The sequence below is a fragment of the Pseudomonas sp. McL0111 genome (genome assembly GCF_052567255.1).
Window position 1 is genome coordinate 3,132,385 of record NZ_CP199585.1, and the last position, 57,671, is coordinate 3,190,055.

Below are 57,671 nucleotides of genomic sequence, written 5' to 3' on the forward strand. Positions count from 1 at the left end.
TCATGGGCTACACGCTGCAATGGTGGCGCGAGGAGCAATCGCAGGTCTCGCTGTTTGAAGTCGTGTCGGGTTATTCGCCGCCAGCGCGGGAACGGATCAATCAAGAGTTGATGGCGCGTTTGTGGGGATATGTGGCGGGATACTACGGTTGCCCGGGTGGTTATTCGCAATCCAGCCAGCCGCTGTGGATGACGCCGACAGTTATGAGCATGCGCACCACCAACGAGTTTTACTGTCAGGGCGCCGCGCACCCAAATGAAGATGTTCAATCGTTCAACTTCGACACCCAAACAGGCAAGTTGCTGACCCTTGAGGATGTTGTGTGGGTGGGGCAGGGCAAGCCACTTCACTTTGTGGCGGGGTATGGAGGCGCGTCGGACAAGGCCTCAAAGGAATACTACAACTATCGCTCCACAGAATTTGCGCCCTGGCTGGTCACGCAGTTGTTAAAACTTCATCGCAAAGAAATGACCGTCATTGGCGAAGGCGAAAACGACTGCGGGTATGACGAGCCGCAACCCTGGCAATTCCCATCGTGGTACTTCGGCGCAAAAGGCATCACCTTCACGCCGTCGTATCCACATGCCGCCGCCGTATGCGGATACGTCGAGTGGGGCGTGCTGCCCTATGACCTGGTCAAACAGCATCCCGGCGGCGTTGGATTGCAACTGCCCTGAGTCGAAGTGCAAACAGAACCTCGATTCCTGACCCCAACCCCGCCATAATCGCCGCGAATTTATCCACGCCGGCCCTCAAATGCCGGCGCGGCCTCCGCCTCTTTCAAGGTACGATCAATGCTCAAGGGACTGATGCGCCTGGCAACCTGCGCTGCTGTGCTGTTCTCGCTGACTCCAAGTGTCCACGCCGATGATGGCCGACGCGTGTTCACCGGCACGTTGGGCAAAATGCCGATCGTCGTAGAGCTCAATACCACGCAGCAGGACGAAGTAACCGGTCGTTACTTCTACGAAAAATACCATCGTGATTTGCCGCTCAGTGGCGCGTTGCAGAACAGCACGCTGACCTTGACCGAGGGCAATAATCGCTATGGTGACGACAAGCCGCTGTCAACGTTGAAACTGGAAGAAACCGGCAACGGCTGGCAGGGCGAGTGGCAAAGTCCGAAGGGCAAGAAACTGCCGGTGAAGCTCACCGAGGCGAAACTTCCCGCGCCCACCTCAGCAACTTTGCCGTTCATTGCCGCACTGCCCAATGGCGAGCCTTACGAGTATCTGCGCCTGATGGGACTCAAGCTGAAACCGGCGAAGAAAGAAAACTTCATGGGCTACGACCTGCAATGGTGGACGGAACCTGAGACAAAAATTTCGCTGTTCAGCGTGGAGTCCGGATTGTCGAAAGATGATCAGCAACGGGTTAACCAGCAGTTGCTCGGGCGCCTCTGGAATGAAGTCATCAGCTATCACGGCTGCCAATTACAGGGCGGGGAGAACGTGGAGTTCATGCAGCAGGCAGAACCGAAAATGATCTCGCCTGCCGTGGTCAGCCTGAACATCTCGACCAGCTATTACTGCGGCGGCGCGCATCCTGATTTTGGCGATTCACCCCTCAACATTGATGTGAAAACCGGCCACCCATTGTCACTCGAAGATGTCTTTTGGGTAGGTAAGGGCACGCCGATTTTGCATGCCGAGCGCGACAGCCCTGGCGACAAACCTCTGAGCGAGGCCGAAAGCGACGCGCGTTATCAGTATGAAAGCAAAGAGTTGGTGCCTTGGGTGATCAAGCAATTCACCGCTCTGTACCCCACAGAAATGAAGAAACCGACGGGAGATGACGACTGCAACTTCCAGGATGAGAGCATCTGGGGCACTTCACCTTGGTACTTCACCGAGAAGGGCTTGTACCTCGGCGCCTACTTCGCTCGCGTACAACGCTCCTGCGATAGCCCCGACTGGTCGATCCTGCCGTACTCACTCGTCAAACAACACCCCGGCGCCGTCAAACTGCAATTGCCCCAGGGCTAACCATCACGCCAGACCCGGCGCTTCACGAATAATGAAGTGATCCAGGTTCTCTATATCGGCATTGAAGACCTCGAATGGCTTTTCGGGGTTCTTCTTGCCCGGCACCTGCTTCAACTCCGGCGTCACGCCATAGAAGAAACAGAACAACTCCTTGTCGCTGTCGATCGCGTGCTTGATCTCTTCCAGAAACGCCTTGCGCTTGCGGTAGTTGTCGATCAGTTTTTTATTGAGATAAACGCTGACCGGGTAAGGCTTCTTCTTGCTGTCCTCAGGCTTCTTGAACCAGACCTTGTCTTCGAAATCGATACGGAAACTGGCGCTGTGGAAGTCCTCGATCTTCTTGATCCGGCCCCAGTAAATCAGCCCCTTGTTGTCCGTCAGATATTCAATCTTCTTGAAGAACGAACTGTACGGCGCCGTGTGCTCGCCGATCTTCAACGGCACACGCTTGAGCAACTCCTTGTCGGCGAAGTTCGAAACAAAACACTCCACCGGATGCGCGAAAACACTGGTCTTGTCCGGTGCCGTCTCGCGGCTCGGCGACTCTTTCGCAGTTGCCGCTTTAACCGGCAGCACATCATCACGCAACACATCAGCCGCCCCGGCCGGAGCCGCAGGCTTACGCACATACTCTCGCCGAGTCAGCAACAACTCCGAAGGGAAATGCTCCTCCCTCCCGTCATCCGCCTCACCATCCTCCAACTCAAGCCCCGACGCCGACGCCTTCAAACTCACATACGGACAACCCGCCACATGCTGCGTACTCGGCAGATTCTTGAAATGCGGCGTGCGTACGTAATTCACATTCTTGGCGTTGAACGTACCCAACTCGTTCGCCGCATCGAACGCCGAACGACAGGCATCGTTGGGACACTGGAAGTGCTCCTTGGCCGAGTCGAACGCCACCGTCTCATCGAAATTGAGATCGCGAACGTCATAGATCGACAACTTGTCGTCGAGGCTGAGGCAGTAAGCGAGATCGAATTTCATGGTGGGGCTCGGGTCCTTGAGTGGGGGAGGGGTATTAATAGCGGGAGGTGAAGCGGGATGCACTGATTGTTTTCAGGATGATGCAAAACCTGTGGGAGCCAGCCTGGTGGCGATTCTCGGCTCAATACTCCCACCGCCATTGCAGGCCACGCCTCACCCTGTGGCGAGGGAGCTTGCTCCCGCTGGGCTGCGAAGCGGCCCCAAGCATTTGGAGACGCAAAAAATCCGCTGCTTGAAAACTCAAACAGCGGATTTTTAAACCATCAGCATCCACGCAGCAATCGCGAAGCCTTGCGCCACCAGGATTCCCGTCGATTGCACGGATCATCCGCCAGCAAACAAGGCATATCCCGCAGACGAATCCACGGCTCATCCTGCCAGTGCAGCATGCTCAACGACATCTGCGGCCAGCTCAGCACGCTTAACGTCGGGCGCTCGACCGAACGCGACGGACGAGCATCACGCAGCGCAGGAACAACCTGGTGCGTCAGCCACTCGCGAAGCTGCCGATGCTCAGGGCAGAAGTGATAGACCAGAAGGGCATACACACCGGACTCACTCACCATCCAGTGTTCCTCAGCCTCTCCGTAAATTTCGATCCGCATCAGTTGTCGTTGATCATCATCGAGTTTGCGCAATTGGCGCTCATCAAGATGTTTGCCCATCAAACGACCCAATTCATTGGCGCAGAGCCAAGCCTGGTTCTCCACCAGAAGTGCGTGCAGGTGCGCTTTGTTGCGAGTGAAGCGAGTCGGTAAAAGTGGTTCAGACATGACGTGCCTCCGGACTCGGAAGCGCGGGATTCGAACGGCAGGTACAGCGATTCACCTTCATCATGAAGGTTGGATAGTCAGGCATTTCCATTTACCTCTGGCTGCTTTCTTAGGGCATTCGTTATGGGTGTCGGGAGCTAAGAAACCCACCAGAGACGGGCCGGACATATTCCCCTTTCGGGTCTTGTATTCGCCCACTCCCGACATAACGGGATTTTTCGCAGACGTAGAGAAACCGCAGACGAAAAAAAGCCGCATGACTGTCGGGTGCGGAGGACCGCTCTGGTTTGTAGAGTTTCTTAGGCTCGGAGCTGAGGGTAGGGGCATCAGGGGTAGTCGTCAACCAACGACTTTTCCTACTGCTTGAGAGGCGAAATGAAACCTGGACAATAGCGGAGAGTAAATTATGCTGTGTTTATATCCAGTATTGGCTTGCCGTTGATCCCGCTCTCCCATTGTTCCGTGTCGCTACGACTCATCTCACGGAATCCAGGAAATTTCATTTACTTTGAAGTTTTGCGGGCTAGAATGGTGACCATTCGTCACAGCTTTGACCCAGAGGATTTTCGGGCTCATGAATCTTTTTGAAACGCCTTCTTTTGAATCCTTGAGCGAAACGGCCTCGAGTTCCTACGAGCCTGATACCCATCCAGTAACTGATCTGGCTCTGCTGAACAAGCTGCTGGAGATCTACGACCAAGGACAGTTGGCCGAAATTCTCAACGATGTGAGCCCGAGCCACTGGTGTCGTGAAACCATCAATCGCTGGATCAAGGGAAAAGCCTCGCCGAAGCTCTCCCATATTGAGTTCACTCGTCTCAAGGATCTGTTGCCCAAGCGTTTGAACCACAAACCTTCATTCACCTTTATCGATCTCTTTGCAGGTATTGGTGGTATCAGAAAAGGGTTTGAAGCTATCGGTGGTGAGTGCCTGTTCACATCCGAATGGAACAAGTACGCCGTCAAAACCTACAAGGCGAACCACTTCTGCGATCCGGCCCGTCATCGCTTCAATCTCGATATCCGCTCGGTAACGCTTTCTGACAAACCCGAAATCAGTGACGAGGAAGCCTACAAGAATATTGATCGTGAAATTCCTGATCACGATGTTCTGTTGGCAGGCTTTCCATGCCAGCCGTTTTCGCTTGCAGGTGTTTCCAAGAAGAATTCCTTGGGCCGTAAGCACGGTTTCGAATGTGAGACTCAAGGCACTCTTTTTTTCGATGTGGCGCGGATTATTGCCGCGAAGCGCCCGGCCGCATTCTTGCTTGAGAACGTGAAAAACCTCAAAAGCCATGACAAGGGCAATACGTTCCGGATCATTTGCGAAGCGCTGGATGAATTGGGCTACGAGGTCGCAGACGTAAATGCGCCGAAGGGCTCAGACCCAAAGGTGATTGATGCCAAGCACTTCGTACCTCAGCATCGTGAGCGAATCGTTCTGGTCGGCTTCCGTCGCGACTTGAATGTTCACCAAGGATTCACACTGCGCGACATCAGCAAGTACATACCTAAGCAGCGACCTAGCTTCGGTGATCTGCTTGATAAGGATGTGGATGAAAAATATATCCTCACGCCAAAGCTTTGGGATTATCTCTATCGCTACGCTGCCAAGCATCGCGAGAAGGGCAACGGTTTTGGCTTTGGTTTGACCGGGCCAAACGACGTGGCCCGTACCCTGTCGGCGAGATATCACAAAGACGGTTCGGAAATCCTGGTCGACCGTGGGTTTTTGGAAACCTTGGACTTCAATAGTGAGCTAAATCAGCTTAATCGTCCGCGCAGATTGACTCCCCATGAGTGCTCGCGTCTCATGGGATTCGACAAGCCAGGCGAGAGCAAATTTGTGATTCCTGTTTCCGATACCCAAGCGTACAGACAATTTGGAAACTCGGTGGCGGTACCTGTTTTCGAGGCTGTAGCGCATTTAATGAAAGGTAGAATTTTGGAAGCGAAACGAAAAAATAGTGATGTGGAGGAGCCTCAGCTGGAAATTGCGCTTGCCAACTAGGGCTCCTGTAGTGATATTTAGCCACTACTAATCATCAAGCGGCGCTGCCGCTTCGATGTAGGCTAAATTCGGGAGTGGTTGGTGTTGGTAGCTAATGAGTCTCCGCTGGAATTCGCTTCCAGGGTCATGCGCAACCATGGGGCGAAGCGCGTGGTTTTCAAGTTGTTGGCGAACAATGACAACTCCAAACAGCAAATTTACTTTGGTAGTGATTTTGACGTTCTGCGTCTTATCCCTCACGGCGACTTAATAGGTGAGCCTACCAAAGATAAAGGGTTGATGTTCAAGGCTCAGTTGAAACTGAGTTGGATTGATATTCAAAGTGACGCTTTACCTTCTCCTGCTCCAGGCGCACAGCTAATACTCTATCCACGTTATCCGGAAGTGAGAATGTCTGGGTTTCTCCGTGGCTCAGCGTTGGCGCCATCTCGGTTGATGCGCCCCCCAACAATAGAAGAGCGATTCTCCCGAGAAAATATTCATCGTTGTCTAATCTTGGGAATGTGCGACGACGGTACTGTACTTACCTACTCGGGAGATTGGGACGGAAAACTCGCGAGAGACGCTATTGCTCGTATTAGAACAGGCTCGGCTTCCAAGGTTGCGTCCGTTTTTTACGAGTTAGAGCGGCCTGTCGAGACAGGGCGTGTCTTGCTTTTGAATCGACTTGCAGATATTTATCTTGGTGGGCCAGTACGTTCTAGCCGTTTAGGTTCCGATGGCAAGATAATGGAGTATCAAGCTAAAAATGGTGCCGGTTACACTTTGGAGAGTCTGTTTGGGATCATTCCCAATGGACGTTCTGAACCGGATTTCCAAGGGTGGGAGTTAAAGTCTCATGGTTCTGGGGCTGTAACCTTGATGACCCCGGAGCCAGACTCTGGTACCTATCTTGCCAACTTAGAAAAATTTCTCTGTGAATATGGTGTTTGCGGTGAGCTAAGGCGCGATTTCACCGGGCGGCATTTGGTAAATATTGCTCACGAGCGCAGTGGTCTTACTTTGCGTATGGAGGGTTACGATCCTATCAAAGGTGAGGTCGTAGACCCGCTTGGGGGTCTTGTTCTTAGGGATAGTCTTGGACGGGTCGCTGCAGGCTGGACGTTTAACAAAATACTAACCCACTGGTCGCGGAAGCATGCACAAACAGCCTTTGTCACTTATACCGTTGAAGAGCGTGATATACGGTACTTTAGATATGGGCCAGAGGTTTATCTGTGTGAGGGGGCAGGGTTGAAATCTCTTTTGCAGGCTTTATATTCCAATGTCGTTTATCACGATCCGGGGATTAATATGAAGCTCCAAGGTGATAGGTGGAAGTCTAAGAAACGTAACCAGTTTAGAGTTGCTTGGAAAAACATAGGTCATTTGTATGACAGAAGTGAAAAGGTGTTGCTAACAGATCTGTGAAGGGGCGGTGAGTAATGGATGTCGTTGATAGCGTAACTCGATCTCGAATGATGGCGGGCATCCAAGGTAAAAATACCAAGCCAGAGTTGCTCGTCCGTCGTTATCTACATTCTTGTGGTTACCGCTTTAGACTTCATCGTCGCGATTTGCCAGGTCGGCCGGACCTGGTGTTACCAAAATATAGATTGGTTATTTTCGTTCATGGGTGTTTTTGGCATCATCATAGTGGGTGTGTGTACGCTGTAACCCCTAAAAGCCGAAGGTCATTTTGGGAGGAAAAGCTTGGCGGAAATGTAAGGAGAGATGAAGTTCAGTTAAGTTGCTTGAAGGATATGGGATGGCGGGTTCTTGTTGTCTGGGAGTGCGGGCTGAAGCATTCTTTTAATAATATTTCCAGTTTGCAAGTTATGATCGCAGCTTTGGATAAGCTTCAACAAAATTGGCCGAGTGTTCCTCCTCGGCCTCTGGTGGCGGACCATGTATGAGTCGGTGTTGTATTAGAAGTTACTAAGGTTTCATCTTCTGGTTGATATTTTTCTTTAGCAATATTCTCAATATTTTTCTATCGACTCCTGAGTGTAAATTTCTGTGGCAGTGCGGGCAAAGCGCTGCAGTGTTTTCAATAGTGTCCGGCCCATTTTCGCTCAGGGGAATAATATGGTGTACTTCAAGATAAGGCTTGCCATTATCTTTCATGAAAAGCTCGTGGGTGCATTTGGGCATCTCGCATCGCCCTTTTGACCGCGAAATCGCGGCTACCGCGATCCAATCGTTCCGCGAGTACTCATGTCTAATAACGGTTCTAGTTTTATTTTTCTGGCTCTCCGATGCTGCTCGGGCTTTTTTGTAGATTTTTTCTAAGCTTAATTTGTCCGCTAACGTATCTATTATGCTATCGGTGGTGTCTTTTGATTGGTCGCTTGCTGTACGCTGACTCTCAGGATGTGGTTCGGGATTAAGTTTGGCAGCAAATATATCGGTGCCAATGTTGCCGATTACCACGCGGTCGCCTGTTTTTAGCCAGTCACTAATAAACTCTCTGCCGACCCTGGGTTCTGGTTTTCGTGTTTCATCAGTCACTCTTTCGGAGTCATATCGTGTGGCTGATACGGATGAGGTTTCTGGGTCTAGCAAAATTGTTATATTAAATACTGGTCCGTTAGGTTCGGCTGTGCACCCAGCGGCGTCCATGGCAGCTTTTTGCTGAGTATTTAAAACATATGCAGATTTGCTTTTATCAGTTTTGGAAACCGTTTTTATTCCGAAATTTTCGAATATGTTTTCCCAGTAAATCGCCATAAATATCCTTGAGGCTTTTCAAGTGTTTTTTTGTTAAAAAAAAGCCAGAAGTAAACACTTCTGGCTTTTTTGTGGCTAAATTTTAAGTAGGGATCAATCCCAGCTCAACGCCCCACCAGTCTGATACTCAATAACCCGAGTCTCAAAGAAATTCTTCTCTTTCTTCAAGTCCATAATCTCGCTCATCCAAGGGAACGGGTTAGTCGTCCCTGGATATTCTTCCTTCAAACCAATCTGCGACAAACGACGGTTAGCGATGAACTTCAGATAGTCCTCCATCATCGCCGCGTTCATGCCCAACACGCCGCGAGGCATAGTGTCACGAGCGTATTCAATCTCCAGTTGAGTCCCTTGCAGAATCATCTGGGTCGCTTCTTCCTTCATTTCAGCATCCCACAAGTGTGGGTTTTCGATTTTGATCTGGTTGATCACGTCGATGCCGAAGTTCAGGTGCATGGATTCGTCGCGCAGGATGTATTGGAACTGCTCGGCGACGCCGGTCATTTTGTTGCGACGGCCCATGGAGAGGATCTGGGTGAAGCCGCAGTAGAAGAAGATGCCTTCCAGAACGCAGTAGTAGGCGATCAGGTTGCGCAGCAACTCTTTGTCGGTTTCGACGGTGCCGGTTTCGAACTTCGGATCGGAGATCGAACGGGTGTATTTGAGGCCCCAGGTGGCTTTTTTCGCGACCGACGGGATCTCGTGGTACATGTTGAAGATCTCGCCTTCATCCATGGCCAGCGATTCGATGCAGTACTGGTAGGCGTGCGTGTGGATCGCCTCTTCGAATGCCTGGCGCAGGATGTACTGGCGGCATTCCGGGTTGGTGATCAGGCGGTACACGGCCAGCACCAGGTTGTTGGCAACCAGGGAGTCGGCGGTGGAGAAGAAGCCGAGGTTGCGCATGACGATGCGGCGCTCGTCGTCGGTCAGGCCTTCCGGGTCTTTCCAGAGGGCGATGTCGGCGGTCATGTTGACTTCTTGCGGCATCCAGTGGTTTGCGCAACCGTCCAGATACTTCTGCCAGGCCCAGTCGTACTTGAATGGCACGAGTTGGTTGAGGTCGGCGCGGCAGTTGATCATGCGCTTTTCGTCAACGGCGACACGGGCGGAGGCGCCTTCGAGTTCGGCGAGGCCTTCGGCGACGTCGAGAGTGTTCAGTGCAGCCTTGGCACGGGCCACGGCGGCCGAGTCAGATGCGGTGACGGCGCGGGCTTCCAGCGCTGCGGCGCCGCCGGCGTTGTCCAGGCGGTCCATGTTGGCTTCAGTAGCGTGGCCGGCGTTGGCGCCTTTCACTGCTGCTACTTCACTGTCTTCTTTGTCGAATTCGTCCCAGCTCAGCATGACGTGTCGTCTCCTGCGTGAGGGCCTGTCGCCCGTGTGAAACCTGATTTTTGGTTTTTCACACGGCCATACAGACCGCGTTGGATCTAAAGGAATCGTTTTTTGCAGCAGCTAAACGCAGGCAATAAAACAGAATTTTGTACGGGGTTCCGAGAGCCTCTGACGGGCGCAATCAGCGTTGGACGCTGCTGCGGGGCTTCAGACTGGCTATTGATCCCTGTAAGGGAATATTGCTGACCCGATTAGGGCCGCATTATAGGGAAAAAAATGCGCTCGTGGGGGAGGTCGAATTGGCGCAGGGCGGTCGAGCGGGAGGGGTATTTCTGTCGGAGCGAGGGTTTACAGGGCTTTCGCCGGGATTGGCCCCTGAGAATTTTTTTTCATTAATTTTTTCGCACGGCTTTGGTTGTTCAAGAAATGAGCAAAAAACCGCGTTTTTCACTATATCTTGTGGTTTGCAACCCTTTTGAACGACTACAGACACAACTGAGCCCGACCGAAGCCGGGCTGGAATCGACCCTCAATGATGCGCTGAGAGGTCCAATTCGGTGCAGTCTCGAATCATCAATTGGTGCAGCCGTTGCCCATCACGCTGTAGCGCAGGATGTGACGCTGGCCGGTGGAGTCGTCGTATTCCATTTTCATCGGGACAACTTCGCAGACATTCGGAACTTCGCTCATGGAGACAACTTTGGCGATGTCCAGATGGGTGGAATAAGTGTATTCCTCGATAGCCGGTTGTTGCTGCGCGACATCAGTCGGGCCCTCGTTTGCCATGGCGGTTGCGCACAGACTGCTGAGGGCCAGAACTAATAAAGCTTTCATTTCGAATTTACCTTCTTGAGGTCGAGTGGGGTCACGCAACCTTTTTGGGGTTGCGTGTGGAACTTCATCACTGGGTGTTTGATTAACGGCCTTCGTGGGGGCTGCAACGTTGTTAATCGGTTTGCCTTGTCGGCGAGGCGGATTCTAGGGAGGTGGGGAGGGGGTAAACAGTCAGGGTTTTGATAAACACTTTTGGCAGATTTGGTAACAATCGATTGATAGCGTGTGGTGAACAGTTGGTTTTTGTCTGGGGGACCGAGTTGTCTGAATCGCTGGCAAGCCAGCTCCCACAGGGTTCGGGGGTGTTTTGGAGATTGGTGTCTGGCTTGCAAACGGGGTATCTGGATGTTTTGTAGGGGCTTGTTACTACCATCGTCGAATGGTTCTATGGGCCCGGCCCGGCTACAACGGGGTCATACAAAAACAACTATTTCACCGAGGTAAGAAAGATGAGTGCGGCTTCTCTGTATCCCGTTCGTCCCGAGGTTCTGGCCAATACGCTGACTGACGAGGCGACCTACAAAGCCATGTACCAGCAGTCGGTCGTCAACCCTGACGGTTTCTGGCGCGAGCAAGCCCAGCGTCTCGACTGGATCAAGCCTTTCACCACGGTGAAACAGACTTCCTTCGACGATCACCATGTCGATATCAAATGGTTCGCCGACGGCACCCTGAACGTTTCCTACAACTGCCTCGACCGTCATCTGGCCGAGCGCGGCGATCAAGTGGCAATCATCTGGGAAGGTGACGATCCTTCCGAAAGCCGCAACATCACCTACCGCGAACTGCACGAGCAAGTCTGCAAACTGGCCAACGCCCTGCGTGGTCAGGATGTGCATCGCGGCGACGTGGTGACTATCTATATGCCGATGATTCCCGAAGCCGTGGTCGCCATGCTGGCGTGTACCCGGATCGGCGCGATTCACTCGGTAGTGTTCGGCGGTTTCTCGCCGGAAGCTCTGGCTGGCCGCATCATCGACTGCAAATCCAAAGTGGTGATCACTGCCGACGAAGGCATCCGTGCCGGCAAGAAGATCTCGCTCAAGGCCAACGTCGACGACGCGCTGACCAACCCGGAAACCAGCAGCATCCAGAAAGTCATCGTCTGCAAGCGCACCGGTGGCGACATCAAGTGGAACCAGCATCGCGACATCTGGTACGAAGACCTGATGAAAGTGGCGGGCACCGTTTGCGCGCCGAAAGAGATGGGCGCCGAAGAGGCGCTGTTCATCCTTTACACCTCTGGTTCGACCGGCAAGCCAAAGGGCGTGCAGCACACCACTGGCGGTTATCTGTTGTACGCGGCGATGACTCACGAGCGCGTGTTCGACTACCGTCCGGGCGAAGTTTACTGGTGCACCGCCGACGTCGGCTGGGTCACTGGCCACTCTTACATCGTCTACGGCCCGCTGGCCAACGGCGCGACCACGCTGCTGTTCGAAGGCGTGCCGAACTATCCGGATATCACTCGGGTGGCGAAGATCGTCGACAAGCACAAGGTCAACATCCTCTACACCGCACCGACCGCGATCCGCGCCATGATGGCGTCGGGTCAGGCCGCAGTTGAAGGCGCGGATGGCAGCAGCCTGCGTCTGCTCGGCTCGGTCGGCGAGCCGATCAACCCGGAAGCGTGGGACTGGTATTACAAGAACGTCGGCAAGTCGCGTTGCCCGATTGTCGATACCTGGTGGCAGACCGAGACGGGCGGCAACATGATGAGCCCGCTGCCGGGTGCCCACGCGCTGAAACCGGGTTCGGCGGCGCGTCCGTTCTTCGGTGTGGTGCCGGCGCTGGTCGATAACCTCGGCAACATCATCGAGGGCGAGGCCGAAGGCAATCTGGTGATTCTCGATTCGTGGCCAGGTCAGGCGCGGACGCTGTACGGCGATCACGACCGTTTCGTCGACACTTACTTCAAGACTTTCCGTGGCATGTATTTCACTGGTGACGGTGCCCGTCGTGATGCCGATGGTTATTACTGGATCACCGGGCGCGTCGATGACGTGCTCAACGTGTCCGGTCACCGCATGGGTACGGCCGAGATCGAAAGCGCGGTGGTTGCTCACCCGAAAGTCGCCGAAGCGGCGGTGGTCGGTGTGCCGCACGACATCAAGGGGCAGGGCATTTATGTCTACGTCACTCTGAAGAACGGCGAGGAGCCTACCGAGCAATTGCGTCTGGAACTGAAAAACTGGGTGCGCAAGGAGATCGGTCCGATTGCTTCGCCGGATGTGATCCAGTGGGCGCCGGGGCTGCCGAAGACGCGTTCGGGCAAGATCATGCGCCGAATTCTGCGCAAGATTGCTACCGCTGAATATGACGGGTTGGGTGATATCTCCACCCTGGCTGACCCGGGTGTGGTGCAGCATTTGATTGATACGCACAAGACCATGAATGTCGCGTAAGCGGCAGGTCTGAGTGAGTGAAAGCCCCGTCCGGTGTATGCCGGGCGGGGCTTTTTTGTGTCTGTGGATTTTGTGGTGGGAGGGCTGGCCTCTTCGCGAGCAAGCTCGCTCCCACAGGGGATTGCATTTTGTTTGAAGGACCGCGGTCAAAACTGTGGGAGCGAGCTTGCTCGCGAAGACAATCTGTCAGGCGCTGGTGTAGTCCGCGGCCAGGAACAGAAACCACCCAGCCAATAATTATCGACCTGTGCCGTAAGACATTTCCCACTGTTACCCGCCCATCTTCAAGTTACCAAATGTGTCACCACCCGCCCCGCAACGGGGCGTTGGGAAACGCAAAGCCCCGTTTCAGGGCCTCAAAGCACCCTCTGAAAAATAAGACATAACCCCGCGCTTGCCGGATTAGAAGGGTTTGCGAATAATAGGCCCGCAATTTGCAGCATAGATCGGTTCATCGTCTTTTGCTCTTGCATGAAATTGCGGGGCTGTCAATGTGCTCGGTCGGGTTTCTCGGTGCATCTGTAATTAGTTGTCGCATTGAAGAAATATCGGCCTCGGGCCTGTCGTTAGAATGCCGATCACTCGCTCGTCGTGGCGGATGTTGAAATCCTCACCGGTTTCAATAGGAAATTTCCTGCTGACGCAGCACCGCTTTTCAGATTCAACCATTCGCATATTGGGCTGTTGCTCACTCTGCCGTTTTTGCCCTTTACCGATGGAGTCTCAAGATGAAGAAACTTGTGCTGCTTGGCGCCCTGGCACTGTCCGTGCTGTCCCTGCCATCCTTCGCTGATGAAAAGCCTCTGAAGATCGGTATCGAAGCGGCTTACCCTCCGTTTGCTTCCAAAGCACCGGACGGCAGCATCGTTGGTTTCGACTACGACATCGGCAACGCTCTGTGCGAGCAGATGCAGGTCAAGTGTGTGTGGGTCGAGCAAGAATTCGACGGTCTGATCCCGGCACTGAAAGTGCGCAAGATCGACGCGATCCTGTCGTCGATGTCGATCACTGAAGATCGCAAGAAGTCCGTGGACTTCACCAGCAAGTACTACAACACCCCGGCACGTCTGGTCATGAAGGCTGGTACTCAGGTCAGCGAGAACCTGAGCGAGCTCAAAGGCAAGAACATCGGTGTACAACGTGGTTCGATCCACGAGCGTTTCGCTCGCGAAGTCCTGGCCCCGTTGGGTGCCGAGATCAAGCCTTACGGTTCGCAGAACGAAATCTACCTCGACGTGGCTGCTGGCCGCCTCGACGGCACCGTGGCTGACGCCACTCTGCTGCAAGACGGTTTCCTCAACACCGACGCCGGCAAAGGCTTCGCGTTCGCCGGTCCGGCCTTCACCGACGTCAAATACTTCGGCGACGGCGTAGGCATCGCAGTGCGCAAGGGCGACGCCCTGAAAGACAAGATCAACACCGCTATCGCGGCGATTCGCGAAAACGGCAAATACAAGGCAATCCAGGACAAGTACTTCGCCTTCGATATCTACGGCAAGTAATACGTTTCTGCGACAAGTCCGAAATGGCGCAAGCAACAGGATCTCTGAGGTTTGCGCCATTTTTTCATCCCAACTTTCGAGGACCTGAATCATGTTGAAAGGCTACGGGGCTGTCATCCTCGATGGCGCATGGCTGACGCTTCAGCTCGCCTTGTCTTCCATGGCCCTGGCCATCGTTCTCGGGCTGATCGGGGTTGCATTGCGCCTGTCGCCGGTGCGTTGGCTGGCATGGCTGGGCGATCTGTACTCCACGGTAATCCGCGGGATTCCCGATCTGGTGCTGATCCTGCTGATCTTCTACGGCGGTCAGGACTTGCTCAACCGCGTGGCGCCGTTGCTCGGCTATGACGATTACATCGACCTGAACCCGCTGGCCGCCGGTATCGGTACCCTCGGCTTCATCTTCGGTGCGTACCTGTCGGAGACTTTCCGTGGCGCGTTCATGGCGATCCCCAAAGGTCAGGCCGAAGCCGGCATGGCGTACGGCATGAGCAGTTTTCAGGTGTTCTTCCGGGTGATGGTGCCGCAGATGATTCGCCTGGCGATTCCTGGCTTCACCAACAACTGGCTGGTTTTGACCAAGGCTACCGCGCTGATTTCCGTGGTCGGTCTGCAAGACATGATGTTCAAGGCCAAGCAGGCGGCTGATGCCACTCGCGAGCCTTTCACCTTCTTCCTCGCAGTGGCGGCGATGTACCTGGTGATCACCAGCGTTTCGTTGCTGATTCTGCGTCAACTTGAGAAGCGCTACTCGGTAGGCGTAAGGGCGGCTGATCTATGATCTTCGACTACAACGTCATTTGGGAGGCCATGCCGCTGTACCTCGGCGGCCTGTTGACCACCCTGAAATTGCTCGCGCTGTCGCTGTTTTTCGGTCTGCTGGGCGCACTGCCGCTGGGCCTGATGCGCGTCTCGAAGAACCCGGTTGTCAACGGTGCGGCGTGGCTCTACACCTACGTGATTCGCGGCACGCCGATGCTGGTGCAGCTGTTCCTGATCTACTACGGTCTGGCTCAGTTCGAAGCAGTGCGCGAGAGTATCTTCTGGCCATGGCTGTCGAGCGCCACGTTCTGTGCGTGTTTCGCTTTTGCGATCAACACCAGCGCCTACACCGCTGAAATCATCGCTGGCAGCCTGAAGGCTACGCCGAACGGTGAGATCGAAGCGGCCAAGGCCATGGGCATGTCGCGCTTCAAACTGTACCAGCGCATCCTGCTGCCATCGGCTCTGCGCCGTGCACTGCCGCAGTACAGCAACGAAGTGATCATGATGCTGCAGACCACCAGTCTGGCGTCCATCGTGACCCTGATCGATATCACTGGGGCGGCTCGTACGGTCAACGCGCAGTTCTATCTGCCGTTCGAGGCATACATCACCGCTGGCGTGTTCTACCTGTGCCTGACCTTCATTCTGGTGAAGCTGTTCAAACTGGCCGAGCGTCGCTGGTTGAGCTACCTGGCCCCGCGGAAGCACTGATATGGAACGTATTGACCACGTTTTGCCATGGAGCCACCTGGGCAGCGAGCGCAAGATTTCGGTGTTTCGCTTCGGTAGCGGTGAACGCAAGGCCTACATTCAGGCCAGCCTGCACGCCGATGAACTGCCGGGCATGCGCACCGCCTGGGAGCTGAAAAAGCGCCTCGGCGAACTCGAAGCCAAAGGTCTGCTCAACGGTGTGATCGAACTGGTGCCAGTGGCCAACCCATTGGGTCTTGGCCAGTTGCTGCAAGGCAACCACCAGGGCCGGTTCGACGCCGGCAGCGGCAAGAATTTCAACCGTGATTTCGTCGAGCTGAGCGCGCCGGTTGCGGCAGCATTGGCTGACAGTCTCGGTGACGATGCGCACGCCAACATTCGCCTGATCCGTCAGGCGATGGCCGATCATCTGGCGGCATTGCCCGAGGCGAGCAGCCAGTTGCAAAGCATGCAGCGTGTGTTGCTCAGCCATGCCTGCACCGCCGATGTAGTGCTCGATCTGCATTGCGATGCCGAGGCCGCGCTGCACATGTATGCGCTGCCGCAGCACTGGCCGCAGTGGCGTTCGCTGGCTGCGCATCTGAATGTGAAGGTCGGTTTGCTGGCGGAAGATTCCGGCGGCAGCTCCTTCGATGAAGCGTGCTCGTTGCCGTGGTTGCGTCTGTCGCGCCAGTTCCCGGATGCGCAGATTCCACTGGCCTGTCTGGCGACCACCATCGAACTCGGTGGTCAGGCTGATACCGGTCGCGCTGAAGCCGAGGCTTACGCCGAAGGCATTCTGGCGTTCCTCGCCGAGCAGGGCCTGATCACCGGCGAGTGGCCGAACGCGGCGCATGAATCGTGCGAAGGTATGCCTTTCGAAGGCACTGAATTGCTGTTGGCACCGCACCCGGGTGTGGTGAGCTTTTTGCGTAAACCCGGTGAGTGGGTTGAAGCCGGTGACGAGATTTTTGAAGTGATTGATCCTGTGTCCGATCGGGTCAGCACGGTGTGTGCTGGTACGTCCGGGGTGCTGTTTGCCATTGAACGGCTGCGATATGCCCAACCCGGTTTCTGGCTGGCCAAGGTGGCGGGGCGCGAAGCGCTGCGTCACGGGCGCTTGCTCAACGACTGACTGACTGTTTTTGTGAGAACCGACCGCATGTACAAACTTGAAGTCCAAGACCTGCATAAACGCTATGGCAGTCACGAAGTGCTCAAGGGTGTGTCCCTGAAAGCGGCAGCTGGTGATGTGATCAGCATCATCGGCTCCAGTGGCTCCGGCAAAAGTACTTTCCTGCGTTGCATCAACCTGCTTGAGCAGCCGCACGCGGGCAAGATTCTGCTCAACAACGAAGAGTTGAAGCTGGTGGCAAACAAGGAGGGCGCGCTGAAAGCCGCTGATCCGAAACAGCTGCAACGCATGCGTTCGCGCCTGTCGATGGTGTTCCAGCATTTCAACCTGTGGTCACACATGACCGCACTGGAAAACATCATGGAAGCGCCGGTTCACGTCCTGGGCGTGTCCAAGGCCGAGGCCCGCGAGAAGGCCGAGCACTACCTGAACAAGGTTGGCGTGGCTCATCGTAAAGATGCGTTCCCTGGGCACATGTCCGGTGGCGAGCAGCAGCGTGTGGCGATTGCCCGGGCGCTGGCGATGGAGCCGGAAGTGATGCTGTTCGACGAACCGACCTCGGCGCTCGACCCGGAGCTGGTGGGCGACGTGCTGAAAGTCATGCAGGCCCTCGCTCAGGAAGGTCGCACCATGGTTGTGGTTACGCACGAAATGGGCTTCGCCCGTGAAGTGTCGAACCAGTTGGTGTTCCTGCACAAAGGCGTGGTTGAAGAGAGCGGCAACCCGCGTGAAGTGCTGGTCAATCCGCAATCTGAACGTCTGCAACAATTCCTCTCGGGTAGCCTTAAGTAATCGCTGCCGTTATGCACCAAATTAGGTCATGCTTCGCGACCTAGAGGCTGACCAAAATCCCCTGTGGGAGCTGGCCTGCCAGCGATAGCGGTGAACCATATTGCATGTCTGGTACAGATATGCAGCCATCGCTAGCAGGCTAGCTCCCACATGTGATCGGTATTGGTTTCAAGATTTGTGTTCATTTACGGGCTAGCATTGGCCCATGCCTTCATCACTGTTTTTCGCTTTCGGATTGCCCGCCCATGACTGCCCATCGAATTGGTTTCCTGATTTGGCCCAGCACTAAAGCGTTGACGCTGGCGCTGGCGGAGGAAGCCTTGCGTGTTGCTCAGCGTGTGCATCCGGACGTGGTCTACGAGTTGTCGTTCTTGCAGGCCGAACCGCCAATCGAAGGTGCCTGGCAATTGCCCGGCGAACCCTGGGCCGGCAAACTGGAAAACTTCCAGAAGCTGTTTTTGCTCGCCGATGAACCGCCGACCACGCTGGCGCCAGCACTCAGCAGCACCCTCAAGCAATTGGTGCGTGCCGGTTGTGTAATCGGCGGTCTGTCGGCCGGTGTGTATCCGTTGGCGCAACTCGGTTTGCTCGACGGTTACCGTGCAGCGGTGCACTGGCGCTGGCAGGACGATTTCGCCGAGCGCTTCCCGAAAGTCATCGCTACCAGCCATCTGTTCGACTGGGATCGCGATCGCCTGACCGCGTGCGGCGGCATGTCGGTACTCGACTTGTTGCTGGCAGTGTTGGCCCGTGATCATGGTGCAGAATTGGCCGGTGCGGTCTCCGAAGAACTGGTGGTCGAACGCATCCGTGAGGGCGGCGAGCGTCAGCGTATTCCGCTGCAAAACCGTCTCGGCTCCAGCCATCCAAAGCTCACCCAGGCGGTGTTGCTGATGGAAGCCAACATCGAAGAGCCACTGACCACCGACGAAATCGCCCAGCATGTCTGCGTATCACGTCGGCAACTGGAGCGGATCTTCAAGCAATACCTCAACCGCGTGCCGAGCCAGTACTACCTGGAACTGCGCCTGAACAAGGCCCGGCAGATGTTGATGCAAACCAGCAAGTCGATCATCCAGATCGGTTTGTCGTGTGGCTTCTCTTCGGGTCCGCACTTCTCCAGCGCCTATCGCAACTTCTTCGGCGCCACGCCGCGGGAAGATCGCAACCAGCGGCGCAGCAGCAGCCCGTTCGAACTGTCGTCGGTACCTGCGGAGCGCGGCTAAGCTTCTCGCCGGTCACTCATCGACGTCAGAGCCCTCGGATGTCGATACCTCCATTTCTGCTCTCTCGATGACGACTTCTACTCCGAAGTCGACGCCGGTTTTTTTGAAGTAGGCGATCAGCCGTTGCAGGCTTTCCTCATCCAGCGGGTTGTCTCTGAGGTTGATTCTTGCGCCGAACTCCGGTGGCAATTCCAGGATGTCGCTGGGTATATGAGTGATGGCGTTATCATCCAGCTCTGCAATTTCCAGGTTTTTGAGTCGCAACATGCCGCGAGGCAATTCAGTGATACCGGTATTGTCGAGTATCAGTGTCGAGAGTTCGTTCATTTGGCCAATGTCCAGTGTTAGGCCTAGCGGGTTGTCACTCAGGTCCAGAAACTCCAGGCGTTCCATTTGTGCCAGCTCAAGGATGCTTTGCTCCGTCAGGGTGATGTGACATTCGGAAAGCGTCAGCGACTTGAGGTCTGCCATTCTGTAAATCGTTTCGGGCAGATTTCCCAGGGCGTACTCATTGATTCTCAGCCCTTTGAGTTTGGGGAAAGACTCCAGAAACCTTGATACGCCGGAGGTGCGCCCCGTGCGGCTTCTCATGTACAGGTGGGAGACATGGCTGAAGTCGGCGTTCAGCACGGGCAGTTCGCCATTGATGACGATCGAAAGGTGCAGTTCAAAGGTGGGCTGCAATGCTTCATCGAGGTCATCGAGCTCGGTCTCCCGGCGCCAGCACTGTTCCAGAGCGCTTTTGAAGGCATCCCGTGCTGCGTGCTCGTGTTCAAGCTCATGGGGGGTGAAGGGCTCGCCGCTGATCGGGTGGAGTTCTGGAATGTCTGCGGTCCAGATCGCCAAGTGGTCACTCAAGGCGTCGAGTTCGTTCTCCAGTCGGGTTATTGCAAGTTTTCCCTCCGCCAGTGTGCCTGGCAGCAAGTAGATAAAGTCACTGGCCTGTTCCTGATCCATTTGCGTGTAGAGCGCCTGCACGCGAAAGAGGTCGATCTGTTCGGCCGGGATTCCAAAGTCATGACCAGTCCGGGCGAATTGTTGTTTGATGCGCTCCCGGTCTGTTGGGCGAATCGGATTGCCCCCCAGGTCAAAACCTTCACGGGTAATGCTGGGCAGTTCGAACAGTGCAGCGGGCAGTTGTTCGATCAGATTGTCATTGAGCAGGGCTGTACGAAGGAGCGGCCGGGTCAGCAAGCCTGTTGGAAAACTGGAGATGCCCGTGCCTGAAACGTCGACGTAATTCAGAGCCGCCATGTTTGATACATCGGGCAAGTGCCCGAGCGGATTCTTGTACAGGTCCAGCGTTGTCAGTCGACTCTGAGCGGCGAGCATTGCCACGCTTTCGGGGGTCAGGGTGATGGCGCAATCACTGAGGAGCAGCTCATGCAGTTGTGGTGACTGGCTGATTGCCTCGGGCAGATGTTCAAGTCTGAGGGTGCGTAGTTCCAGGCGACGTAACCCGGAAAACCCCCGCAGAAACTCATGCACGCCTCGCGTGCTGCCGCTCCCCTCTATTATCAGACCGCCCACGCAGTGGAAACTGACATTGAGTTGAGGCAACTCGCCGATGATTGGCCGGAAGAATCTGATCTCAATCATGTGATCGAGGCTGTCCGGTTGAGTGACTTGCTGATTCCAGCATTCGAGTAAATCGGTCCGTAGCTGCCGACGGCTTAGCCTCTGGAAGGCGAATTGCTCAGTGTTCAGTCTGATCTGGGTCGCCGGGTCAAACAGTGGAATATCGCTGGCCCAGGTATTGAGGATGTCAACCAGGCGATCCCGCTCGGCAAAGAGTCGCGTCAATTCTGCCCGTGGCCCTGTGGGATGTCGCTGTAGCTTTTCGACAAAGGCAAGCAGTTCATTGTCAGTCAAGTGGGGCAGTAGCCGTTGGGTATGGGCCTGTAGACTCGGAGTGTTTATCGGCATCGGGTTATAACCGTCCGTACCGCCGAGCAAGCGCATGACTGCCGGGTTGAAGTTGGGTTTAAGGCTCGGGCGTTGCAGCAGCAGCGCATGAAGATCGTCGCGATTCAGCGCGTATTCGCCGATCAATTGTTTGAGTTTTGAGCTTTCGCCGATACGGATATTCAGTGCCGTACGTTCGGCATCCGGTAACGCCTGCAACAGTCCTGAGTAGAGTGAGCCTGCTGAGCCTAACTCAAGGCCTGCGCTGTCGAAGGGTTGATACAGCCCTTGTTCATTCAACACCAATACTTTGCGAGTTGGCGCGCGCTCCCGACCAATGCTGTCGATCAATGTTCCTAGATGATGGTATTGCCGGATTTCCAGTCGCAGTTGCCCGGTCCAGCCTGGCAGGCGTTCCAGTGAGTGCAGTGCCAGTCGTTCGGTGTCGGGATTGCCGGCGGTCGATTTCAGTTCCAGCCCTTCATAGGCGCGGGTGGCGCGCACCAGTAATCGGGCCTCTGCCGTCAGATCGGCGAGCCTTTTGGATTGCCTTCCATGTTTTAGCAGTTGTCGTTCCTGCTCGCTGGCGCTATCGAGCAGCGCATTCGCGAGGTTTGCAGGCAGGCTGCGATCACCTCCCATGATCTCTTGCGTCAATGGGTCGGCGGTATATTCGAGTTTGCGGTAGCGATCATCAAACAGGATGGCTCGCTTGCGCTCGGCGAGCTCCGCCAATTTGAGTCGCAGAGTACGGGCCCGGGATTCAATGACGGGAGCCGGAGTGCCAAATGACTCGCCCATCATTTTTCGGGTTTCCGTTTCCGAGAGTTCCAGGAGGAATGTCTGGAGCAAATCCCTATTGTGCAGCCGTGTACTGTCCATTTGTATGGCAGGCTCTTCGGCTGCCGGGCTTTGCCAGAGGATTTGAGCTTTTCCATCGGTCAGTCGCAGCCCCTTGTTTTCAGGCAAGTAACCGTTGTCATTGAGGATCTGCAGTTGCATGGCGGGGTCGGCTTGCCGATAGAACTCCGGCTGGTCATTGCCGATCTGGTCAATGAAGGTTTGAATGTCCTGATCGATCTTGAAGCGTGTAAGCGTGTCGGCCAGTAGCGGCGGTAACCGCTCGCCATCGACATGCATTTTTCGCAAAGCGTTTTCGTGGCAACCGCTGATGCTGAGCATGCGAGATTGCACGTTCATGGGAAAACGATGCATGTCTGGCCCGATGCGCCGCAGCACGGTTGCACGATCCCAGTTCAACGGCTGGTCAAGCCCGGTTTGCCACGCACCGGCGCCGTTGTGTCTGAGTTCAGGTCTGTAGGCTTCGGGGCGAGCGGGGTGCTCGATGCGATGCTGGCCGGTAACCGGATCTTCGTTGACGGCGTAGCATTTGCCTTCAAGGTTCAGCAGGTTTTTGCCTTGATGCCTGTGCAATCCCAGGGCATCGGGTTTTGCGTCGGAAGGCAACTCGACGGGGTGTTCGTAGGTCGACAGGTCGGGTTTCCAGTATCGGGTTTCGCCATTGGGTCGATTTACCGAGTTGAAGCGGTCGATGAACTGCACGATCTCCTTGGGCAATATCGTGCGAAATTCACCCGCGGCAATAATCCCTCCTGCTGCAAAAGTGCCCAGTTGCACCGTCGATTGAACCACTCCCATGAAGTGTTTGAAGGCTTCTCGGGTCGCCCCCTCTGCCCAGTCGACAACGCTTTCGAAGGTTTCGTCGAGCAACTGATAGGCCATGTAGGCCAGCATCAGCTCACCCAGCAAGGGAACAAATGGCAGGGTGATGAAAGCTGCAATGTTGAGCAGCGCCGAGGCAATTTCCGTGAAGGAATCCCATAGCGCCCAGCGGGATTTCTGATCGACTGTGTCCGTGGAGACGGCGATGACTCGTGCATCGTTGAGGATCTTGTCGAGTTTACGCTGATAGAGAAAAGCCCCGGGTTCGCTCCTGATGGGGATAACTGCCATATGCAGGTTTGGCCTCGGGTTGGGCGCTTCTCTCCAGGTTGGGCGTGGGTCGCCAGGCTGAATCGGTTGCCAGGTAATTGAGGCGAGTTGATCGTTCAGTTGGGCAAAAAAATGCCCACGATTTTCATGATCGACAAAACGACTGAAGAATTGTTGGTAATCGGTGGTTCGCAGGCGTTGGCTCAACTCTTCGGTGAATGCCGCAGACGAGGGATACTCTTTGATCGGATGTTCAGGGTCGTCGGGGATGTAGGCCACGACCCTTGCCACTGCCCGGGCGTTCGTCAGGTCCGGAGCAAATACGAGGATGCCGGTCAGGCGGGCGTTCATGATCGTCAGCTCATGAGCGCCCCACGACTGGACGCGCAAGCGTAGACGTGGCGAGTTGCCGAGCAAGCCAAGGATCAGTTGATGGGTATCACTGGCCAGCAGCTTTTGCATCTGCGCCATGTGCAGGGCGGCGATCAGTGCGGTGTGCTGGCTCTCGCGAATCTTCGGTTGCAGGATTGCCGCGGCCACTGGGTTGCTGATGCCGAGATTTTTTTCCAGATACGTTTGATAACGCGCGCCAATGTCCAGTTCGCGACACAGTCGGGTGAATGCCGTAATGGGCATTGTTTGCAGAATCTGTGGCAGGGCGTTGAATTGTTCGATGGAGGAGGGCGGTGCGATGTAAGTCGAGTCTGGCTCGAAGGCATCTGCGACGGTTTCGCCACTTTCGAAATTGTGCAGTGCCGCATCCAGTAGCGATACTGTCCAGATGCGTGCAGCCCCTGTTTTCATCCGAAGCCAGGGGAAGTGCGTCGGAATATAAAGGCGCAGAAAGACTTTGCGCACGTCCAGGTCCAGCCCGAAGCTGTTTTTGATCGCGGCTTTGAGCAGCGGTTCGGCGAAAGTGGCGGGGTTCTGTAAATTCGCTAACGCCTGATCAACCCTGTTCTGGCTCGTTACCTGGCGAGCGATGAGTTTGCCGAGTTCAACATGATGACTTTGCGCGGCGCCCTTGAGGTTGGCCGGCAGCCCGGGTTTGACTTTGCTCAGCGCTTCACGCCGCTGCGGCGTCGCTTGGCGGAGCCAGGACGGCATCGCGTCCATCAGATGTTGATAATGGGCGTCATGCTTGAAAGGCGTGAAGTCATCGGTGTCGGGGTGTTCGGTATTCATGCGCAGGAGATGGCCGTCGGAATGGATAGGGCCATAGGAAACCCCACGAATGCAGACGGTGTGCGGTACATATATACCGCACTTGAAAATTCCGCATGGGTTACAACTTGGCAAGCCTGCCGCAAACGCTCGCCGCCAGTTAAACTGCGCCTTTGCGACCCTATATGTCGCATTGCCGTAAACCCGGGAAAAACCGGGGTTTGCGCTATAAGAAGTTGTCGCTTGGCGGCAAGGCCGGGCTGAAAACTGTCCTTACAATCCCCCCATCGCTCGCCAGTTTCAGGCGGGTGGCCCTCATCAGGAGACTCCGATGTCCGTTGAGCACGCTGCGGTACAACGCGCCGATTTCGACCAGGTAATGGTTCCAAACTACGCGCCTGCCGCTTTCATTCCGGTGCGTGGCGCCGGTTCCCGCGTCTGGGATCAGGCCGGTCGCGAGCTGATCGACTTCGCCGGCGGGATCGCCGTCAACGTATTGGGCCACGCGCATCCGGCGCTGGTCGGTGCCTTGACCGAACAGGCCAACAAGCTGTGGCACGTTTCCAACGTGTTCACCAATGAGCCGGCTCTGCGCCTGGCGCATAAGCTGATCGACGCCACGTTCGCCGAGCGCGTGTTCTTCTGCAACTCTGGCGCCGAAGCCAACGAGGCCGCTTTCAAGCTGGCCCGTCGTGTCGCGTTCGACCGTTTCGGCAGCGAGAAGTACGAAATCATCGCCGCGCTCAACAGCTTCCACGGGCGTACCCTGTTCACCGTTAACGTCGGTGGCCAGTCGAAGTATTCCGACGGTTTCGGTCCGAAAATCACCGGTATCACCCACGTCCCTTTCAATGATCTGGCCGCACTGAAAGCTGCCGTTTCCGACAAGACCTGTGCGGTCGTGCTGGAACCGATCCAGGGTGAAGGCGGCGTGCTGCCGGCCGAACTGGCTTACCTGCAAGGTGCCCGCGAACTGTGCGACGCGAACAACGCGCTGCTGGTGTTCGACGAAGTGCAAACCGGCATGGGCCGCAGCGGCAAGCTGTTCGCCTACCAGCATTACGGCGTGACCCCGGACATCCTGACCAGCGCCAAGAGCCTGGGCGGCGGTTTCCCGATCGCGGCGATGCTGACCACCGAAGCGCTGGCCAAACATCTGGTTGTCGGCACCCACGGCACCACTTACGGCGGCAACCCGCTGGCGTGCGCAGTGGCCGAAGCAGTGATCGACGTGATCAACACCCCTGAGGTGCTGAGCGGCGTCAATGCCAAGCACGACAAGTTCAAGGCGCGCCTGGAGCAGATCGGCGAGAAGTACGGCCTGTTCACCCAAGTGCGTGGTCTCGGTCTGCTGATCGGCTGCGTGCTGAGCGATGCCTGGAAAGGCAAGGCCAAGGACATCTTCAACGCCGCTGAAAAAGAAGGCCTGATGATCCTGCAAGCCGGCCCGGACGTGATTCGTTTTGCGCCGAGCCTGGTGGTTGAAGACGCCGATATCGATGCCGGTCTGGATCGTTTCGAACGCGCTGCCGCCAAGTTGACGCAAGCCTGATAGACCTTTCGGCACCTGAGCATCTCAGGCGCCGATCCAAATTTTTATGCCGGGCTGGATAGAAAGTGTGGGAGCTAGCCTGCTAGCGATGAGGGCCTTAGGGCCAACATCATTGTCGTCTGTCAGGACGCCATCGCTAGCAGGCTAGCTCCCACAGTTGACTCTGAGTTGGTTCAGGGACGGCCCGGGATTTTCATCTTCTGTGAATTTATAAGAGAAAGGAGTGACACCATGCTGGTGATGCGCCCTGCGCAAATGGCTGATCTGGGCGAGGTACAGCGTCTGGCTGCGGACAGCCCGATTGGTGTCACTTCCTTGCCGGATGACGTGGAACGTCTGAGCGACAAGATCGCCGCGAGCGAAGCCTCGTTCTCTGCCGAAGTGAGCTTCAACGGCGAAGAGAGCTACTTCTTCGTTCTTGAAGACAGCACCACCGGCAAACTGGTCGGCTGCTCGGCGATTGTCGCTTCGGCCGGTTACTCCGAGCCGTTCTACAGCTTTCGCAACGAGACCTTCGTGCACGCTTCGCGCGAGCTGAAGATCCACAACAAGATTCACGTGCTCTCGCAATGCCATGACCTGACCGGCAACAGTCTGCTGACCAGTTTCTACGTGCAGCGTGAGCTGGTGGGTTCGCCTTGGGCCGAACTCAATTCCCGTGGCCGTCTGTTGTTCGTTGCCAGCCACCCGGAGCGTTTTGCCGATTCGGTGGTAACCGAGATTGTCGGTTACAGCGACGAGAATGGTGATTCGCCATTCTGGGACGCCATTGGCCGCAACTTCTTCGACCTCAACTACGCCGCCGCCGAGCGTCTGTGCGGGCTGAAAAGCCGTACGTTCCTCGCCGAGCTGATGCCGCATTACCCGATCTACGTGCCGCTGCTCCCGGATTCCGCCCAAGAGGCGATGGGCCAGGTGCATCCGCGTGCGCAGATCACCTTCGACATCCTGATGCGTGAAGGCTTCGAGACTGACCATTACATCGACATTTTCGACGGCGGCCCAACCCTGCACGCTCGCGTTTCGGGGATTCGTTCGATTGCCCAGAGCCGCGTGGTGCCGGTGAAGATCGGCGAGCCGGTCAAGGGGGCCGGGCGCCAGTATCTGGTGGCCAACGCGCAGTTGCAGGATTACCGCGCCGTACTGCTCGAGCTGGATTACGCGCCGGGCAAACCGGTGACCCTGGATCTGGAAGCGGCCGAAGCCTTGGGCGTCGGTGAAGGTGCCAGCGTGCGCCTGGTGGCGGTTTAACGCCTTAGCGAGTTTCACGGGTGGCGCAAGCGGCCCGTTTGAGGAGATAGCATGATTGTTCGTCCCGTACGCAGCAGCGATTTATCCGCTCTGATCGACCTGGCCCGCAGCACTGGCACCGGCCTCACTACTTTGCCGGCCAACGAAGAGCGCCTGGCCCATCGGGTCGGCTGGGCCGAAAAGACCTTTCGCGGCGAAGCTGGCCGTGGCGATGCGGACTACCTGTTCGTGCTTGAAGATGACGATGGCCGCGTGGTGGGGATTTCTGCCATCGCCGGCGCGGTCGGTATGCGTGAGCCCTGGTACAACTTCCGTGTCGGTCTGACGGTCAGCGCTTCGCAAGAGCTGAACATCTATCGCGAGATTCCGACGCTGTTCCTGGCCAACGACCTGACCGGTAATTCCGAGTTGTGCTCGCTGTTCCTGCACGCCGATTACCGCACAGGCCTCAATGGCCGCATGCTCTCTAAGGCACGGATGTTGTTCATCGCCGAGTTTCCTGAGCTGTTTGGCAACAAGATCATCGCCGAGATGCGCGGTGTGTCGGATGACGCGGGTCGTTCGCCGTTCTGGGAAAGTCTGGGCCGCCATTTCTTCAAGATGGAATTCAGCCAGGCGGATTACCTCACCGGTGTCGGCAACAAGGCGTTCATTGCCGAGCTGATGCCGAAATTCCCGCTGTACACCTGCTTCCTCTCGGAAGATGCACGCAGCGTGATCGGCCAGGTTCATCCGGACACCGAGCCGGCGCTGGCGATGCTCAAGGGCGAAGGCTTCAGCTATCAAGGCTACGTCGACATCTTCGACGCCGGTCCGGCCATCGAGAGCGAGACCGGCAAGATCCGCGCGGTGCGTGACAGCGAAGCGCTGGTGTTGGCCATCGGCACGCCGGGCGACGACGCCACGCCGTTCATCATCCATAACCGCAAGCGCGAAGACTGCCGCATCACCGCCGCTCCAGCACGTCTGGCCGCTGGCACGCTGGTGGTCGATCCACAGACCGCCAAACGTCTTCAACTCAACGCTGGCGATCAAGTGCGCGCTGTGGCGTTGTCCGCTGCACGGGAGTCGAAATAATGAATTCGCTATACATCGCAGGTGAATGGCTGGCCGGTCAGGGCGAAGCTTTTCAATCGCTGAACCCGGTGACCCAGCAAGTGCTGTGGTCGGGGGAGGGCGCTACTGCCGCTCAGGTCGAGTCGGCGGTGCAGGCTGCGCGTCAGGCATTTCCGGACTGGGCTCGTCGCACGCTGGAAGAGCGTATCAGCGTGCTTGAAGCTTTCGCCGCGTCGCTGAAAAATCACGCCGATGAACTGGCGCGCACCATCGGCGAGGAAACCGGCAAGCCGCTGTGGGAATCCGCGACCGAAGTCACCAGCATGATCAACAAGATCGCGATTTCGGTACAGAGCTACCGTGAGCGTACCGGCGAGAAGAGCGGCCCACTGGGCGACGCCACTGCCGTTCTGCGCCACAAGCCGCACGGCGTGGTTGCCGTGTTCGGCCCTTACAACTTCCCGGGCCACTTGCCGAACGGTCATATCGTTCCGGCGCTGCTGGCCGGTAACAGCGTGCTGTTCAAACCAAGCGAACTGACCCCGAAAGTTGCCGAGCTGACGGTCAAGTGCTGGATCGAAGCCGGTCTGCCGGCCGGCGTGCTCAATCTGCTGCAAGGCGCCCGCGAAACCGGGATCGCCCTGGCGGCGAATCCGGGCATCGACGGCCTGTTCTTCACCGGTTCGAGCCGCACAGGCAACCATCTGCATCAGCAATTCGCCGGGCGTCCGGACAAGATTCTGGCGCTGGAAATGGGTGGCAACAATCCGCTGGTGGTCGATCAGGTCGCGGATCTGGATGCAGCGGTTTACACGATCATTCAGTCGGCATTCATTTCCGCCGGTCAGCGCTGCACGTGCGCGCGCCGTCTGCTGGTGCCGCAAGGTGCGTGGGGCGACAGCCTGCTCAAGCGTCTGGTTGAAGTCAGCTCGACGATTGAAGTCGGTGCCTTCGACCAGCAACCAGCGCCGTTCATGGGCTCGGTGATTTCCCTCGGCGCGGCCAAAGCGCTGATCGATGCCCAGGCACATCTGCTGGCCAACGGCGGGGTTTCGCTGCTGGAAATGACGCAGCCACAGGCTCAGGCCGCGTTGCTGACGCCGGGGATTATCGACGTGACCGCAGTCGCCGAGCGTCCGGACGAAGAACTGTTCGGTCCGTTGCTGCAAGTGATTCGCTACGCCGATTTCGCAGCGGCCATCGCCGAAGCCAACGACACGGCTTATGGGCTGGCGGCTGGTTTGCTGTCGGATTCCGAAGATCGTTATCAGCAATTCTGGCTGGAAAGTCGTGCCGGTATCGTCAACTGGAACAAACAACTGACGGGTGCTGCGAGCAGCGCGCCGTTCGGTGGGGTTGGAGCTTCGGGTAACCATCGCGCCAGTGCCTATTACGCGGCGGATTACTGCGCGTACCCGGTGGCGTCGCTGGAAACCCCGAGCCTGACATTGCCTGCGACCCTCACGCCCGGCGTGAAAATGGCGTAACGCCCAATCGCTGGCAAGCCAGCTCCCACAAGGGTGCGTCGTCCACAAAATCTGTGAACGCCACTGAAACTGTGGGAGCTGGCTTGCCAGCGATGGCCGCACCGCAGTCGCACTGAACAGTTAGTTACTGAAGCCTATAACAACAGATTCTCGTGGAGCCTCGCTGATGAAATCCTATGAAGTCAATTTTGACGGTCTAGTGGGGCCGACCCATAACTACGGTGGTCTGTCCTACGGCAACGTTGCGTCCCAGAGCAACAGCCAGCAATCCTCGAATCCGAAGGAAGCGGCGCTGCAAGGTCTGGCGAAAATGAAAGCGCTGATGGAAATGGGCTTTCAGCAAGGCGTATTGGCGCCGCAGGAACGCCCGGACGTAGCCGCATTGCGCCGTCTGGGTTTCGGTGGCAGCGACGCTCAAGTGATCGAGCGCGCCGCCAAAGAAGCCATGCCGCTGCTGGTCGCCAGCTGCTCGGCATCGAGCATGTGGGTGGCCAACGCCGCCACGGTCAGCCCGAGCGCTGACACCGCCGATGGTCGCGTGCATTTCACTGCCGCCAACCTCAACTGCAAATATCACCGCAGCATCGAGCACCCGACGACCAGTCGCGTGTTGGGGGCGATGTTCGCCAATCAGCAGCACTTCGCCCATCACGCCGCGTTGCCGGCGGTGGCGCAGTTCGGCGACGAAGGCGCGGCCAACCACACGCGTTTCTGCCGTGAGTACGGCGAGGCGGGTGTCGAGTTTTTCGTGTTCGGTCGCAGTGCCTTTGATACCCGTTACCCGGCACCGCAGAAATACCCGGCGCGCCAGACTCTCGAGGCTTCGCAAGCCGTTGCGCGTTTGCACGGTCTGCGTGACGAAGGCGTGGTCTATGCCCAACAGAATCCGGGCGTGATCGACCAGGGTGTGTTCCACAACGATGTGATCGCTGTGGGCAATGGCGAAGTGTTGTTCTATCACGAGGACGCGTTCCTCGACACCGAACAGATGCTGGCCGAGTTGCAGGGCAAACTCGCCAAAGTCGGTGGGAATTTTCAGTCGGTGTGTGTTCCGCGTTCCGCCGTAACCGTGGATGACGCGGTTCGCTCCTACCTGTTCAACAGCCAGCTTCTGTCGCGTCCTGACGGCTCGATGCTGTTGATTGTGCCGGAAGAGTGCCGTGGCAATGAGCGCGTCTGGAACTACCTGCAAGGTTTGACCAGCTCCGGCGGGCTGATTCGCGAAGTGAAGGTCTTCGACCTCAAGCAAAGCATGCAGAACGGCGGTGGCCCGGCTTGCCTGAGACTTCGCGTCGCACTCAACGAAACCGAACTGGCGGCGGTCAATCCAGGGGTTATCATGACGGCACCGTTGTACGGTTCGTTGACCGCATGGGTTGAAAAGCACTACCGCGACCGCCTGAGCGAAACCGATCTGGCGGACCCGCAATTGCTGCTTGAATGCCGGACGGCACTGGATGAACTGACGCAAATCCTTAAACTGGGCGCGGTTTATCCATTCCAGATCAATTGATGGCCGGCGCGTCGCCTGAACGCGGCGCGCGGCTTGTCTCCCCAAGAGAGTAAAAACATGAGCGATTCCCTGCAGCTGATCCTTGAAGACACCGACGGCACGCAACTGCAAACCACGTGCACCCGCGTTGCGGTCATGTGGCAAGGCAAAGAGCTGTGGATTCAGCAAGACGGCCGTGGCCAGTTGCTGATCGGCGTAGACGTCGAGGAAGGCGATGCTGAATACGCCAATCTGCTGCTGCGTCCGCTGGCGACTAATCTGGTAAGCCTGCAACTGGAAATGGAACCGGCCGAAGTCGGTGACGACGAAGACCACGTACACGGTCCGGATTGCAACCACGATCACTAAGGAAACCGCTCTATGCTCGCCCTCGGCAAACTGCTTGAACTGACCCTCGCCGGCCGCGAACCGGCGGAGAAGACTCAACTGACTGTCGAAGGCGTGCGCATGCGCTGGTTGAGCGAGGGGGCGCTGGAAGTCCGGCCTCCCGAAGCTCGCGACAATGGCCTGGATCTGCTGCTGTCGGCAGGGATTCATGGCAATGAAACAGCGCCGATCGAGTTGCTTGATCGGCTGTTGCACGACATCGCCCGTGGTGATCTGAAACCGCGTGCACGCATTCTGTTCCTGTTCGGCAATCCGGAAGCGATTCGCAAGGGCGAGCGTTTCATCGAGCAGGACGTCAATCGGCTGTTCAACGGCCGTCACGAACAAAGCAGTGGCTTCGAAGCGCTGCGCGCCTGTGAGCTTGAGCGTCTGGCGGCGAGTTTCTTCAACCTGCCGGATCGTCAGCGCCTGCACTATGACCTGCACACCGCGATTCGTGGCTCGAAGATCGAACAGTTCGCCCTGTATCCGTGGAAGGAAGGTCGCCAGCATTCGCGCCGGGAGCTGATCCGTCTGCGCGCCGCCGGCATGGAAGCGGTGCTGTTGCAGAACAAGCCGTCCATCGTGTTCAGCTCGTACACCTACGACAAACTCAGTGCCGAGTCCTTTACTCTGGAACTGGGCAAGGCGCGGCCGTTCGGGCAGAACGAAGGGGTTGATGTATCGCGGCTGGAAACCCGTCTGAAGCAGATCATCGAAGGCACCGAGCCGGAAACGGCAGAAGGCCTGGACGGTTTGCAACTGTTCAGTGTGGCGCGCGAGATCATCAAGCACAGCGATGCCTTCCGCCTGAACCTGCCGGCGGACATCGAAAACTTCTCGGAGCTGGATGTGGGTTATGTGCTGGCCGAAGATCTGGCCAATACCCGCTGGATCATCGAAGAGAAGGGCGCACGAATCATCTTCCCCAATCCCAAGGTCAAGAACGGCCTGCGGGCGGGCATCCTGATCGTGCCGACCACCGACGAACACCTCGCCTGACCCAGTCGCAAGGTCGATATAAAACCACTGTGGGAGCTAGCCTGCTGGCGATTGCGATGTGTCAGTCAGTTTAAATGTCGACTGATACGACGCCATCGCCAGCAGGCTGGCTCCCACAGTTTGTCCGTTGTTTGGACCGCTGCAGCAGCGATCCGTCTGCGGGCAGGCATCCTGATCGTGCCGACCACCGCACCTCGCCTGAGGTCGATATAAAACCACTGTGGGAGCTAGCCTGCTGGCGATTGCGATGTGTCAGTCAGTTTAAATGTCGACTGATACGACGCCATCGCCAGCAGGCTGGCTCCCACAGTTTGTCCGTTGTTTGGACCGCTGCAGCAGCGATCCGTCTGCGGGCAGGCATCCTGATCGTGCCGACCACCGCACCTCGCCTGAGGTCGATATAAAACCACTGTGGGAGCTAGCCTGCTGGCGATTGCGATGTGTCAGTCAGTTTAAATGTCGACTGATACGACGCCATCGCCAGCAGGCTCGCTCCCACAGTGAGCTGAGTGAAATTCCAGACTTCACTCAGTTCAAGTCTGGATCAGACCGCTACAGCACGCGGCTCGGTACGGCGCAGGGCACGGATCTTCTGCAAGGTGTCAGCACAGGTTTTTGCCGCTTCCTGACCCTTGTGCACAAAGTGCTCATAGAAGAACTTCTGATGTTCTTCGCCGGAATGGAAGTGATGCGGGGTCAGAGACACCGAGAACACCGGCACTTCGGTTTCCAGTTGCACCTGCATCAGGCCGCTGACCACTGACTGGGCGACGAACTCGTGACGATAGATGCCGCCGTCCACGACCAGGGCTGCCGCAACGATGCCGGCATAACGGCCGGTCTTGGCCAGTAGCTTGGCGTGCAGGGGCATTTCAAAGGCGCCGCCGACTTCAAAGCAGTCGATGTCCGATTCCTGATAGCCCTGGGCAATCATTTCGGCGATGAAGCCTTTACGGCTCTGGTCGACGATTTCCTTGTGCCAGCAGGCCTGGATGAACGCAACGCGCTCGCCCTGATGGTGTTTGGTCTTGCTGTCGATAGCGGTGGGTTGCATGTTCTGACTCCTGTTTGTGTGAAAAACAGGGCGTTATGAATCGAAGGGGATTCAAGGGTACGCACGCTGGCACGCATGCCTGCGGACGATCCTTTGGCGTTAATCCCGTTCTCTCTTCATCCGGACTATGACCGTCGGCCCCGGGATCGCACCGGGTCTGCTGACCTTGCCGTCGTGCACCGCAAAATGCCGTGTCCGTCGCCAAGCGCTCGCGGGCTATGCGCATTGCGCGCAATTACCGCCGGTGGGGAGTTGCACCCCGCCCTGAGAACGTTTTTGCCGCCCTTTCTCGGGCGGCGCAGCGTTTTTATCACAGATTGGCGGGCGATGCATTGCGCCTTTCTGATGATTGCCATCAAGTTTTTTGAACGCTTGCGAGGAGAATTCCTGCGCCAAGGGTTGATTAATCGTCGCCATGACCGCAGTAATTCACCTTCGTAAAGGGAATTCCCCTGCTGACTTGAGGCCAGGTTCATGAGCGTTATCGATCTTCGCAGCGACACCGTCACCCAACCATCGACCGCCATGCTCGACGCAATGACCAGTGCCGCCACCGGTGACGATGTGTATGGCGAAGATCCGACGGTCATTCGTCTGGAAGCTGAGCTGGCCAAACGGCTGGGCTTCGCCGCAGCGCTGTTCGTGCCGACCGGCACCATGAGCAACCTGCTGGGCCTGATGGCGCACTGCGAACGCGGTGACGAGTACATCGTCGGTCAGCAGGCGCACACCTACAAGTACGAAGGCGGAGGCGCGGCGGTGCTCGGTTCGATCCAGCCGCAGCCGCTGGAAGTGCAGGCCGATGGCTCGCTGGATCTCGATCAGGTCGCCGCGGCGATTAAGCCCGATGACTTCCACTTCGCCCGCACCCGTCTGCTGGCGCTGGAAAACACCATGCAAGGCAAAGTGCTGCCGCTGGAATATCTGGCGCGGGCGCGTCGTTTTACCCAGGACAATGGCTTGCAATTGCATCTCGACGGCGCGCGTTTGTACAACGCTTCGGTCAAGCTCGGTGTCGATGCGCGGGAAATCACCCAGTATTTCGATTCGGTTTCCGTTTGTCTGTCCAAAGGGCTCGGCGCGCCGGTCGGTTCGGTGCTGTGCGGTTCGGTCGAGCTGATCGGCAAGGCCCGACGTCTACGCAAAATGGTCGGTGGCGGCATGCGTCAGGCTGGATTGCTGGCAGCGGCGGGGCTGTATGCGCTGGAGCACAACGTCGAGCGTCTGGCGGATGACCACGCCAACGCAGCGTTTCTGGCCGAAGGCCTGCGCGGCGCAGGTTTTACCGTCGAGCCAGTGCAGACCAACATGGTTTACGTGCAGATGGGTGACCAGGCCGAAGCGATCAAGGCGTTCGCCGCTGAACGCGGGATCAAGCTCAGTGCCGCCGCTCGTCTGCGCATGGTCACGCACATGGACGTCAATCGCTCGCAAATCGAGCAAGTGATCGCGACATTCGTCGAGTTTTCGCGCAAGTGACAGCGTTAGCCGTCCAATTGACCGTTTCTATCGTATAAACACGCTGTACCCCGCGCGCAGGGCCGATATAATGCGGCCCTTTGCCGTCGCTTCGTCTGTTGACGTTTCGCACAGGCCTTTGGCCGCAGCCTCCGTGGAAGAACCTAATGAAAAGCGCAGAAATCCGTGAAGCCTTCCTTCGCTTCTTCGAAGAGCAAGGCCACACCCGTGTAGCCTCCAGCTCTTTGATTCCGGGCAACGACCCAACCCTGCTGTTCACCAACGCGGGGATGAACCAGTTCAAGGACTGCTTCCTGGGCCAGGAAAAACGTGCGTACACCCGTGCGACCAGCAGCCAGAAATGCGTGCGTGCCGGTGGCAAGAACAGTGACCTGGAAAACGTTGGTTATACCGCTCGTCACCACACGTTCTTCGAAATGCTGGGCAACTTCAGCTTCGGTGACTATTTCAAGCACGACGCCATCACCTTTGCCTGGACCTTCCTGACCGGCGTTCTGAAACTGCCGAAGGAAAAACTCTGGGTCACTGTCTACGCCTCCGATGACGAAGCGTATGACATCTGGACCAAACAGGTCGGTGTACCGGTCGAGCGCATGATTCGCATCGGCGACAACAAGGGCGCGCCATACGCCTCCGACAACTTCTGGACCATGGGCGATACCGGCCCGTGCGGTCCGTGCACCGAGATTTTCTACGATCACGGCGACCACATCTGGGGCGGCCCACCGGGTTCGCCGGAAGAAGATGGCGACCGTTACATCGAGATCTGGAACAACGTGTTCATGCAGTTCAACCGCACCGCCGATGGCGTGTTGCATCCGTTGCCAGCGCCGTCGGTGGATACCGGCATGGGCCTGGAGCGGATCAGTGCGGTGATGCAGCACGTCAATTCCAACTATGACATCGACCTGTTCAAGAACCTGCTGAGCGCTTCGGCCGAAGCAATCGGTTGCGAGAATGGCGATCAGTCGTCGCTCAAGGTTGTGTCTGACCACATCCGTTCTTGCGGCTTCCTGATTGCCGATGGCGTGCTGCCGTCCAACGAAGGTCGCGGTTACGTACTGCGCCGGATCATTCGTCGTGCCTGCCGTCATGGCAACAAGCTGGGCGCGACCGGCAGCTTCTTCTACAAGATCGTTGCCGCGCTGGTTGCCGAGATGGGCGAAGCCTTCCCGGAACTCAAGCAACAACAAGCCAACATCGAGCGCGTGCTCAAGGCTGAAGAAGAGCAGTTCTCCAAGACGCTGGAGCACGGCCTGAAGATTCTTGAACAGGATCTGCTCGACCTCAAAGGCACCGTGGTGCCGGGCGACGTGGTGTTCAAGCTGTATGACACCTACGGTTTCCCGATGGACCTGACCGCTGACATCGCTCGCGAACGCGGCCTGACTGTTGATGAAGTCGGTTTCGAACGTGAAATGGAAGCCCAGCGCGTTCGTGCGCGTTCGGCCAGTTCGTTCGGTCTGGACTACAACACTCTGGTCAAGGTTGACGTGGCCACCGAGTTCACCGGTTACAAAGCCACCAGCGGTTCGGCAAAAATTGTCGCAATCTATAAAGATGGCCAGTCGGTCGACGTCTTGAATGAAGGCGAAGAGGCGGTGATCGTTCTGAATCAAACGCCGTTCTACGCTGAATCCGGCGGCCAGATCGGCGATTGCGGTTTCCTTCAGGCAGGCAACGCGCGTTTCGACGTGCGCGACACCACCAAGACCGGCGGCGCATTCCTGCACCACGGCGTGCTGGCTTCGGGCAGTCTGACCGTCGCGGCCCCGGTGGAAGCTCATGTGGATGCCGAAGTGCGTCACGCGACATCGCTGAATCACTCGGCCACGCACTTGCTGCACGCAGCATTGCGCCAAGTGCTGGGCGAACACGTCCAGCAGAAAGGTTCGTTGGTCGACAGTCAGCGTCTGCGTTTCGACTTCAGCCACTTTGAAGCGATCAAGCCTGAGCAGATCAAAGCGCTGGAAGACATCGTCAACGCCGAGATTCGCAAGAACTCCGCTGTTGAAACCGAAGAGACCGACATCGAAACCGCCAAGAACAAAGGCGCGATGGCTCTGTTCGGCGAGAAGTACGGCGACAATGTGCGCGTGCTGAGCATGGGCGGTGATTTCTCCGTCGAGCTGTGTGGCGGTATCCACGCCAACCGTACCGGCGACATCGGCCTGCTGAAAATCATCAGCGAAGGCGGTGTGGCATCGGGCGTGCGTCGTATCGAAGCCGTCACCGGCGCTGCGGCTCTGGCTTACTTGAACGCTGCGGAAGAACAACTCAAGGAAGCGGCCAGCCTGGTCAAAGGCAGCCGCGACAACCTGATCGACAAGCTGTCGGCTGTGCTGGAGCGCAATCGTCTGCTGGAGAAGCAACTCGAGCAGTTGCAAGCCAAGGCTGCCAGCGCTGCGGGCGACGATCTGTCGGCCTCGGCACTGGACGTCAAAGGCGTGAAGGTTCTGGCCGCTCGTCTGGATGGTCAGGACGGCAAGGCGCTGCTGGCGCTGGTCGATCAACTGAAAAACAAACTCGGCCGCGCAGTGATCCTGCTCGGCGGTGTCCATGAGGAAAAGGTCGTACTGGTTGCAGGCGTGACCAAGGACCTGACTGGCCAACTCAAAGCCGGTGATTTGATGAAGCAGGCTGCTGCGGCAGTGGGCGGGAAGGGCGGTGGTCGTCCGGACATGGCGCAGGGCGGCGGTGTCGACGCCGGCGCACTGGATGGCGCATTGGCGCTGACCGTCCCATTTGTAGAGCAGGGTTTATAAGGCAGTCCGTCGCGCCCGCAGTCTAGTGGCCGGCGCGACGGCTGTTTGAGTGATTATTGCGCGCCCTTCATGGGCAGAGGCGGCTTTGAAATGGCTTTGATCGTACAGAAATTTGGAGGCACCTCAGTCGGCACTGTCGAGAGAATCGAGCAGGTCGCCGACAAGGTTAAGAAATTCCGCGATGCCGGCGATGACCTGGTGGTCGTGCTGTCTGCAATGAGCGGCGAAACCAACCGTCTGATCGATCTGGCCAAGCAAATCAGTGGCGACGAGCAACCGGTTCCACGTGAGCTGGACGTGATTGTTTCCACTGGTGAGCAGGTGACGATTGCCCTGTTGGCCATGGCGCTGATCAAGCGTGGCGTGCCGGCAGTGTCGTACACCGGCAATCAGGTGCGGATTCTGACGGACAGCGCGCACAATAAAGCGCGTATCTTGCAGATTGATGACCAGAAGATTCGCGGTGATCTGAAGGCCGGTCGCGTAGTGGTTGTCGCCGGTTTCCAGGGCGTCGACGAGCACGGCAACATCACCACCCTCGGTCGTGGCGGTTCCGACACTACCGGCGTGGCGCTGGCCGCAGCGCTGAAAGCTGACGAATGCCAGATCTACACCGACGTCGACGGTGTCTACACCACCGACCCGCGCGTGGTATCCGTGGCTCAGCGTCTAGACAAGATCACCTTTGAAGAGATGCTGGAAATGGCCAGCCTCGGATCGAAGGTGTTGCAGATCCGTGCGGTGGAATTCGCCGGCAAGTACAACGTTCCGCTGCGCGTACTGCACAGCTTCAAGGAGGGTCCGGGCACCCTCATTACTATTGATGAAGAGGAAACCATGGAACAGCCGATCATTTCCGGCATCGCTTTCAACCGCGATGAAGCCAAGCTGACCATCCGTGGCGTGCCAGACACCCCGGGTGTGGCGTTCAAGATTCTCGGCCCGATCAGTGCCGCGAACATCGAAGTCGACATGATCGTGCAGAACGTTGCGCACGATAACACCACCGACTTCACCTTCACCGTACACCGCAATGACTATCAGGCCGCACAGACCGTGCTGGAAAACACCGCTCGCGAGATCGGTGCCCGTGAAGTCGTTGGCGACACCAAGATTGCCAAGGTCTCGATCGTCGGCGTCGGCATGCGTTCCCACGCAGGCGTTGCCAGCCGCATGTTCGAATCGCTGGCCAAGGAAAGCATCAACATCCAGATGATCTCGACTTCGGAAATCAAGGTTTCCGTAGTGATCGAAGAGAAATACCTGGAACTGGCTGTGCGCGCCCTGCACACGGCTTTCGAACTGGATGCGCCTGCCCGTCAGGGCGAGTAATCCGCTGACAAGAAGGGCGCGGTCTGACCGCGCCCTTTATTTTTTGAATGGCGCGAGCCCTGAACTGTTCTTTTGCTCGCGCTGGTCAATACTCAGGCATGTAGGGCTACGATCGCTCCGGTTGTAGGTCGGGTGCCTTTTTTTTGCAGACTGTTGTCCCTGAACTGAATTGCGTAAGGAGAAAGGTATGCTGATTCTGACTCGTCGATGCGCAGAAAGCCTGATTATCGGTGATGGCGAAATCACCGTGACCGTGCTCGGCGTTAAAGGAAACCAAGTGCGTATCGGGGTGAACGCTCCGAAAGAGGTTGCCGTGCACCGTGAGGAAATTTACCTGCGTATAAAGAAAGAGAAGGACGAAGAACCAAGCCATTAATTTTTATCGATTTTTATGTTTGCAAACGGGGAAAAGGTTGGTTAAGATACGCCCCGTGTTGCGGAGAGCTGGCCGAGTGGCCGAAGGCGCTCCCCTGCTAAGGGAGTACACCTCAAAAGGGTGTCGGGGGTTCGAATCCCCCGTTCTCCGCCATTATTTGCTTAGTACGTCGTAATCTGGCTTTTTCTGTAAGTTGTTGAATTTATTAGAAAAAGTGGTTGGAATAGAGATTAGACGGGCTATAATGCGGCGCAACAAATGCACTCGTAGCTCAGCTGGATAGAGTACTCGGCTACGAACCGAGCGGTCACAGGTTCGAATCCTGTCGAGTGCACCATTTAAGAGTCACTTACAGCAATGTAAGTAACTTGGCTTCAACCAGTTGTGATCTGGTCTAAAAACACAAAATGCACTCGTAGCTCAGCTGGATAGAGTACTCGGCTACGAACCGAGCGGTCACAGGTTCGAATCCTGTCGAGTGCACCATTTAAGAGATATTTGCAGCAATGCAGGTAACTCGGCTTCAACCAGTTGTGATCTGGTCTAAAAACACAAAATGCACTCGTAGCTCAGCTGGATAGAGTACTCGGCTACGAACCGAGCGGTCACAGGTTCGAATCCTGTCGAGTGCACCATATACCGAAAAGCCCGCGTTTATCGCGGGCTTTTTGCTGTCCGGGATTTGGCTTTTTCTTTCACGCATCCCCTCTCATCAAAACTCACCACTGCACTACGCCCGCGCTTTGGTTTGTATTGCCAGGCAGTGCTCGAATTACGAATGCTGACCTTGTCTGGCTTGCCCAGAACAGCTTCGACATCCCTTTGATCCATCCCGGCAATGATCCGCTGGTTGATGATCGCTTCACGACGTTGTCTGGCATCGATCAGATTTGCGCATTTACCTTCCCGAGAGCCGACAATGCCCGGCTCGCGCCTTTTGGTATTCATACCGGATGTTTCTTCGTGATTGGCTTCCGGCATCACGGCGACAACCGATCCCGGAAAATAAGGGCGTACTTCTTGCCGTGTAAGGCGTTCATCGCTCGCGCAGCTCATCGTTGTGAACGTTATGCCGCCGTCGGCAGCTTCGCAGCGGTGAATCGCAGTCGCGGCCTCGGTGCGCGGCAGGCAGAGTAGGGCGGTGATGAAAAAAATGACTGCTTGAGATGGCATTCGACGTCCTCCATGACGATCTATGCTCAAGGGTAGCCGCTACATTTTTCAGCGCTGGTGTGTTTTCTTTTCAGGATGAGTCGTCGCATTTGCACGGATCAGGAGTGCGCTCAGGTTTGTCACGCAAGCGCTTGTTTCAGCCGTGATTTTTTAACGTTTTAAACCGTCAGGCGTGTATCATTGCGCCCGTCAGCCCCGCCGGGGCTTGTGGAATACCTCCATGGACTTACCCAGTAGTTACTCAGTACCCCGTTTTACCAATCATGAATTGACTGATTGATCCTTCCGGCGTGCCCCGCTGCTGGGAGTGGAGTTCGCCTATGTCTGAAATCGAAGTAAAGAAAACACAAGAAAGCCTGCAGGATCGCCTGGCTCAGGTCCTTGAGTTGCTGCAGCGCCAGCGGGTCGTCGAAGACCTGACTCATCGCCAGGAAGGCCAGAATCAAGACCGGGTGGAAAACCTGGTCCACCGGCAGAATCTCGTCGAGCTGCAACGCAAACTCGATGATCTGCACTCCGCCGACGTTGCCTACATCCTTGAAGCCTTGCCGCTGAGCGATCGACTGACGCTCTGGCAACTGGTCAAGGCTGATCGCGACGGCGACATTCTTCTCGAAGTATCCGATTCCGTTCGTGAAACGCTGATCGCCGACATGGACGATCACGAGCTCCTGGCTGCGGCCAAGGACATGGATGCCGACGAACTTGCTGACCTGGCTTCCGAGCTGCCGCGAGACGTCGTCCATGAGCTGATGGAAACGCTCGACCTGCAACAACGCGAGCGTGTGCGTTCGGCGCTGTCCTATGACGAGGAGCAGGTCGGTGCGCTGATGGACTTCGAGATGGTGACTATCCGTGAGGATGTCAGCCTTGAAGTGGTTCTGCGTTACCTGCGCCGTCTGAAAGAGCTGCCGGGTCACACCGACAAGCTGTTCGTGGTCGATTACGACGGCGTGCTCAAGGGCGTGCTGCCGATCAAGCGTTTGCTGGTCAACGACCCAGACAAACAGGTTGCCGAAGTCATGGCCAGCGATCCGGTGAGTTTCCACCCGGACGAAGACGCCTACGACGCCGCACAGGCGTTCGAGCGTTACGACTTGATCTCCGCCCCGGTCGTCGACAAGAACGGCAAGCTGATCGGCCGTCTGACCATCGACGAAATGGTCGACCTGATTCGTGAAGAGAGCGAAAACGAAGTTCTCAACATGGCGGGTCTGCGTGAAGAGGAAGATATTTTCGCTTCAGTCTGGAAGTCTCTGCGTAACCGCTGGGCGTGGCTGGCGATCAACCTGATCACCGCGTTCATTGCCTCGCGGGTGATCGGTCTGTTTGAAGGCTCGATCGAGAAGTTGGTGGCGCTGGCGGCACTGATGCCGATCGTTGCGGGTATCGGCGGTAACTCCGGCAACCAGACGATCACCATGATCGTGCGTGCGATGGCCCTTGATCAGGTCAGCACCGGCAACACTTCGCGCTTGATGCGTAAGGAGCTGGCCGTAGGCCTGATCAACGGTCTGGTGTGGGGTGGGGTGATCGGTGTGGTCGCCTACTTGCTCTACGGCAGTTGGTCGCTGGGTGTGGTGATGACCGCCGCGATGACCCTGAACCTGCTGCTCGCAGCGCTGATGGGTGTGTTGATCCCTATGACTCTGGCCAAGATGGGCCGCGACCCGGCAATGGGCGCGAGCGTGATGATTACCGCGATGACCGACAGCGGTGGTTTCTTCATCTTCCTGGGGTTGGCGACGATCTTCCTGCTCTGATCGCCCTTCACGAAAAAGCCCGCCGAAATGGCGGGCTTTTTTTCGTCTGTAAAAAGGCAAATTCCGCGCAAAAAAAAGCCAGCAAATCTGCTGGCTTGAGATATTCGTTTGAATCAGGAGGCGTCTGCGGCCATTTCAGCGTCGTGAGCGATCAGCGACACCAGAGCGTTCTGCTGACGGTGAGACAGCTGACGGAAGCGTTGCAACAACTCGCGCTCGTGCAGCGACAGCTCAGGGCTGTCCAGGCGCATGCTCAGCTCTTCGCCCAGTGCGCCTTCCTGAATAAGACTCTGCTCAAGGCGCGCAATGATCTCGGAGTTCATGCTGCGATGATGATTGCGAGCCACTTCGGCAATGCGTTCACGCATCCCGTCTGGCAGACGTACGACGAACTTGTCAGCCGTACGGCTGGAATAAATTGCCTGTTTCAATGGGCGCATATATTTAACCGGTTAGTTCAGGGGAGCGGTTCTCGGAATTGGCCGCAAGATGTGTGTTAGGACAAGCATCCGCGCCAAATGGTTCAACCTGAATTGTTAAGAGGCGCGCATCATGCCTCAAAATTGCCAGATCATTGGCGTCAATTCTGTGACAAATATTGAGCTGGGTAAAGGCGTAATGCCAGCACCAATTATCAGAAATGCGGACTGGTTGGAAAACTTTGCCTCAGTCCGTACATCTGACCGCGTCCCGTGGCTCACCCGCTGATGTTTTGAGGCATCAGAACGTGCATGCTATGCGGCTTCGATCTCTGTTCCTTACCCTGTACAGGATAGTGGCAATTTGCCGATTTACTAGGGGCAGACACGCTCTGGAGGGCGTTTTCAGGATGGATGGCAGGCTTATTTACTTAATGGGACCGTCCGGCTCTGGCAAAGACAGCCTGATCGACGCAGCACGTGAGCGCTTGCACCTGATGAGCTGCGAAGTGGCGCGCCGGGTGATCACCCGTTCGGCGGAATCTGTAGGTGAAGATGCGGTTGGGGTAACCCCGGCGGAGTTCGAGCGGCTTCAGTCGGCGGGGGAGTTTGCCTTGGCCTGGCACGCCAACGGCCTCGATTACGGCATCTCAGCAGAAATCGACCAATGGTTGAAATCCGGACGACATGTACTGGTGAATGGCTCTCGCGGCCATCTGCGCGAAGCTCAGGAGCGTTATCCGACGTTATTGCCGGTGCTGCTGACGGTCAGGGATGAAGTGCTGCGTGAGCGGCTGCTCAGGCGAGGTCGAGAGACCCGTGAACAAATTGACCAGCGGCTTGCCCGCAATGCCCTGTTCACCGAAAGACGATCAAGCAACCAGGCTGTTTTTCAACTCGATAATTCGGGCGACCTGGCTGACGCCGTCAATAACCTGCTGGACTGGATCAGAATCAGCGCAGCACCGGATCAAACTTGATCCTGCGCCCGGCAACCAATGCCAAAACAAAAAACGCAGCAAATACGCCACAGCCAATCAGCGGCAGGGTGACTTCGGTTTCCTCGAACAGCGAAAAATGCAGAGCGCCGCTCAACAAGGCGAGGATCAGAAATCCCGTGGCTGATTTGGACATGCTGTACTCCTGAAGATGATTCAAAAAACCAGACGTTCGCTATCGGACGCTGGCAGCACTTGCTCAGGCTCACTGACGGCCTGGGCGGTGGCGCTGCTCTGATCGCTTAATACCGCCCATTGCGGCGCCTTCTGCACTTGCAGGTAATGCGGCATGCGCTGGGCCACCGCCTCATTGCTCTCGGGGACAAAATGAAACCCCAGCAAAACCGCGAGGGCGATTGCATTGGCGAGCAAGAGAGTGCGGTTCATGGGGCGTGCTCCGATTGTTCTTCTATAGAACAGGCAAAGCAGCCAGCGTGCCAACAGTCTAACCGCTGTTAAGTCCTTTAAAAACAGGCATTTAGCAGGGTTATCCGCAGGTCGCGCATTGCAATCTGCAATGATGGCTTTTTGCGGTGATGCAAAATGCACGGTAAATCTTCCGGCAGCATTGCAGGGCGCCTGCCTACACTTAAAAAGCACCCCGGACGACATGACAAATCATGGCCCGCCCGTTACCATGCACGCCGTCTGTCGCGCCGCGTCTGGCGTGATTACCGTGTGTCTCAGTAGCTCAATTGGATAGAGCATCCCCCTCCTAAGGGGAAGGTTGCAGGTTCGAACCCCGCCTGGGACACCAACCATTCCAACGAAAAGCCCCGTCACCATTTACCGGCTGACGGGGCTTTTTGCGTTTACATCCAGACTTCGGTTACAGCAATTTCGACCGGCGCAGCGCTTCGATCGTTTCGATCAGGTCGTCATAGGAAACCGGTTTACCAATGTGTTCATCAAATCCGGCTGCATGGGATTTCTGGATATCGGTATTGGTGCCGTAACCCGTCAGGGCGATGGCCGGTACGTTTTTCACCAGTGGCAACTGACGCAACGCGCTCATCAGTTCGTGGCCGGTCATGACTGGCATGCCGAGGTCGGAAATGATCAGGTCGAAGCGGTTGTCTTCCGCCGCCTTGAGCGCCTCCACCGGATGGTCGAATGCCATGACTTCGGCGTCTTCCATTTCCAGTAGCATTTTCAGGGTTTCGAGAACTTCTGGAGAGTCATCCACCAGCAGGATTTGCAGTCCGTCGAGTTTGCCTGATTCGATTTCCACGACAGGCTCCGGAGCGGTTTTGCTGTCGAGGTCGGCGAGCGGCAGGCGGACACTGAACGTGCAGCCGGCGCCCAGCCCTGGCGATGTCACCTGCACGGTGCCATGTTGGGCCTCGGTCAATTGCCGCACCAGCGACAGGCCGATGCCTAGGCCTTCGCGCTGATGGTTGGTGTGCTGTTTTTCTGCCTGGCCGAACAGGTCGAAAACATGTTCGAGGTTATCCGCGGCAATACCAACACCGTTGTCCTTGATGTCCAGCTGCGCCATTTGTCCGTTGCGGCTGGCGATCAAATGAATGTGCCCGGTCGGCGGGGTGAATTTCAACGCGTTGTTCACCAGGTTCCAGATGATCTGTTCCACGCGTGTCGGGTCGGCGTGGACGATCAAGGGCTCATCCGGTAGTTGCAAATCGACGCGGGTCAGATGCTGTTCGTTGATCACTACGCTATGGATGTCGCGCAATACGCCGCTCAGATCCACGTTTGTGGGTTGCAGCTTGAGCTTGCCGGTGCGCACCCGGGCGACGTCGAGCAAATCGTCGATAATTCGCGCCTGGCTGTTCACTGCATCGCAAATGGTGGTGACCGCTTTGGTCGCCGGGCTTGATGTACGGGTGATCGGCAAACGCCGCAGCAACTCTGCGTTGAGCTGGATCAGGTTCAGCGGATGCTTGAGCTCGTGGGACATGATCGCGAAGAATTCATCGCGCAGGGAAATGGTATTGCGGGTCTGTTCCAGTTCCTGGCTCTGTTCTTCGTGCTGACGTTTGTGCCCGGTCATGTCGCGGGCGATTTTTACGTAGCCTTGCAGGTGATCGCCGCTGAGCAACGTGACTTCGCCGCTACAGAAGAAGCGGCTGCCGTCCTTGCGCAGGTGCCAGCGCTCGTCCTCGGCCCGGCCTTGAGCGCGGGCGGTGGACAGTTCGCTCTCCGGCACACCGGTGGCACGATCTTCGGCGGGGAAAATAAAATCGTAATACGTGCCTTCGGCCTCGGCCTTGACGTAGCCGAAGATCAGTTCCGCGCCCTTGTTCCAGCTGGTGATCACGCCCTGTTCGTCGAGGATGATGATCGCGTAGTCGCGAGTGCTTTCTGCTACCAGACGCATGCGTTCTTCGCCAAGGCGCAGTTCTTCTTCGGCGGCACGGCGGCTGGTGATGTCGATGAATGTCAGCACGGTACCGTCGATATGATCTTCGCTGGAGCGATATGGCAACAGGCGGGCGATGTACCAGCGGCCATCAGTGCTGCTGACTTCGCGCTCGATCATGTTCAGCGACTCGAACACCTGCGCCGCGTCGCTGGCCACATCGGAGTAGTCCAGCCGATGAGTGATATCGAGCAGCGAACGCCCGGTATCGACCGGCAACATGCTGAAGATTTCCGTGGCACGCGGAGTGAACCAGCGGATGCGCATGCTGCGATCGACAAACACTGTGGCGATGTCGGTGGAGGCGATCAGATTGGTCAGGTAATCGTTGATCTTGTCGGTTTCTTCGACCTTGGTTTTCAGCTCGTAATTGACCGTCAGCAACTCTTCGTTGATCGACTGCAATTCTTCCTTGCTGGTTTCCAGTTCTTCGGTGGCCGAGCGCAGCTCTTCGTTGATCGCCTGCATTTCTTCGTTGGATGCCTTGAGCTCTTCGCTGGAGACTTCCGACTGTTCGATGGTGTCCTGCAAGTGCAGCTTGGTACGTTGCAGCTCGCGCTCAAGGTTGGACAGCACCTGGCTTTCGGTCTGCAACATCGTGGTAAGGCTTGTGTCGGAGGGGTCGAGTTCGGCTTCCTCGAAAATCACCAGCACGCAGTCGCTGTCCGATTCGTCATCCTTGTAGGGCTGTGCAACCAGATCGACGCGGAACTGCCGTTCTTCGCGCTTGATCGGCACCTCGCGGGATTTCACCGTCAGGCCGCTCTGTTGTACCTGGAACAGCGTGGTGCGGATTTCCAGGCGCAGCTCCGGCAGGATCAGCGTCAGCAGATTGCGCGACAGCTCGCCGCCGACGTGGCGCAGAAAACGTCCGGCACTTTCACTCATGTGCAGAATGTCGGCGTTGGCATCGACGATCATGCTTGGCGGCGCCGATTGCTCAATGGCGCGTCGATGAATGTCGGCAAACGACAATTTGGGCAGCTCGCGGGTTTTCAATTCAGGCAACGAAATGCTGGTGCGTACGTAACCACCGCGGGGCATGGTCGGCATGCGTCGGCTGCTCGGCGTGCCGGTTTTTGCGCGGAAGATCCGGTTGCGCTTGTCCACCGGGGCGAACAGTTCATGGCACGCATCGGCGCTTTCCGACGAGCCAAGAAACAGAAAGCCGCCCGGGCGCAGCGCGAAGTGGAACATCTGCAGAATCTCGCGTTGCACTTCGCGGTCGAGGTAAATCAGCAGGTTGCGGCAGACGATCAGATCGATCTGCGAGAACGGTGGATCGGACAACAGGCTGTGCTTTGCAAACAGCACCTTTTCGCGGATTTCCTTGCGGATGCGGTAATGGTCGTTTTCTTTGACGAAGTAATGACGCAGCCGGGTGGGCGGCACGTCGGTGACAATCGCCTGCGGATACACCCCGGCACGCCCGGTGCTGATCGCCCGCTCGTCGATATCGGTGGCGAACACTTGCAGGGCGGCTTTGCTGCTTTCGACCTGCATTTGATCGTCGAGCAGAATCGCCAGGCTGTAGGCTTCTTCGCCAGTGGAACAACCGGCAGACCAGATGCGCAACTCTTCCTTGTCGGGAGAAGCCGCCACCGATCGCACCAGTTGTGGCAGCACATCGCGCTCCAGCGCCTCGAAGGCCTCGCGGTCGCGGAAGAAGTTGGTCACGCCGATCAGCATGTCGCCGAGCAGGGCCTTGGCTTCGTCCGGGTTGTTTTGCAGATATTCGTAGTAGGCGGTGAGGTCCGGCTGGGTGGTGACTTGCATTCGCCGCTCGATACGGCGCAGCACCGTGGCGCGCTTGTAATGCTTGAAGTCGTGACCGGTGCTGGTACGCAGATGCAGCAGGATGTCATGCAAGCGTTGTTCGGCAATGGCGGCCTCCTGTTCGGAGGAGGGCACCAGTGTCTTCAGATCCGAATCGTTGGCACTCGGCAGGGTGATGTTTTGCGAGTTGCGCCACAGTTCCAGCAGCTTTTGCGGCATGTCCACCACGGGCAGCACCAGATCGACCATGCGCGTCTCGATGGCAGCACGCGGCATGCCGTCGAATTCGGCATCTTCCGGCACTTGCACAAGCGTCACGCCGCCCTGTTCCTTGATGCGCGACAAGCCGACCGCACCGTCCGAACCCGTGCCCGAAAGCACCACACAAAAGGCGCGCTCGCGGTGCACATCGGCGAGGTCGCGGAAGAACAGGTCGATTGCCGTGTGCCGGGCCAGCGGCGAGCCGGCCGGGCTGACTTTCAGATAACCATCGTTCATCGCCAGTTGCTGCGCCGGCGAGATCACATACACATGGTTTTTTTCGATCGGCGCGGCCTGCGTGACTTGCAGCACCGGCATCCGCGTTGATTCCTGGATGATCTTGTCGGCGATGCTCTGATGGTCCGGCGACAGATGCAGAATGATCACGAACGCCATACCGGTATCTTGCGGCATATGCTCGAAAAACAGCTTGATCGCCTGCAACCCTCCCGCCGAAGCACCAATGCCGACCACTGGAAAATCCAGGTGGCTGGGGCTCAGATTGTCGCGCTCGGGCGCGGAGGGAGATTTGGAGGTCATGACGTCGGCCTTTTAGGGTAATGCACACGTGTCGCACAGGAACAAAAAACAGGGATGACTCTGCAGGATAAACCCGATTGCAGAATCTGCCTTCAACAGTTTGGCCGACGCTGTGGGCAAGCCTTGTATGTTGGACCCCGGCAGATCGGTGAGTGCACCATTTATCTTTATCAGGGCATTAATGAGCGCCGGCGCCGCCTTCGGCGCCGCCTGTCGAAGTTGAGCTGGCGCGCAGGGTAATCGCTTGCCGATGAATCTTGAAGCGTCTGCTTCAGGGAACGGCATCTCTGGCCGATAACCCGAACGGCTCTTGCAAACTCATCGGCCGCGCACGAAATCGCTTGATAGCATTAGGCCTGCAGCTATCATCTGCGCGCCGCTGGAATGCCTTCGGTTCATTACCTTCAATTGTCTGGAAATCCTCGATGCTGTCGTATCACCAAAAGAGTTTTCTGATCGTCGATGATTTCTCGGATTTCCGCAGTTCCGTGCGCTCGATGTTGCGGGAATTGGGGGTCAAGGACGTGGACACCGCCGACACCGGCGAGCAAGCGCTGAAGATGTGCGCGCAGAAATCCTACGATTTCATCCTGCAGGATTTCCATCTCGGTGACGGCAAGAAAAACGGTCAGCAGGTGCTGGAAGACCTGATGCTGGAAAAACTCATCAGCCATGAAGCGGTATTCGTCATGGTCACCGCCGAGACCAGTCAGGCGATGGTGCTCAGTGCGCTGGAGCACGAGCCGGATGCCTACCTGACCAAACCGTTCAACCGCTCCGGCCTGGCTCAGCGCCTGGAGCGTCTGGAGCAGCGCAAGACGTTGCTCAAACCGATTCTGCAAGCCCTCGACCGGGGCAAGCCGATGGAGGTGCTCAACGCCTGCATCGCGCTGTGTAAACAAGACATCCGTTATTCGCCGTTGTGCCTGCGTTATCGCGCCGATGCCTTGCGTGACTTGAATCAGAACGAAGCGCTGGAGCGTCTATACGACGGCATCATCGCCGACCGGCCGTTGCCGTGGGCGTTTGCCGGGCTGGGCAAATTGCTGTTCAAACGCGGGCAAGTCGCCCAGGCGAAAGGTGTCTACGAAAAAGCCTTGAAGGTGTTTCCGATGATGCCGTCGCTGTACGACGGTATGGCCGATGTGCTTGTTTCAGAAGGCGACACCAAAGGTGCGCAGCGGGTACTCGAAGAAGCAATTCGGCTGTCGCCGCTGGCGGTGCGTCGGCAGGCGTTGCTCGGCAAACTGGCGATGGCCAACGAAGACTTCGACACCGCGTCGCGCGCGTATCGCCAAGCGGTATCGCAGGGCGCGCAGTCGCGTTTCAAGGACCCGGAAAGTAACCTCGGTCTGGCGCATGCCTTAATTAGCAAAGGCAGCGAGCGTGGTCTTGATACCCGCACCCGTCTGGAGATCAATACCACTCTCAGCGCCGTGGCCAAGGAAAACCCGAGCGACCCGGGCCTGCAGATTCGTGCACGCCTGATGAAGGCCACGAGCCTGTTGCTCAACGACGCCGAAACCGCCGACAAGCTCACCGAGCAGGCGATGATGCGCCTCGACGGCATGGAACAGTTCATGAGCCCCGAGGCCGCGCTGCTGGTGGCCAAGCAATTGCAGATGCTTGGTCAGGCCGAGGCGGGAACTTCGATGCTCAAGAGTTGCGCGGAAATCTACGGTGATGATCCGGCGGTGATGAAAGACATCGCCAAGCTCACCGACGACCCGACTATCCTCAGTTCGAGCAACGCCGCCGCCGACCTCAACCGTCAGGGCGTGCGGGTCTACAAGACCGGCAATCTGGTCGAGGCCCGCGAGGTGTTCCGCAAGGCGCTGAAGATGCAGCCGAAGAACATCAGTATTGCGCTGAACATGGCTCAGTCGCTGTTGCACGGCACCGACACCAATGTGCCGTCGGCGGAGCTGGAAGAATGTCGGACCTGCCTGAAAATGGTCGGTCTGATGCCCGACACCGACGCGCGTTATCCGCGTTATCAGAAGCTGAAAAGCAAGGCGTTTGGCGAATGAACCAAGACGAGCAGGCACTGGATTTTTCCACGGTGATCGCCTCCACCGTCCACGACATGAAAAACTCGCTGGCGATGCTGATGCAGTCCCACAGCCAATGGCTGGCGCGCCTGCCCGAAGCGCAGCGCGCCGGGCCGGAGCAGGGCGTGATCGACTTCGAATTCGCCCATCTCAACGGCATGCTGGTGCAACTGCTCGGGCTGTATAAGCTCGGCGTGAATCAAATGCCGCTGCAACCGGCGTATCACGAACTGGACGACTTCATCGAGGCGCAACTGGCGTCGCATCAAGAGGTGTTCGCCAGTCGTGGAATTATTGCGACTTACGAGGTTGATCCGCTGAGCCCGTTGGGTTTCTTCGACCGTGAACTGATCGCCTCGGTGCTGGGCAATTGCATCAATAACGCGATCCGCTATGCCCGCGAGTCGCTGCTGATCACCGTTAGCGACGAGGCCGGGCAACTGGTGCTGACTATCAATGACGATGGCGACGGTTATCCGCCGGAAATGCTCGAACGCCAGGCCGATAACGTGCAAGGCATCAATCACAGTACCGGCAGCACCGGGCTGGGTTTGTACTTCGCCGCCCGTATCGCCGCGCTGCATCAGCGCAATGGCGTAGTCGGGCGGACCGAGATCAGCAATGGCGGCCCGTTGGGCGGCGGCGTTTTCAGTCTCTACCTGCCCTAATGCAAGGTGGATTTCGCGTAGTTCTGGTTTTTGCGTGACGCTGCTTGATATTCCGAACAGCCGAAGCCTATTTTGTACGGGTCGCCGTTCGCGGCTCGCACAATAACAAGGATTGCGTCATGACAACCGATGGCCAGCGTTCACTCGCACAGCGACTGACGGGCATTGATGAGATTGAATGTGTCACACCGGATTTGAACGGCGTGCCACGGGGCAAGGTGATGACCGCAGAGGGTTTCCTCGAAGGGCGGCGTTTGCAGATGGCGCGGGGTGTGCTGCTGCAATGCATCATGGGCGGTTACCCGGCAGCGCGTTTTTACGGCAGCGATGACGGCGACCTGGCGCTGGTGGCCGAGCCGTCGCAGATCCATGCACTGCCGTGGAGCGACGAGCCACGGGCCCTGGCAATTTGCGATGCCGATGAACTGACTGGCGAAAGTTCGCGCCTGTCGACCCGTGGTCAGCTCAAGGCTGTCATTGCACGTTACGCCGCTCGCGGACTGGCTCCGGTGGTCGCGACCGAGCTGGAATTCTTTGTCTTCGCACCCAACACTGATCCAACCCAACCCTTCAAGCCGCCAGTCGGTCTGGACGGTCGTCGCGAGGATGGTCAGTCGGCGTTCAGTGTCAGCTCCAATAACGGCCTGCGGCCGTTCTTCAGCGAAGTCTATAAATGCATGGCGGCCCTCGGCCTGCCGCGCGACACCTTCATGCACGAAATGGGTGTCAGCCAGTTCGAGATCAACCTGCTGCACGGTGATCCGTTGCTGCTGGCTGACCAGACTTTCCTGTTCAAGCACTTGCTCAAGGAAGTCGCGCTCAAACACGGTTTGACCGTGGTGTGCATGGCCAAGCCGCTGGCGCATACGCCGGGCAGCTCGATGCATATTCACCAGAGCATCGTCGAGATCGGCAGCGGCAAGAATGTGTTCAGCGATGACAACGGCCAGCCGACTGCGATGTTCCGCCACTTTATCGGTGGGCAGCAGGCGGGCATGGCGGAGTTCACTGCGCTGTTTGCGCCGAACGTGAACTCCTATCAGCGCCTGTGCCATCCGTATGCGTCGCCGAATAACGCCTGTTGGTCGCATGACAACCGTGCCGCCGGCCTGCGCATTCCAGCGAGTTCGCCGGTCGCCCGTCGGGTCGAAAACCGTTTGCCGGGCGCCGACGCCAACCCGTATCTGGCGATTGCGGCCAGTCTGGCCGCCGGTTTGCATGGTATCGAACACGAACTGGAGCCGACGGCGTCAATCCAGGGCGAGTTCGAAGTGCCGGACAATCTTTCGTTGCCGTGTACCTTGCATGCCGCACTCGAACGTCTGAAACGTAGCCAATTGGCCAAGGAACTGTTCGGCAAGGAATTCATCGAAGGCTACATCGCTTCGAAAACCATGGAGTTGACCAGTTTCTTTGATGAAATAACTCCCTGGGAACGGCGTGTTCTAGCAGCCCAGGCCTGACGAATCGTCGCCATCGGGCTATCGTTTGATAGCCCGATACTCACTGCAAGGAGCCGCTCGGAACGCCGATGCGCCAAATCTGGAAATCCTTTCGAGCGCTGTATTTCGCCTCGCTGATGATGTTGATCGGCTCGGGCCTTTTGTCTACTTATCTGGGCTTGCGTCTGGCGGCTGATCACGTCGATGGACTGTGGATCGGTGCGCTGATGGCGGCCAACTATTTCGGCCTGGTACTGGGCGGCAAGATCGGCCATCGGCTGATCGCCCGGGTCGGGCATATTCGTGCGTATTCCGCGTGTGCCGGCATTGTCGGTGCGGCGGTGCTGGGTCATGGTCTGGTGGACTGGCTGCCGGCATGGCTGGTGCTGCGGACCATCGTCGGCCTCGGCATGATGTGCCAATACATGGTGATCGAGAGCTGGCTCAATGAGCAGGCGGGTCCTAATCAGCGGGGGCTGGTGTTCAGCGGTTACATGATCGCTTCGTATCTGGGGCTGGTGCTCGGCCAACTGATTCTGGTCATGCACCCAGGGCTGGGACTTGAGCTGCTGATGCTGGTCGCCCTGTGTTTTGCGCTGTGTCTGGTGCCGGTGACGTTGACCCACCGGATTCACCCGGCGCCTTTGCATCCGGCACCGATGGAGCCGCGCTTCTTCCTCAAGCGAGTGCCCCAATCATTGAGCACGGTGCTGGGCGCCGGTCTGATTATCGGCTCGTTCTACGGTCTGGCGCCGTTGTATGCCTCGCAGCAAGGGCTGTCGACCGAGCAGGTCGGTCTGTTCATGGGTACCTGCATTTTTGCCGGGCTGCTGGTGCAATGGCCGTTGGGCTGGTTGTCCGATCGTTATGACCGGGCGCTGCTGATCCGTTGTTTTGCCGGGTTTCTGGCGGTTGCCGCGTTGCCGCTGGCGATCATGCCGCAGGTGCCGCTGGAAGTGCTGTTTGTGGTTGGCTTCCTATGTTCGCTGGTGCAGTTCTGCCTGTATCCGCTGGCGGTGGCGTTCTCCAACGACCATGTCGAGGGTGATCGGCGGGTGTCGCTGACGGCGATGCTGCTGGTGACCTACGGCGTCGGCGCGAGTATCGGGCCGCTGGTCGCGGGTGTGCTGATGAAGTTCTTCGGCAGCCAGAGTCTGTATGCGTTCTTCAGCTTCTTTGCGCTGGTGCTGGTGTGGCGGATCAGGCCGAAAGCCGTGACCAATCTGCACCAGGTCGACGATGCACCGCTGCATCACGTCGCGATGCCGGACAGCATGTCGAGCTCGCCATTGGTGGCTGCACTTGATCCACGGGTCGATGAGCAAGTGGTGCAGGAGCAAATGCAGAATAGCCCTGAGCCTGAGCCTGAGAACGAACCGCAACCGGAGCCATCGGCAGATGCCGAGCCGGATGCTGTCGACGAAAAGCCTGCGCCGGACATCAGTGGTGCGCGGCCTTAAACCGGCTTGTTAAACGATGGAGATCCTGTGGCGAGGGAGCTTGCTCCCGCTGGACTGCGCAGCAGGCCCCGCTTTTCCGGTAAAGAGCGGGGTGCGCTTCGCGCCTCAGCGGGAGCAAGCTCCCTCGCCACAGGAGTTTCTCGCCTCAGGAATTCCTTGCTGCAGAAATTTTGTGGGCATAAAAAAGGGCAGTCACCGCGAGGGACTGCCCTTTTTATATTGGCGTACGAATCAAAGATCGTCTTTATCAAACCGCCGTGCTTCGCGTTGCAACTGATAAACGAAGCGCTCGACGTTGCGCGCGGCCGGGCCGCTGATGTTATGGAAGCGCAGGCCAGCAAAGGTGATGTTGAGTTTTTCTTCGAAGTGCAGATAACGCAGCTCGACCGACACCGGTTGATTGCCGAACAGCGGAGCGGCAACGAGACGGTCATAGACCTGGCCCAGTTGCAGGCGGTCGGTGATATCGCCTTCGAAGCGCAGCTTGCAGCCGGTAGCAGAGATATCCAGCAGTTTGCCGTCAATTGGCGCCTTGAGCTTTTCGCCACCGAGCACGACGCTGACCAGATCGGTCAGTTTCAGGGCAGCACGAAAGGCGTTGCGGCGCTGGTGGTAAACCACTTCTTCTGGCAGTTCGCCGGTGTAAAAGCGGTCGCCTTCGATGTCTTTGATAGTCAGTGTGCCAGCGCATTCCCAGGCGATGCGAACGCCGTCGTGAAAGCCCTCGACCCGGAACGGCTCGCCCGCTTCCAGGTAGCGTTCGCCATCGCGCGGGATCATTTCATCGAACTTGAGCGTATTGGTTTCCCGGTCAACTTCGATCAGATAGCTCTGAAAACGCTGGCTGCGCTCGTGGAACGTGATGATCAACGGATCGTGGCTTTCTTGCAGCTGGCGCAGGTTGCTGGAGATTTCCAGTGGCGTGGTGAGCACCTTAGGTGGCTGCGGAGCATCATCATTGGGCACGGTGTATCAATCTCCAGACAAAATATGACTACGACTAGCCAGCATTTTGCCAGCATGTTTCGCGGGTTGATAGAGCTGGCGCATCAACGGCTCATGCCTGGCTGAGCGGACGCGGCATTGCAGGTCTGGCAAAAGTGCCGCTGGCGTCATACAGCGCTGGCGGTTCGCCCCCGGTGAGGATTTTCAGCTGATTGGCCGTGGTGGCCTGCTGGATCAGGATCGACTGGCCATTCTTGACGTTAGCCGTCTGGCATTCGGCGAGGAGGTCAGTCAGAACGTCGCTTTCGCTGAGTAATTGCGTGCCGATGCTCGACTGTGCGGCCAGTTGTTCCAGGCCTTGACGGTCGAGCGGCAGGTTGAGGCTGGCAAGGATTTCACTGCGCTTGCGGCCATGCTGTTCAAGCAGAATGATCAATGCCTGTTTGCGCGCCAGAATGTCTTCCAGCACCGGCATGTCGCGACCGTGCAAAGCGATGGATTCGGATTGCAATAACTCCAGCAATTGTTGAGCTGGAGCAAAGTCGTCGGTGATCAGTTGCAGTAAATTAGTGTCGTGCATGGCTGGCCTTGGGTGTTAAGCGTCCAAAAGCCTCGCGCAGGCAAAGGCCTAGCGCTGGGCTTCGAAGTTGAGCAGTTTGCTGGCTACACGGTTGCTGTCGACTTTATAGCTGCCATCGGCAATCGCTGCTTTCAACTCGGCCACGCGGGCTTTGTCGACGGCAGGCTGATCGCGCAGCTTGTCAGTGACCTTCTGCAACTGTTGAGCCTCATTGCTGAGGTGTACCGATTCCCCGCTTTTAGCGGTACTGGCCGTTTCGGCCGGGGTATTCAGCGGCGCGGAACTGCCGTTTTCGGCGGCTTCCTTCGGTGCGCTGGTACGCGTACTGCCTGTAAGTGACGAGGAGCTGTTCAAACGGCTGAAATCGATGACCATGATAAAAAACCTCTGGGAATTTGGACGCTTGCCATGTTTTCGGCCATCCCCTGGAAAACTTTAGGCACATTTACTCAATGAGCCTGCATGCGCCGGCGCGTGTCCTGCTGCGGCACAGTTTAGGGAACAGGCTGGGTCAGCGCCAGTTTTCTCCATGGACATTCACATTGAAACTTCCACTTGGCCCGGCGCGATGACTTGCGCCTTGATGACTCGTTGGGAGTTGAGGTTTTTCACCCGGATCTGTTCTTTCAAACCACCGTTGGACAAGGCTTCACCGGGCATGCGCACGGCCAGTGTGCCACTGCGCGCAATGATCACCACTTGGTCGCCTTTACGCACGACTTCGGCCTGTTCGAGGTGCACCAGGGTTATCACCTGATCGGCGACCGTTGGTCGGGTTAATTTCTGCCCGATTGCCTCGTCTACCGACGTCAGGAAGCCCTGATTGATCACGCTGACGTCGCGCTCGCGCAAGGTCACGTCCTGCGGCTCGATAATTCCGGCGCGTTTGAGTGGGCGAGTGGTGGTCACAATCTCGCGAAACAGGCGGACTTGAGCGGGTACGAACACCGTCCAGGGCGAGGCGCCTTCGCAGCGAACCTTGACGGTAACCCGGCCCAATGGACGTGCCGGACTCTCCAGGGAGGCTGTCAATTCCTTGTCGCACATAGGCATGCGCATACGTGGATCGAGCTGTTTTACCTCGATTTCATAGCGGCCTTCCGTTTGACTGCTAGCCAGATAGTCTTCTACGGTGAACTCAAGAAAGCCCTGAGTGACGCCGATAAGCATGTCAGGCAAGGTAACCGCATCAGCAACGGCAGGGCTGCCGGCAGAAAAAGAGCAAACGGCCATCACCGCGCAAAGGTATCTGCGGCTCTGGGATGTCAGGTGTCGGAAAAATGTCGTTTGAGCGTTCATACGAGTTAAAAAGCAAGCGCCGTGCCGTTTAGCAATGAATGTGCGTCGCAACAACACTTGGCGTTGATGTAGGAGTCTGGGCATGGCTGGTGTAATGGATTCGGTGAACCAGCGCACGCAACTGGTGGGGCAGAATCGCCTGGAGCTGTTGTTGTTCCGTCTCGACGGCCAGCAGCTCTACGGAATCAACGTGTTCAAGGTGCGGGAAGTGCTGCAATGCCCGTCGCTGACGTTGATGCCCAAGTCCAGTCCTGTCGTGTGCGGGGTGGCGAATATTCGGGGGGCGACCATTCCGATCCTTGATCTGGCAATGGCAACCGGCTCGGGTGCGTTGAAAGACAAGAACAACCCGTTCGTGATCATCACGGAGTACAACACCAAGACCCAAGGGTTTCTGGTGCGCTCGGTGGAACGCATCGTCAACATGAACTGGGAAGAGATCCATCCGCCACCGAAGGGTACGGGTCGCGATCATTACCTGACCGCTGTGACTCGAGTGGACAATCAGT

General features: G+C 57.2%; 46 protein-coding genes, 5 tRNA genes and 1 riboswitch (2 of these 52 only partly in view). Of the genes, 35 read left to right on the top strand and 16 right to left on the bottom strand.

Annotation, left to right across the window (positions count from 1 at the left end; translation table 11 throughout):
- On the top strand, nucleotides 1-677 hold the 3' portion of the coding sequence (locus ACTWLJ_RS14320; protein WP_445181278.1) for a hypothetical protein. 472 nt of this gene lie to the left of the window's left edge; 677 of the gene's 1,149 nt are visible here — the last part of the coding sequence; its start codon lies off the left edge, out of view; its stop codon occupies nucleotides 675-677.
- Between the two features lie 117 nt (nucleotides 678-794).
- The gene (locus ACTWLJ_RS14325) at nucleotides 795-1,985 is read left to right on the top strand and encodes a hypothetical protein (protein WP_445181279.1); all 1,191 of its coding nucleotides are present in this window, start codon (nucleotides 795-797) and stop codon (nucleotides 1,983-1,985) included.
- Nucleotides 1,986-1,988: 3 nt separating this feature from the next.
- Here the strand turns inward: ACTWLJ_RS14325 and ACTWLJ_RS14330 are convergent, their stop codons facing one another.
- Together ACTWLJ_RS14330 and ACTWLJ_RS14335 are read right to left on the bottom strand one after the other, a co-directional pair.
- A complete protein-coding gene (locus tag ACTWLJ_RS14330; protein ID WP_445181280.1) occupies nucleotides 1,989-2,975 on the bottom strand; it encodes a hypothetical protein in 987 nt (328 codons plus the stop codon).
- A gap of 263 nt (nucleotides 2,976-3,238) precedes the next feature.
- Nucleotides 3,239-3,748, bottom strand: coding sequence for a BRO-N domain-containing protein (locus ACTWLJ_RS14335; RefSeq protein WP_445181281.1), 510 nt, complete (start codon nucleotides 3,746-3,748; stop codon nucleotides 3,239-3,241).
- A 574-nt stretch (nucleotides 3,749-4,322) separates the two neighbouring features.
- Here ACTWLJ_RS14335 and dcm point away from each other — a divergent pair.
- The 3 genes from dcm to ACTWLJ_RS14350 all read left to right on the top strand — a co-directional run bounded on the left by dcm (nucleotide 4,323) and on the right by ACTWLJ_RS14350 (nucleotide 7,654).
- On the top strand, nucleotides 4,323-5,759 hold the full coding sequence (gene dcm, locus ACTWLJ_RS14340; protein ID WP_445181282.1) for a DNA (cytosine-5-)-methyltransferase: 1,437 nt from the start codon (nucleotides 4,323-4,325) through the stop codon (nucleotides 5,757-5,759).
- An 81-nt stretch (nucleotides 5,760-5,840) separates the two neighbouring features.
- Nucleotides 5,841-7,169 (top strand): MvaI/BcnI family restriction endonuclease, encoded by a 1,329-nt coding sequence (locus tag ACTWLJ_RS14345; protein ID WP_445181283.1) that lies wholly within the window; start codon nucleotides 5,841-5,843, stop codon nucleotides 7,167-7,169.
- 14 nt (nucleotides 7,170-7,183) lie between these two features.
- Nucleotides 7,184-7,654, top strand: a complete 471-nt coding sequence (locus tag ACTWLJ_RS14350; RefSeq protein WP_445181284.1) for a very short patch repair endonuclease — start codon at nucleotides 7,184-7,186, stop codon at nucleotides 7,652-7,654.
- A gap of 22 nt (nucleotides 7,655-7,676) precedes the next feature.
- Here ACTWLJ_RS14350 and ACTWLJ_RS14355 read toward each other — a convergent pair whose 3' ends face one another.
- The 3 genes from ACTWLJ_RS14355 to ACTWLJ_RS14365 form a co-directional block, all read right to left on the bottom strand.
- Nucleotides 7,677-8,468 carry an HNH endonuclease gene (locus ACTWLJ_RS14355; RefSeq protein ID WP_445181285.1) on the bottom strand — a complete coding sequence of 264 codons (792 nt, stop codon included), beginning with the start codon at nucleotides 8,466-8,468 and terminating at the stop codon, nucleotides 7,677-7,679.
- Between the two features lie 93 nt (nucleotides 8,469-8,561).
- Nucleotides 8,562-9,812 carry a ribonucleotide-diphosphate reductase subunit beta gene (locus ACTWLJ_RS14360; RefSeq protein WP_025112897.1) on the bottom strand — a complete coding sequence of 417 codons (1,251 nt, stop codon included), beginning with the start codon at nucleotides 9,810-9,812 and terminating at the stop codon, nucleotides 8,562-8,564.
- Between the two features lie 564 nt (nucleotides 9,813-10,376).
- Nucleotides 10,377-10,637 carry a DUF2790 domain-containing protein gene (locus ACTWLJ_RS14365; RefSeq protein ID WP_445181286.1) on the bottom strand — a complete coding sequence of 87 codons (261 nt, stop codon included), beginning with the start codon at nucleotides 10,635-10,637 and terminating at the stop codon, nucleotides 10,377-10,379.
- Between the two features lie 449 nt (nucleotides 10,638-11,086).
- On the opposite strand from ACTWLJ_RS14365, the gene acs reads away from it, so the two are divergent.
- The 7 genes from acs to argR all read left to right on the top strand — a co-directional run bounded on the left by acs (nucleotide 11,087) and on the right by argR (nucleotide 19,152).
- Nucleotides 11,087-13,042, top strand: a complete 1,956-nt coding sequence (gene acs, locus ACTWLJ_RS14370) for an acetate--CoA ligase (protein WP_401219802.1) — start codon at nucleotides 11,087-11,089, stop codon at nucleotides 13,040-13,042.
- 728 nt (nucleotides 13,043-13,770) lie between these two features.
- On the top strand, nucleotides 13,771-14,544 hold the full coding sequence (locus ACTWLJ_RS14375) for an ABC transporter substrate-binding protein (protein WP_445181287.1): 774 nt from the start codon (nucleotides 13,771-13,773) through the stop codon (nucleotides 14,542-14,544).
- A gap of 91 nt (nucleotides 14,545-14,635) precedes the next feature.
- Nucleotides 14,636-15,325, top strand: a complete 690-nt coding sequence (locus tag ACTWLJ_RS14380) for an ABC transporter permease (protein ID WP_103304062.1) — start codon at nucleotides 14,636-14,638, stop codon at nucleotides 15,323-15,325.
- A complete protein-coding gene (locus tag ACTWLJ_RS14385) occupies nucleotides 15,322-16,020 on the top strand; it encodes an ABC transporter permease (RefSeq protein ID WP_401219797.1) in 699 nt (232 codons plus the stop codon). Before ACTWLJ_RS14380 ends, ACTWLJ_RS14385 begins: the two co-directional genes overlap by 4 nt.
- A gap of 1 nt (nucleotide 16,021) precedes the next feature.
- A complete protein-coding gene (locus tag ACTWLJ_RS14390; protein ID WP_445181288.1) occupies nucleotides 16,022-17,134 on the top strand; it encodes a M14 family metallopeptidase in 1,113 nt (370 codons plus the stop codon).
- A 27-nt stretch (nucleotides 17,135-17,161) separates the two neighbouring features.
- Nucleotides 17,162-17,926, top strand: coding sequence for an ABC transporter ATP-binding protein (locus ACTWLJ_RS14395; RefSeq protein WP_401219792.1), 765 nt, complete (start codon nucleotides 17,162-17,164; stop codon nucleotides 17,924-17,926).
- A gap of 245 nt (nucleotides 17,927-18,171) precedes the next feature.
- Entirely contained in the window at nucleotides 18,172-19,152 is a 981-nt protein-coding gene (gene argR, locus ACTWLJ_RS14400; RefSeq protein WP_445181289.1) for a transcriptional regulator ArgR, read from the top strand.
- Nucleotides 19,153-19,164: 12 nt separating this feature from the next.
- Here argR and ACTWLJ_RS14405 read toward each other — a convergent pair whose 3' ends face one another.
- On the bottom strand, nucleotides 19,165-24,195 hold the full coding sequence (locus ACTWLJ_RS14405; protein WP_445181290.1) for a dermonecrotic toxin domain-containing protein: 5,031 nt from the start codon (nucleotides 24,193-24,195) through the stop codon (nucleotides 19,165-19,167).
- Nucleotides 24,196-24,505: 310 nt separating this feature from the next.
- Here ACTWLJ_RS14405 and ACTWLJ_RS14410 point away from each other — a divergent pair, with 310 nt between their 5' ends.
- The 7 genes from ACTWLJ_RS14410 (at nucleotide 24,506) to astE (ending at nucleotide 32,401) form a co-directional block, all read left to right on the top strand.
- Nucleotides 24,506-25,726: an aspartate aminotransferase family protein gene (locus tag ACTWLJ_RS14410; RefSeq protein ID WP_445181291.1), complete on the top strand. Its 1,221-nt coding sequence runs from the start codon at nucleotides 24,506-24,508 to the stop codon at nucleotides 25,724-25,726.
- Nucleotides 25,727-25,957: 231 nt separating this feature from the next.
- Nucleotides 25,958-26,977, top strand: a complete 1,020-nt coding sequence (aruF, locus tag ACTWLJ_RS14415) for an arginine/ornithine succinyltransferase subunit alpha (RefSeq protein ID WP_401219782.1) — start codon at nucleotides 25,958-25,960, stop codon at nucleotides 26,975-26,977.
- A 51-nt stretch (nucleotides 26,978-27,028) separates the two neighbouring features.
- On the top strand, nucleotides 27,029-28,054 hold the full coding sequence (gene astA / locus ACTWLJ_RS14420) for an arginine N-succinyltransferase (RefSeq protein WP_401219781.1): 1,026 nt from the start codon (nucleotides 27,029-27,031) through the stop codon (nucleotides 28,052-28,054).
- Nucleotides 28,051-29,520, top strand: a complete 1,470-nt coding sequence (gene astD, locus ACTWLJ_RS14425; RefSeq protein ID WP_445181355.1) for a succinylglutamate-semialdehyde dehydrogenase — start codon at nucleotides 28,051-28,053, stop codon at nucleotides 29,518-29,520. Before astA ends, astD begins: the two co-directional genes overlap by 4 nt.
- A 166-nt stretch (nucleotides 29,521-29,686) precedes the next feature.
- On the top strand, nucleotides 29,687-31,033 hold the full coding sequence (astB, locus tag ACTWLJ_RS14430; protein ID WP_401219778.1) for an N-succinylarginine dihydrolase: 1,347 nt from the start codon (nucleotides 29,687-29,689) through the stop codon (nucleotides 31,031-31,033).
- A gap of 57 nt (nucleotides 31,034-31,090) precedes the next feature.
- Nucleotides 31,091-31,381 carry a topoisomerase II gene (locus tag ACTWLJ_RS14435; RefSeq protein ID WP_401219775.1) on the top strand — a complete coding sequence of 97 codons (291 nt, stop codon included), beginning with the start codon at nucleotides 31,091-31,093 and terminating at the stop codon, nucleotides 31,379-31,381.
- A 12-nt stretch (nucleotides 31,382-31,393) separates the two neighbouring features.
- The gene (gene astE, locus ACTWLJ_RS14440) at nucleotides 31,394-32,401 is read left to right on the top strand and encodes a succinylglutamate desuccinylase (protein ID WP_445181292.1); all 1,008 of its coding nucleotides are present in this window, start codon (nucleotides 31,394-31,396) and stop codon (nucleotides 32,399-32,401) included.
- A gap of 544 nt (nucleotides 32,402-32,945) precedes the next feature.
- Here astE and ACTWLJ_RS14445 read toward each other — a convergent pair.
- Entirely contained in the window at nucleotides 32,946-33,455 is a 510-nt protein-coding gene (locus ACTWLJ_RS14445; RefSeq protein WP_445181293.1) for a 6,7-dimethyl-8-ribityllumazine synthase, read from the bottom strand.
- Nucleotides 33,456-33,558: 103 nt separating this feature from the next.
- Nucleotides 33,559-33,731, bottom strand: a riboswitch (FMN riboswitch).
- A 198-nt stretch (nucleotides 33,732-33,929) separates the two neighbouring features.
- Here ACTWLJ_RS14445 and ltaE point away from each other — a divergent pair.
- From ltaE to ACTWLJ_RS14485, 8 genes are all read left to right on the top strand, one after another.
- Entirely contained in the window at nucleotides 33,930-34,934 is a 1,005-nt protein-coding gene (ltaE, locus tag ACTWLJ_RS14450) for a low-specificity L-threonine aldolase (RefSeq protein ID WP_445181294.1), read from the top strand.
- A gap of 146 nt (nucleotides 34,935-35,080) precedes the next feature.
- Entirely contained in the window at nucleotides 35,081-37,699 is a 2,619-nt protein-coding gene (gene alaS / locus ACTWLJ_RS14455; RefSeq protein ID WP_445181295.1) for an alanine--tRNA ligase, read from the top strand.
- A gap of 90 nt (nucleotides 37,700-37,789) precedes the next feature.
- On the top strand, nucleotides 37,790-39,031 hold the full coding sequence (locus ACTWLJ_RS14460; RefSeq protein WP_445181296.1) for an aspartate kinase: 1,242 nt from the start codon (nucleotides 37,790-37,792) through the stop codon (nucleotides 39,029-39,031).
- Nucleotides 39,032-39,218: 187 nt separating this feature from the next.
- The gene (gene csrA, locus ACTWLJ_RS14465; RefSeq protein ID WP_002554426.1) at nucleotides 39,219-39,407 is read left to right on the top strand and encodes a carbon storage regulator CsrA; all 189 of its coding nucleotides are present in this window, start codon (nucleotides 39,219-39,221) and stop codon (nucleotides 39,405-39,407) included.
- Between the two features lie 62 nt (nucleotides 39,408-39,469).
- Nucleotides 39,470-39,560: transfer RNA gene (locus ACTWLJ_RS14470), tRNA-Ser, on the top strand.
- Nucleotides 39,561-39,667: 107 nt separating this feature from the next.
- A tRNA-Arg gene (locus tag ACTWLJ_RS14475) sits at nucleotides 39,668-39,744 on the top strand.
- Between the two features lie 72 nt (nucleotides 39,745-39,816).
- A tRNA-Arg gene (locus tag ACTWLJ_RS14480) sits at nucleotides 39,817-39,893 on the top strand.
- 72 nt (nucleotides 39,894-39,965) lie between these two features.
- Nucleotides 39,966-40,042, top strand: a tRNA-Arg gene (locus ACTWLJ_RS14485).
- Between the two features lie 19 nt (nucleotides 40,043-40,061).
- On the opposite strand, the gene ACTWLJ_RS14490 is transcribed toward ACTWLJ_RS14485, so the two are convergent.
- Entirely contained in the window at nucleotides 40,062-40,580 is a 519-nt protein-coding gene (locus ACTWLJ_RS14490; RefSeq protein ID WP_445181297.1) for a cell envelope protein SmpA, read from the bottom strand.
- A 320-nt stretch (nucleotides 40,581-40,900) separates the two neighbouring features.
- Here ACTWLJ_RS14490 and mgtE point away from each other — a divergent pair, with 320 nt between their 5' ends.
- Nucleotides 40,901-42,343 carry a magnesium transporter gene (gene mgtE, locus ACTWLJ_RS14495; RefSeq protein WP_445181298.1) on the top strand — a complete coding sequence of 481 codons (1,443 nt, stop codon included), beginning with the start codon at nucleotides 40,901-40,903 and terminating at the stop codon, nucleotides 42,341-42,343.
- Between the two features lie 113 nt (nucleotides 42,344-42,456).
- Here mgtE and ACTWLJ_RS14500 read toward each other — a convergent pair whose 3' ends face one another.
- Nucleotides 42,457-42,783: an Arc family DNA-binding protein gene (locus ACTWLJ_RS14500; protein ID WP_003178899.1), complete on the bottom strand. Its 327-nt coding sequence runs from the start codon at nucleotides 42,781-42,783 to the stop codon at nucleotides 42,457-42,459.
- A 389-nt stretch (nucleotides 42,784-43,172) separates the two neighbouring features.
- Between ACTWLJ_RS14500 and phnN the strand changes: the two genes are divergently transcribed.
- Complete coding sequence (phnN, locus tag ACTWLJ_RS14505) at nucleotides 43,173-43,742, top strand: phosphonate metabolism protein/1,5-bisphosphokinase (PRPP-forming) PhnN (RefSeq protein WP_445181299.1); 570 nt, start codon at nucleotides 43,173-43,175, stop codon at nucleotides 43,740-43,742.
- Here phnN and ACTWLJ_RS14510 read toward each other — a convergent pair.
- Both ACTWLJ_RS14510 and ACTWLJ_RS14515 read right to left on the bottom strand, forming a co-directional pair.
- The gene (locus ACTWLJ_RS14510) at nucleotides 43,717-43,896 is read right to left on the bottom strand and encodes a PA3371 family protein (RefSeq protein WP_401220150.1); all 180 of its coding nucleotides are present in this window, start codon (nucleotides 43,894-43,896) and stop codon (nucleotides 43,717-43,719) included. The two genes, phnN and ACTWLJ_RS14510, sit on opposite strands and share 26 nt — an antisense overlap.
- 20 nt (nucleotides 43,897-43,916) lie before the next feature.
- Entirely contained in the window at nucleotides 43,917-44,147 is a 231-nt protein-coding gene (locus ACTWLJ_RS14515; RefSeq protein ID WP_445181300.1) for a hypothetical protein, read from the bottom strand.
- Nucleotides 44,148-44,440: 293 nt separating this feature from the next.
- Here ACTWLJ_RS14515 and ACTWLJ_RS14520 point away from each other — a divergent pair.
- Nucleotides 44,441-44,517 (top strand) — tRNA-Arg (locus tag ACTWLJ_RS14520).
- Between the two features lie 72 nt (nucleotides 44,518-44,589).
- On the opposite strand, the gene ACTWLJ_RS14525 is transcribed toward ACTWLJ_RS14520, so the two are convergent.
- Complete coding sequence (locus tag ACTWLJ_RS14525; RefSeq protein ID WP_445181301.1) at nucleotides 44,590-48,717, bottom strand: CheR family methyltransferase; 4,128 nt, start codon at nucleotides 48,715-48,717, stop codon at nucleotides 44,590-44,592.
- A gap of 425 nt (nucleotides 48,718-49,142) precedes the next feature.
- On the opposite strand from ACTWLJ_RS14525, the gene ACTWLJ_RS14530 reads away from it, so the two are divergent.
- The 4 genes from ACTWLJ_RS14530 (at nucleotide 49,143) to ACTWLJ_RS14545 (ending at nucleotide 54,338) form a co-directional block, all read left to right on the top strand.
- A complete protein-coding gene (locus ACTWLJ_RS14530; RefSeq protein ID WP_445181302.1) occupies nucleotides 49,143-50,747 on the top strand; it encodes a response regulator in 1,605 nt (534 codons plus the stop codon).
- On the top strand, nucleotides 50,744-51,436 hold the full coding sequence (locus ACTWLJ_RS14535; RefSeq protein ID WP_401220138.1) for a sensor histidine kinase: 693 nt from the start codon (nucleotides 50,744-50,746) through the stop codon (nucleotides 51,434-51,436). The genes ACTWLJ_RS14530 and ACTWLJ_RS14535 overlap by 4 nt, the downstream gene beginning before the upstream one ends.
- A gap of 221 nt (nucleotides 51,437-51,657) precedes the next feature.
- Nucleotides 51,658-52,899, top strand: a complete 1,242-nt coding sequence (locus ACTWLJ_RS14540) for a glutamine synthetase family protein (RefSeq protein ID WP_445181356.1) — start codon at nucleotides 51,658-51,660, stop codon at nucleotides 52,897-52,899.
- A gap of 68 nt (nucleotides 52,900-52,967) precedes the next feature.
- Nucleotides 52,968-54,338 (top strand): MFS transporter, encoded by a 1,371-nt coding sequence (locus tag ACTWLJ_RS14545; RefSeq protein WP_445181303.1) that lies wholly within the window; start codon nucleotides 52,968-52,970, stop codon nucleotides 54,336-54,338.
- A 231-nt stretch (nucleotides 54,339-54,569) separates the two neighbouring features.
- Here the strand turns inward: ACTWLJ_RS14545 and ACTWLJ_RS14550 are convergent, their stop codons facing one another.
- The 4 genes from ACTWLJ_RS14550 to flgA form a co-directional block, all read right to left on the bottom strand.
- Nucleotides 54,570-55,304, bottom strand: a complete 735-nt coding sequence (locus ACTWLJ_RS14550; RefSeq protein ID WP_445181304.1) for a flagellar brake protein — start codon at nucleotides 55,302-55,304, stop codon at nucleotides 54,570-54,572.
- A gap of 91 nt (nucleotides 55,305-55,395) precedes the next feature.
- A complete protein-coding gene (locus ACTWLJ_RS14555; protein ID WP_445181305.1) occupies nucleotides 55,396-55,863 on the bottom strand; it encodes a flagella synthesis protein FlgN in 468 nt (155 codons plus the stop codon).
- Between the two features lie 48 nt (nucleotides 55,864-55,911).
- Nucleotides 55,912-56,238, bottom strand: coding sequence for a flagellar biosynthesis anti-sigma factor FlgM (gene flgM, locus ACTWLJ_RS14560; RefSeq protein ID WP_445181306.1), 327 nt, complete (start codon nucleotides 56,236-56,238; stop codon nucleotides 55,912-55,914).
- A gap of 162 nt (nucleotides 56,239-56,400) precedes the next feature.
- Entirely contained in the window at nucleotides 56,401-57,162 is a 762-nt protein-coding gene (gene flgA / locus ACTWLJ_RS14565; protein ID WP_401220125.1) for a flagellar basal body P-ring formation chaperone FlgA, read from the bottom strand.
- Nucleotides 57,163-57,244: 82 nt separating this feature from the next.
- Here flgA and ACTWLJ_RS14570 point away from each other — a divergent pair, with 82 nt between their 5' ends.
- On the top strand, nucleotides 57,245-57,671 hold the 5' end (the start) of the coding sequence (locus ACTWLJ_RS14570) for a chemotaxis protein CheV (RefSeq protein ID WP_445181307.1). Its footprint extends 506 nt past the window's final position; the window shows 427 of its 933 coding nt (coding positions 1-427); it begins with the start codon at nucleotides 57,245-57,247; its stop codon lies off the right edge, out of view.

Coding starts and splice junctions, on each gene's coding strand:
- ACTWLJ_RS14325 (WP_445181279.1), top strand. CDS start 795: ATGCTCAAGGGACTGATGCGCCTGGCAACCTGCGCTGCTGTGCTGTTC.
- ACTWLJ_RS14330 (WP_445181280.1), bottom strand. CDS start 2,975: ATGAAATTCGATCTCGCTTACTGCCTCAGCCTCGACGACAAGTTGTCG.
- ACTWLJ_RS14335 (WP_445181281.1), bottom strand. CDS start 3,748: ATGTCTGAACCACTTTTACCGACTCGCTTCACTCGCAACAAAGCGCAC.
- dcm (WP_445181282.1), top strand. CDS start 4,323: ATGAATCTTTTTGAAACGCCTTCTTTTGAATCCTTGAGCGAAACGGCC.
- ACTWLJ_RS14350 (WP_445181284.1), top strand. CDS start 7,184: ATGGATGTCGTTGATAGCGTAACTCGATCTCGAATGATGGCGGGCATC.
- ACTWLJ_RS14355 (WP_445181285.1), bottom strand. CDS start 8,468: ATGGCGATTTACTGGGAAAACATATTCGAAAATTTCGGAATAAAAACG.
- ACTWLJ_RS14360 (WP_025112897.1), bottom strand. CDS start 9,812: ATGCTGAGCTGGGACGAATTCGACAAAGAAGACAGTGAAGTAGCAGCA.
- ACTWLJ_RS14365 (WP_445181286.1), bottom strand. CDS start 10,637: ATGAAAGCTTTATTAGTTCTGGCCCTCAGCAGTCTGTGCGCAACCGCC.
- acs (WP_401219802.1), top strand. CDS start 11,087: ATGAGTGCGGCTTCTCTGTATCCCGTTCGTCCCGAGGTTCTGGCCAAT.
- ACTWLJ_RS14375 (WP_445181287.1), top strand. CDS start 13,771: ATGAAGAAACTTGTGCTGCTTGGCGCCCTGGCACTGTCCGTGCTGTCC.
- ACTWLJ_RS14380 (WP_103304062.1), top strand. CDS start 14,636: ATGTTGAAAGGCTACGGGGCTGTCATCCTCGATGGCGCATGGCTGACG.
- ACTWLJ_RS14385 (WP_401219797.1), top strand. CDS start 15,322: ATGATCTTCGACTACAACGTCATTTGGGAGGCCATGCCGCTGTACCTC.
- ACTWLJ_RS14390 (WP_445181288.1), top strand. CDS start 16,022: ATGGAACGTATTGACCACGTTTTGCCATGGAGCCACCTGGGCAGCGAG.
- ACTWLJ_RS14395 (WP_401219792.1), top strand. CDS start 17,162: ATGTACAAACTTGAAGTCCAAGACCTGCATAAACGCTATGGCAGTCAC.
- argR (WP_445181289.1), top strand. CDS start 18,172: ATGACTGCCCATCGAATTGGTTTCCTGATTTGGCCCAGCACTAAAGCG.
- ACTWLJ_RS14405 (WP_445181290.1), bottom strand. CDS start 24,195: ATGAATACCGAACACCCCGACACCGATGACTTCACGCCTTTCAAGCAT.
- ACTWLJ_RS14410 (WP_445181291.1), top strand. CDS start 24,506: ATGTCCGTTGAGCACGCTGCGGTACAACGCGCCGATTTCGACCAGGTA.
- aruF (WP_401219782.1), top strand. CDS start 25,958: ATGCTGGTGATGCGCCCTGCGCAAATGGCTGATCTGGGCGAGGTACAG.
- astA (WP_401219781.1), top strand. CDS start 27,029: ATGATTGTTCGTCCCGTACGCAGCAGCGATTTATCCGCTCTGATCGAC.
- astB (WP_401219778.1), top strand. CDS start 29,687: ATGAAATCCTATGAAGTCAATTTTGACGGTCTAGTGGGGCCGACCCAT.
- ACTWLJ_RS14435 (WP_401219775.1), top strand. CDS start 31,091: ATGAGCGATTCCCTGCAGCTGATCCTTGAAGACACCGACGGCACGCAA.
- astE (WP_445181292.1), top strand. CDS start 31,394: ATGCTCGCCCTCGGCAAACTGCTTGAACTGACCCTCGCCGGCCGCGAA.
- ACTWLJ_RS14445 (WP_445181293.1), bottom strand. CDS start 33,455: ATGCAACCCACCGCTATCGACAGCAAGACCAAACACCATCAGGGCGAG.
- ltaE (WP_445181294.1), top strand. CDS start 33,930: ATGAGCGTTATCGATCTTCGCAGCGACACCGTCACCCAACCATCGACC.
- alaS (WP_445181295.1), top strand. CDS start 35,081: ATGAAAAGCGCAGAAATCCGTGAAGCCTTCCTTCGCTTCTTCGAAGAG.
- ACTWLJ_RS14460 (WP_445181296.1), top strand. CDS start 37,790: ATGGCTTTGATCGTACAGAAATTTGGAGGCACCTCAGTCGGCACTGTC.
- csrA (WP_002554426.1), top strand. CDS start 39,219: ATGCTGATTCTGACTCGTCGATGCGCAGAAAGCCTGATTATCGGTGAT.
- ACTWLJ_RS14490 (WP_445181297.1), bottom strand. CDS start 40,580: ATGCCATCTCAAGCAGTCATTTTTTTCATCACCGCCCTACTCTGCCTG.
- mgtE (WP_445181298.1), top strand. CDS start 40,901: ATGTCTGAAATCGAAGTAAAGAAAACACAAGAAAGCCTGCAGGATCGC.
- ACTWLJ_RS14500 (WP_003178899.1), bottom strand. CDS start 42,783: ATGCGCCCATTGAAACAGGCAATTTATTCCAGCCGTACGGCTGACAAG.
- phnN (WP_445181299.1), top strand. CDS start 43,173: ATGGATGGCAGGCTTATTTACTTAATGGGACCGTCCGGCTCTGGCAAA.
- ACTWLJ_RS14510 (WP_401220150.1), bottom strand. CDS start 43,896: ATGTCCAAATCAGCCACGGGATTTCTGATCCTCGCCTTGTTGAGCGGC.
- ACTWLJ_RS14515 (WP_445181300.1), bottom strand. CDS start 44,147: ATGAACCGCACTCTCTTGCTCGCCAATGCAATCGCCCTCGCGGTTTTG.
- ACTWLJ_RS14525 (WP_445181301.1), bottom strand. CDS start 48,717: ATGACCTCCAAATCTCCCTCCGCGCCCGAGCGCGACAATCTGAGCCCC.
- ACTWLJ_RS14530 (WP_445181302.1), top strand. CDS start 49,143: ATGCTGTCGTATCACCAAAAGAGTTTTCTGATCGTCGATGATTTCTCG.
- ACTWLJ_RS14535 (WP_401220138.1), top strand. CDS start 50,744: ATGAACCAAGACGAGCAGGCACTGGATTTTTCCACGGTGATCGCCTCC.
- ACTWLJ_RS14540 (WP_445181356.1), top strand. CDS start 51,658: ATGACCGCAGAGGGTTTCCTCGAAGGGCGGCGTTTGCAGATGGCGCGG.
- ACTWLJ_RS14545 (WP_445181303.1), top strand. CDS start 52,968: ATGCGCCAAATCTGGAAATCCTTTCGAGCGCTGTATTTCGCCTCGCTG.
- ACTWLJ_RS14555 (WP_445181305.1), bottom strand. CDS start 55,863: ATGCACGACACTAATTTACTGCAACTGATCACCGACGACTTTGCTCCA.
- flgM (WP_445181306.1), bottom strand. CDS start 56,238: ATGGTCATCGATTTCAGCCGTTTGAACAGCTCCTCGTCACTTACAGGC.
- flgA (WP_401220125.1), bottom strand. CDS start 57,162: ATGAACGCTCAAACGACATTTTTCCGACACCTGACATCCCAGAGCCGC.